General features: G+C 42.6%; 55 protein-coding genes, 1 tRNA gene and 2 pseudogenes. 34 read left to right on the top strand and 24 right to left on the bottom strand.

The genetic code is table 11. The annotated features are described in order from the left end of the window. Nucleotides 1-29: 29 nt before the first annotated feature. The gene (locus V2H77_RS13875; RefSeq protein ID WP_341499272.1) at nucleotides 30-725 is read left to right on the top strand and encodes a helix-turn-helix transcriptional regulator; all 696 of its coding nucleotides are present in this window, start codon (nucleotides 30-32) and stop codon (nucleotides 723-725) included. A gap of 319 nt (nucleotides 726-1,044) precedes the next feature. On the opposite strand, the gene V2H77_RS13870 is transcribed toward V2H77_RS13875, so the two are convergent. Genes V2H77_RS13870 through V2H77_RS13860 form a run of 3 tightly spaced genes read right to left on the bottom strand, consistent with a single transcriptional unit; the run spans nucleotide 1,045 to nucleotide 3,072 of the window. Further along, nucleotides 1,045-2,298, bottom strand: a complete 1,254-nt coding sequence (locus V2H77_RS13870; RefSeq protein ID WP_341499270.1) for a PTS ascorbate transporter subunit IIC — start codon at nucleotides 2,296-2,298, stop codon at nucleotides 1,045-1,047. Nucleotides 2,299-2,311: 13 nt separating this feature from the next. Beyond that, nucleotides 2,312-2,599: a PTS sugar transporter subunit IIB gene (locus V2H77_RS13865; protein ID WP_265379647.1), complete on the bottom strand. Its 288-nt coding sequence runs from the start codon at nucleotides 2,597-2,599 to the stop codon at nucleotides 2,312-2,314. A gap of 29 nt (nucleotides 2,600-2,628) precedes the next feature. Beyond that, nucleotides 2,629-3,072, bottom strand: coding sequence for a PTS sugar transporter subunit IIA (locus V2H77_RS13860; protein WP_341499269.1), 444 nt, complete (start codon nucleotides 3,070-3,072; stop codon nucleotides 2,629-2,631). Between the two features lie 301 nt (nucleotides 3,073-3,373). Between V2H77_RS13860 and V2H77_RS13855 the strand changes: the two genes are divergently transcribed. The 3 genes and pseudogenes from V2H77_RS13855 to V2H77_RS13845 all read left to right on the top strand — a co-directional run. After that, the gene (locus tag V2H77_RS13855) at nucleotides 3,374-4,414 is read left to right on the top strand and encodes a LacI family DNA-binding transcriptional regulator (RefSeq protein WP_341499268.1); all 1,041 of its coding nucleotides are present in this window, start codon (nucleotides 3,374-3,376) and stop codon (nucleotides 4,412-4,414) included. Nucleotides 4,415-4,498: 84 nt separating this feature from the next. Then, nucleotides 4,499-6,667: a glycoside hydrolase gene (locus V2H77_RS13850; RefSeq protein WP_341499267.1), complete on the top strand. Its 2,169-nt coding sequence runs from the start codon at nucleotides 4,499-4,501 to the stop codon at nucleotides 6,665-6,667. A 147-nt stretch (nucleotides 6,668-6,814) separates the two neighbouring features. Next, nucleotides 6,815-6,916, top strand: a pseudogene (locus V2H77_RS13845) (IS200/IS605 family transposase); the annotation flags it as partial. A gap of 207 nt (nucleotides 6,917-7,123) precedes the next feature. Here the strand turns inward: V2H77_RS13845 and V2H77_RS13840 are convergent. The 4 genes from V2H77_RS13840 to V2H77_RS13825 form a co-directional block, all read right to left on the bottom strand. Beyond that, nucleotides 7,124-7,525, bottom strand: a complete 402-nt coding sequence (locus V2H77_RS13840) for a nuclear transport factor 2 family protein (RefSeq protein WP_265379651.1) — start codon at nucleotides 7,523-7,525, stop codon at nucleotides 7,124-7,126. A 181-nt stretch (nucleotides 7,526-7,706) separates the two neighbouring features. Continuing rightward, nucleotides 7,707-8,762 (bottom strand): alkene reductase, encoded by a 1,056-nt coding sequence (locus tag V2H77_RS13835; RefSeq protein ID WP_341499273.1) that lies wholly within the window; start codon nucleotides 8,760-8,762, stop codon nucleotides 7,707-7,709. 210 nt (nucleotides 8,763-8,972) lie between these two features. After that, nucleotides 8,973-9,302 (bottom strand): type II toxin-antitoxin system RelE/ParE family toxin, encoded by a 330-nt coding sequence (locus V2H77_RS13830; RefSeq protein WP_341499266.1) that lies wholly within the window; start codon nucleotides 9,300-9,302, stop codon nucleotides 8,973-8,975. Then, entirely contained in the window at nucleotides 9,271-9,507 is a 237-nt protein-coding gene (locus V2H77_RS13825; RefSeq protein WP_341499265.1) for a TA system antitoxin ParD family protein, read from the bottom strand. Before V2H77_RS13825 ends, V2H77_RS13830 begins: the two co-directional genes overlap by 32 nt. 284 nt (nucleotides 9,508-9,791) lie before the next feature. Here V2H77_RS13825 and V2H77_RS13820 point away from each other — a divergent pair, with 284 nt between their 5' ends. Next, nucleotides 9,792-11,513 (top strand): phospholipase, encoded by a 1,722-nt coding sequence (locus V2H77_RS13820; RefSeq protein ID WP_341499264.1) that lies wholly within the window; start codon nucleotides 9,792-9,794, stop codon nucleotides 11,511-11,513. A gap of 168 nt (nucleotides 11,514-11,681) precedes the next feature. Here V2H77_RS13820 and V2H77_RS13815 read toward each other — a convergent pair whose 3' ends face one another. Then, the gene (locus V2H77_RS13815) at nucleotides 11,682-13,013 is read right to left on the bottom strand and encodes a D-serine ammonia-lyase (RefSeq protein ID WP_341499263.1); all 1,332 of its coding nucleotides are present in this window, start codon (nucleotides 13,011-13,013) and stop codon (nucleotides 11,682-11,684) included. A 434-nt stretch (nucleotides 13,014-13,447) separates the two neighbouring features. Beyond that, nucleotides 13,448-14,785: a D-serine transporter DsdX gene (dsdX, locus tag V2H77_RS13810; RefSeq protein ID WP_341499262.1), complete on the bottom strand. Its 1,338-nt coding sequence runs from the start codon at nucleotides 14,783-14,785 to the stop codon at nucleotides 13,448-13,450. A 241-nt stretch (nucleotides 14,786-15,026) separates the two neighbouring features. On the opposite strand from dsdX, the gene dsdC reads away from it, so the two are divergent. Both dsdC and V2H77_RS13800 read left to right on the top strand, forming a co-directional pair. Next, on the top strand, nucleotides 15,027-15,965 hold the full coding sequence (dsdC, locus tag V2H77_RS13805; RefSeq protein ID WP_265379657.1) for a DNA-binding transcriptional regulator DsdC: 939 nt from the start codon (nucleotides 15,027-15,029) through the stop codon (nucleotides 15,963-15,965). A gap of 644 nt (nucleotides 15,966-16,609) precedes the next feature. Then, entirely contained in the window at nucleotides 16,610-17,227 is a 618-nt protein-coding gene (locus V2H77_RS13800) for an Ail/Lom family outer membrane beta-barrel protein (RefSeq protein ID WP_341499261.1), read from the top strand. Nucleotides 17,228-17,642: 415 nt separating this feature from the next. On the opposite strand, the gene V2H77_RS13795 is transcribed toward V2H77_RS13800, so the two are convergent. Then, nucleotides 17,643-17,718, bottom strand: a tRNA-Lys gene (locus V2H77_RS13795). A 252-nt stretch (nucleotides 17,719-17,970) separates the two neighbouring features. On the opposite strand from V2H77_RS13795, the gene cycA reads away from it, so the two are divergent. The 4 genes from cycA (at nucleotide 17,971) to V2H77_RS13775 (ending at nucleotide 22,645) form a co-directional block, all read left to right on the top strand. Further along, the gene (gene cycA / locus V2H77_RS13790; RefSeq protein WP_341499259.1) at nucleotides 17,971-19,377 is read left to right on the top strand and encodes a D-serine/D-alanine/glycine transporter; all 1,407 of its coding nucleotides are present in this window, start codon (nucleotides 17,971-17,973) and stop codon (nucleotides 19,375-19,377) included. A 605-nt stretch (nucleotides 19,378-19,982) separates the two neighbouring features. After that, a complete protein-coding gene (locus tag V2H77_RS13785; RefSeq protein WP_341499258.1) occupies nucleotides 19,983-21,011 on the top strand; it encodes an NAD(P)-dependent alcohol dehydrogenase in 1,029 nt (342 codons plus the stop codon). A gap of 3 nt (nucleotides 21,012-21,014) precedes the next feature. Beyond that, nucleotides 21,015-22,526 carry a xylulokinase gene (gene xylB, locus V2H77_RS13780; RefSeq protein WP_341499257.1) on the top strand — a complete coding sequence of 504 codons (1,512 nt, stop codon included), beginning with the start codon at nucleotides 21,015-21,017 and terminating at the stop codon, nucleotides 22,524-22,526. After that, nucleotides 22,523-22,645 (top strand): hypothetical protein, encoded by a 123-nt coding sequence (locus V2H77_RS13775; protein WP_341499256.1) that lies wholly within the window; start codon nucleotides 22,523-22,525, stop codon nucleotides 22,643-22,645. Before xylB ends, V2H77_RS13775 begins: the two co-directional genes overlap by 4 nt. Nucleotides 22,646-22,760: 115 nt before the next feature. On the opposite strand, the gene putP is transcribed toward V2H77_RS13775, so the two are convergent. After that, a complete protein-coding gene (gene putP, locus V2H77_RS13770) occupies nucleotides 22,761-24,245 on the bottom strand; it encodes a sodium/proline symporter PutP (protein ID WP_341499255.1) in 1,485 nt (494 codons plus the stop codon). 485 nt (nucleotides 24,246-24,730) lie between these two features. On the opposite strand from putP, the gene putA reads away from it, so the two are divergent. Then, complete coding sequence (gene putA, locus V2H77_RS13765) at nucleotides 24,731-28,711, top strand: trifunctional transcriptional regulator/proline dehydrogenase/L-glutamate gamma-semialdehyde dehydrogenase (RefSeq protein WP_341499254.1); 3,981 nt, start codon at nucleotides 24,731-24,733, stop codon at nucleotides 28,709-28,711. Between the two features lie 72 nt (nucleotides 28,712-28,783). Here putA and V2H77_RS13760 read toward each other — a convergent pair whose 3' ends face one another. The 4 genes from V2H77_RS13760 to V2H77_RS13745 all read right to left on the bottom strand — a co-directional run bounded on the left by V2H77_RS13760 (nucleotide 28,784) and on the right by V2H77_RS13745 (nucleotide 32,114). Continuing rightward, entirely contained in the window at nucleotides 28,784-29,302 is a 519-nt protein-coding gene (locus V2H77_RS13760; protein WP_341499253.1) for a GNAT family N-acetyltransferase, read from the bottom strand. A gap of 207 nt (nucleotides 29,303-29,509) precedes the next feature. Continuing rightward, the gene (gene fliZ, locus V2H77_RS13755) at nucleotides 29,510-30,022 is read right to left on the bottom strand and encodes a flagella biosynthesis regulatory protein FliZ (protein ID WP_011146218.1); all 513 of its coding nucleotides are present in this window, start codon (nucleotides 30,020-30,022) and stop codon (nucleotides 29,510-29,512) included. A gap of 52 nt (nucleotides 30,023-30,074) precedes the next feature. Then, a complete protein-coding gene (locus V2H77_RS13750) occupies nucleotides 30,075-30,797 on the bottom strand; it encodes an RNA polymerase sigma factor FliA (RefSeq protein ID WP_049582169.1) in 723 nt (240 codons plus the stop codon). A gap of 246 nt (nucleotides 30,798-31,043) precedes the next feature. Next, nucleotides 31,044-32,114 carry a FliC/FljB family flagellin gene (locus tag V2H77_RS13745; RefSeq protein WP_341499252.1) on the bottom strand — a complete coding sequence of 357 codons (1,071 nt, stop codon included), beginning with the start codon at nucleotides 32,112-32,114 and terminating at the stop codon, nucleotides 31,044-31,046. Nucleotides 32,115-32,388: 274 nt separating this feature from the next. Between V2H77_RS13745 and fliD the strand changes: the two genes are divergently transcribed. From fliD to fliT, 3 genes are read left to right on the top strand one after another with little or no spacing between them, the layout of a single operon-like run. Continuing rightward, nucleotides 32,389-33,840 carry a flagellar filament capping protein FliD gene (fliD, locus tag V2H77_RS13740; RefSeq protein WP_341499251.1) on the top strand — a complete coding sequence of 484 codons (1,452 nt, stop codon included), beginning with the start codon at nucleotides 32,389-32,391 and terminating at the stop codon, nucleotides 33,838-33,840. A 12-nt stretch (nucleotides 33,841-33,852) separates the two neighbouring features. Beyond that, nucleotides 33,853-34,263, top strand: a complete 411-nt coding sequence (gene fliS / locus V2H77_RS13735; RefSeq protein ID WP_036775505.1) for a flagellar export chaperone FliS — start codon at nucleotides 33,853-33,855, stop codon at nucleotides 34,261-34,263. Beyond that, on the top strand, nucleotides 34,263-34,637 hold the full coding sequence (gene fliT, locus V2H77_RS13730; protein WP_341499250.1) for a flagella biosynthesis regulatory protein FliT: 375 nt from the start codon (nucleotides 34,263-34,265) through the stop codon (nucleotides 34,635-34,637). Before fliS ends, fliT begins: the two co-directional genes overlap by 1 nt. 384 nt (nucleotides 34,638-35,021) lie before the next feature. Here the strand turns inward: fliT and V2H77_RS23665 are convergent, their stop codons facing one another. From V2H77_RS23665 to fliE, 4 genes are all read right to left on the bottom strand, one after another. Beyond that, nucleotides 35,022-35,411, bottom strand: a complete 390-nt coding sequence (locus V2H77_RS23665; protein WP_437438543.1) for a DUF7823 domain-containing protein — start codon at nucleotides 35,409-35,411, stop codon at nucleotides 35,022-35,024. Next, on the bottom strand, nucleotides 35,411-35,593 hold the full coding sequence (locus tag V2H77_RS13725; protein WP_049582170.1) for a PIN domain-containing protein: 183 nt from the start codon (nucleotides 35,591-35,593) through the stop codon (nucleotides 35,411-35,413). The genes V2H77_RS23665 and V2H77_RS13725 overlap by 1 nt, the downstream gene beginning before the upstream one ends. After that, on the bottom strand, nucleotides 35,593-35,838 hold the full coding sequence (locus V2H77_RS13720; protein WP_088371891.1) for a type II toxin-antitoxin system Phd/YefM family antitoxin: 246 nt from the start codon (nucleotides 35,836-35,838) through the stop codon (nucleotides 35,593-35,595). Before V2H77_RS13720 ends, V2H77_RS13725 begins: the two co-directional genes overlap by 1 nt. Before the next feature lie 91 nt (nucleotides 35,839-35,929). Beyond that, nucleotides 35,930-36,241, bottom strand: a complete 312-nt coding sequence (gene fliE, locus V2H77_RS13715) for a flagellar hook-basal body complex protein FliE (protein ID WP_049581949.1) — start codon at nucleotides 36,239-36,241, stop codon at nucleotides 35,930-35,932. A 284-nt stretch (nucleotides 36,242-36,525) separates the two neighbouring features. On the opposite strand from fliE, the gene fliF reads away from it, so the two are divergent. From fliF to V2H77_RS13620, 19 genes are all read left to right on the top strand, one after another. Beyond that, on the top strand, nucleotides 36,526-38,229 hold the full coding sequence (gene fliF / locus V2H77_RS13710) for a flagellar basal-body MS-ring/collar protein FliF (RefSeq protein ID WP_341499249.1): 1,704 nt from the start codon (nucleotides 36,526-36,528) through the stop codon (nucleotides 38,227-38,229). Then, nucleotides 38,226-39,218, top strand: coding sequence for a flagellar motor switch protein FliG (gene fliG / locus V2H77_RS13705; RefSeq protein WP_088371897.1), 993 nt, complete (start codon nucleotides 38,226-38,228; stop codon nucleotides 39,216-39,218). The genes fliF and fliG overlap by 4 nt, the downstream gene beginning before the upstream one ends. Next, a complete protein-coding gene (fliH, locus tag V2H77_RS13700; protein WP_341499248.1) occupies nucleotides 39,211-39,915 on the top strand; it encodes a flagellar assembly protein FliH in 705 nt (234 codons plus the stop codon). Before fliG ends, fliH begins: the two co-directional genes overlap by 8 nt. Continuing rightward, a complete protein-coding gene (fliI, locus tag V2H77_RS13695; protein ID WP_341499247.1) occupies nucleotides 39,915-41,279 on the top strand; it encodes a flagellar protein export ATPase FliI in 1,365 nt (454 codons plus the stop codon). Before fliH ends, fliI begins: the two co-directional genes overlap by 1 nt. 42 nt (nucleotides 41,280-41,321) lie before the next feature. Next, nucleotides 41,322-41,765 carry a flagellar export protein FliJ gene (fliJ, locus tag V2H77_RS13690; protein ID WP_341499246.1) on the top strand — a complete coding sequence of 148 codons (444 nt, stop codon included), beginning with the start codon at nucleotides 41,322-41,324 and terminating at the stop codon, nucleotides 41,763-41,765. Further along, nucleotides 41,765-43,105: a flagellar hook-length control protein FliK gene (locus V2H77_RS13685; protein WP_341499245.1), complete on the top strand. Its 1,341-nt coding sequence runs from the start codon at nucleotides 41,765-41,767 to the stop codon at nucleotides 43,103-43,105. Before fliJ ends, V2H77_RS13685 begins: the two co-directional genes overlap by 1 nt. 305 nt (nucleotides 43,106-43,410) lie before the next feature. Continuing rightward, entirely contained in the window at nucleotides 43,411-43,887 is a 477-nt protein-coding gene (gene fliL / locus V2H77_RS13680; protein WP_265380715.1) for a flagellar basal body-associated protein FliL, read from the top strand. 5 nt (nucleotides 43,888-43,892) lie between these two features. After that, nucleotides 43,893-44,897: a flagellar motor switch protein FliM gene (fliM, locus tag V2H77_RS13675; protein WP_265380716.1), complete on the top strand. Its 1,005-nt coding sequence runs from the start codon at nucleotides 43,893-43,895 to the stop codon at nucleotides 44,895-44,897. After that, nucleotides 44,890-45,309, top strand: coding sequence for a flagellar motor switch protein FliN (gene fliN, locus V2H77_RS13670; protein ID WP_049581960.1), 420 nt, complete (start codon nucleotides 44,890-44,892; stop codon nucleotides 45,307-45,309). Before fliM ends, fliN begins: the two co-directional genes overlap by 8 nt. Before the next feature lies 1 nt (nucleotide 45,310). After that, nucleotides 45,311-45,766, top strand: coding sequence for a flagellar biosynthetic protein FliO (gene fliO, locus V2H77_RS13665; RefSeq protein ID WP_341499244.1), 456 nt, complete (start codon nucleotides 45,311-45,313; stop codon nucleotides 45,764-45,766). A 49-nt stretch (nucleotides 45,767-45,815) separates the two neighbouring features. Then, on the top strand, nucleotides 45,816-46,532 hold the full coding sequence (gene fliP, locus V2H77_RS13660; protein ID WP_214053280.1) for a flagellar type III secretion system pore protein FliP: 717 nt from the start codon (nucleotides 45,816-45,818) through the stop codon (nucleotides 46,530-46,532). A 20-nt stretch (nucleotides 46,533-46,552) separates the two neighbouring features. Further along, nucleotides 46,553-46,822: a flagellar biosynthesis protein FliQ gene (gene fliQ, locus V2H77_RS13655; protein WP_049581963.1), complete on the top strand. Its 270-nt coding sequence runs from the start codon at nucleotides 46,553-46,555 to the stop codon at nucleotides 46,820-46,822. 2 nt (nucleotides 46,823-46,824) lie between these two features. Continuing rightward, complete coding sequence (gene fliR, locus V2H77_RS13650) at nucleotides 46,825-47,607, top strand: flagellar biosynthetic protein FliR (RefSeq protein ID WP_341499243.1); 783 nt, start codon at nucleotides 46,825-46,827, stop codon at nucleotides 47,605-47,607. A gap of 192 nt (nucleotides 47,608-47,799) precedes the next feature. Next, nucleotides 47,800-48,207: a cytidine deaminase gene (locus tag V2H77_RS13645; protein WP_341499242.1), complete on the top strand. Its 408-nt coding sequence runs from the start codon at nucleotides 47,800-47,802 to the stop codon at nucleotides 48,205-48,207. 582 nt (nucleotides 48,208-48,789) lie between these two features. Continuing rightward, nucleotides 48,790-48,999 carry a hypothetical protein gene (locus tag V2H77_RS13640; RefSeq protein ID WP_341499241.1) on the top strand — a complete coding sequence of 70 codons (210 nt, stop codon included), beginning with the start codon at nucleotides 48,790-48,792 and terminating at the stop codon, nucleotides 48,997-48,999. Between the two features lie 527 nt (nucleotides 49,000-49,526). Beyond that, complete coding sequence (locus tag V2H77_RS13635) at nucleotides 49,527-50,084, top strand: LemA family protein (protein WP_341499240.1); 558 nt, start codon at nucleotides 49,527-49,529, stop codon at nucleotides 50,082-50,084. A gap of 152 nt (nucleotides 50,085-50,236) precedes the next feature. Continuing rightward, nucleotides 50,237-50,983, top strand: a complete 747-nt coding sequence (locus tag V2H77_RS13630; protein ID WP_341499239.1) for a hypothetical protein — start codon at nucleotides 50,237-50,239, stop codon at nucleotides 50,981-50,983. An 11-nt stretch (nucleotides 50,984-50,994) separates the two neighbouring features. Beyond that, complete coding sequence (locus V2H77_RS13625) at nucleotides 50,995-51,531, top strand: LemA family protein (RefSeq protein WP_341499238.1); 537 nt, start codon at nucleotides 50,995-50,997, stop codon at nucleotides 51,529-51,531. A 5-nt stretch (nucleotides 51,532-51,536) separates the two neighbouring features. Beyond that, nucleotides 51,537-51,947, top strand: coding sequence for a hypothetical protein (locus V2H77_RS13620; protein WP_341499237.1), 411 nt, complete (start codon nucleotides 51,537-51,539; stop codon nucleotides 51,945-51,947). Nucleotides 51,948-52,108: 161 nt separating this feature from the next. On the opposite strand, the gene V2H77_RS13615 is transcribed toward V2H77_RS13620, so the two are convergent. From V2H77_RS13615 to V2H77_RS13595, 5 genes and pseudogenes are all read right to left on the bottom strand, one after another. Then, a complete protein-coding gene (locus V2H77_RS13615) occupies nucleotides 52,109-52,378 on the bottom strand; it encodes a type VI secretion system PAAR protein (RefSeq protein ID WP_341499236.1) in 270 nt (89 codons plus the stop codon). A gap of 386 nt (nucleotides 52,379-52,764) precedes the next feature. Then, nucleotides 52,765-53,766, bottom strand: coding sequence for a hypothetical protein (locus V2H77_RS13610; protein ID WP_341499235.1), 1,002 nt, complete (start codon nucleotides 53,764-53,766; stop codon nucleotides 52,765-52,767). 222 nt (nucleotides 53,767-53,988) lie between these two features. Beyond that, on the bottom strand, nucleotides 53,989-55,032 hold the full coding sequence (locus V2H77_RS13605) for a hypothetical protein (RefSeq protein WP_341499234.1): 1,044 nt from the start codon (nucleotides 55,030-55,032) through the stop codon (nucleotides 53,989-53,991). Nucleotides 55,033-55,213: 181 nt separating this feature from the next. Continuing rightward, a complete protein-coding gene (locus V2H77_RS13600) occupies nucleotides 55,214-56,254 on the bottom strand; it encodes a hypothetical protein (RefSeq protein ID WP_341499233.1) in 1,041 nt (346 codons plus the stop codon). A 9-nt stretch (nucleotides 56,255-56,263) separates the two neighbouring features. After that, nucleotides 56,264-57,154, bottom strand: a pseudogene (locus V2H77_RS13595) (hypothetical protein); the annotation flags it as partial.

Here is a 57,154-nt window from a genome sequence, read left to right as displayed (position 1 = left end):
ATAAGGTAATAATGTTATAAAGGTCAAATATGAGTCAATCAGGATGTAAAAAAGTCCCTTTTATTACTCCTCAATTAACTAATATGTGGGATAAAAGCTCAGAACCGTGGTTTGTAAAAGATAAAGAGTTCCGCTTTATTTATGCAAATAAAATGTTCATTAAAGCTAATAAGCTACCTGAAGGTTTTGATGTTATTGGGTATACCGATAAAGAATTACCTTCACCAGTTAATCAATTTGCTCATCTTTTTGAGGAACATGATCATAAGGTATTGCAGGGTATGCAACGGATATCATCTCTTAGCACTTTCCCTCAAGCCAAAAACGAACAAGCTACATCCTATTTCTGTGATAAATATCCATTAATGGATGAAAATAAGCAGTGTATTGGCATAATTTCTCACGCCAGAGAAATACATAACTTTACCGTATCTCATTATATGGAGAACAATATTCCTATATCAATCCGATTTCAACAACCTAACAAGGTATTAAAAGAGAAAGAATGGATAGTCATTTTTCTATTCTGCCGTGGCATTAGCAATAGATATATCGCTGACGAAATGAAAATTTCATATCGCACCGTGGAAAAATATTTCGAAAGTATCTATGAGAAACTATCAGTTAACTCAGCAATTGAACTAAGAATACTTTGCAAAGAGAATAATTATGACCTTTATATTCCCCCCAAATACCTTCAATCCATAGGCCATATTTTGCTATAAATAATCGATTTCATTACTACATATTTCTCTCTGACCTGTTTAATTAACCTGAATTTTGCTTAGATTCCCCCTAACTGATATATGGATAACAATTTAACAAATTAAAATAAAGGGCTAAAAACGTGACTAAATAATCATTTTTTTGAAAATTTACTTTCTTATTTCTGTTGAAGACTTTATATAAAAAACGATGAAACCAAGAGATTCTCATGAGCATTGATCGATGCCTTATCATGGTCAAATGGTTTACATCAACATTTTGGCAAGAGACAGGGTGTTTATAACCCTGTTTCAATGCCAAGATCCAGATACTCCACAATCAACGAACAATAATACCTAATAGAATGCCCAATGCGCCAAAGTCAGCATCGCTGAATGTCGTGTTGGCAATACCTATATCCCCCAAAACGGGTAACAGGAACACGGGTAAGAAAGTGATCAGAAAGCCCTGAGCAAAAGCCCCGAGAATAGCGCCTCTACGCCCCCCTGTCGCATTACCAAAAACCCCGGCGGCAGCACCAACAAAGAAGTGTGGCACAACGCCGGGAATAATGACCGTCATACCTAGTGCATACAGTATAAACATACCAATAACACCAGCCACAAAACTGCTCAAGAACCCGACTAATACTGCATTAGGCGCGTAAGGGAAGACAACCGGGCAATCTAACGCTGGTTTAGCATTTGGCACCAATTTATCAGAAATCCCTTTAAACGCCGGAACGATTTCTGAAATGACCATCCTCACACCTTGCAGAATAATGTATACACCCGCGGCAAAGGTAATAGATTGCATTAGCGAGAACATAAATCCATTTTTCCCACCACTAACTTCTCTCACAAAATCACCACCAGCGAATAAGCAACTGATCATGAAAATAATCGCCATCGTAAAAGAGATAGCAACCGGTGTATCACGCAGAAACAGCAAACTTTTCGGAACATTCATTTCTTCCGTTGAATACGCTTTATTTCCCAGTTTGCTGCCAATAAAACCAGATAGAACATAGGAAAGCGTGGAAAAATGCCCAATCGCAACGTCGTCGGAACCTGTTATTTTCTTCATATATGGATGGGCAATCGCCGGGAAAAAAACCATAGCAACACCGACAACCACAGAACCAATAGCCACTAGCATCGTGCCTTTGATCCCGGCGGTCGCAAGAATCACCGCGACCATCATGGACATAAATAATGTGTGGTGCCCAGTCAGAAAGATAAATTTCCACGGGGTAAAACGTGCAATCAAAATATTAATCACCATAGCAAAGAGCATGATCATTGCCATTTCTTTACCAAAACTTTTTTGCGCAATGGAAACAATTGCTTCGTTGTTTGGTACTACTCCTTGAATACCAAAAGCGTGTTGGAAAATTTCAGCAAAACCCCCTAATGAAGAGACGACTAATCCAGCCCCTGCCCCCAGGATCAAAAATCCCATAATGGTTTTTATCGTGCCTTTGATACATTCAGTCACCGGTTTCTTTTGCACGATCAAACCAATAAGCGCGATAAGACCAACCAAAATCGCAGGTTCTGATAGGACACTCATCAAAAAATGGAAAAATTCCATGATGTCCTCCCGATTACAATGCGCCAAGCTCTACTAATGCCACGGACAGACGTACTTTCATTGCCGATTTATCCACCATATTGTCCAGCGCAACAATTTTGCCCTCGACTGCCTGAACAACGAGTTGTTCCGCAATATCTTTAGTACCGACAAAAATGTCGCTTTGAGTTGCCTTTGCTGACCCCAGATCGACATGATCAACACTGGCATCGATTCCCATCTCTCTCAGAATATTTTTAATACTCATTTCCATCATCAAGCTGGTACCTAACCCATGTCCGCAAACGACAGTGATTTTCATACTATTTCCCCATAGCAAAAAATAACGACTTAATACTTGTTGATCACGGTAAGAATCTCTTCTTTACTTTTGGCACTCATCAGCAATGCGACATCTTGCTGATTATCAAACAGCTCAGCAAGCTGAGCGATCACTTCAATATGACTATTGCTGTCAGTTGCTGCTAAGACAATCAACAACTTAACTGGATCATTTTCATCAGAACCAAACTCCACTCCTTTACTAATCACAGTTAATGCTAAAGCTAATTCGTTAACCCCTTCCTCCGGTCTGGCATGCGGCATAGCAATTCCCGGGCCGACAACATAATAGGGACCAATTACCTCATGGGAACGATAAATAGCATCAATATAACAAGAAGAAATGGCGCCATTTTCCACCAAAGGCTGACAAGCAACCGCGATTGCTTCGCGCCAATTTTCAATATCCGGGATCACTTGGATCACATCTTGGGTAAGTAACGTCTTAAGCATCAATTTCCCCCGATAAAAATCCCATTCCGCTTACCTTCCGTCCTCTGTCTTCCGTCTTCCGTCTTCCGTCTTCTGTCTTCTGTCTTCTGTCTTCCGTCCTCTGCCAGTGATATTAGTCACAAATGATAGCGCTATCTATGATCGTAACTCATTATTGTGATAGCGCTATCATTTGTTATCTGATTAATTCACCAAAAAGCGAAAGTACATTCATGGTTTTTTCCCACGAATTGCCTGAGATCAGGTAGAATCCCAACGTCAAATTCATAGCCGTTAATTAAAAAAACAGAAAAATATTTTGATGAGAAAGACACGAAAACGCCGTAATACAGGGCGGGTAACATTACAAGATGTTGCTAAGTATGCCGGTGTCGGTTCAATGACAGTTTCACGCGCATTGAGAACACCAGAAATGGTATCGGATAAATTACGAGAAAAAATTGAACAAGCCATACAGGAATTGGGATATATCCCAAATGGCGCTGCCGGCGTACTTGCTTCCGGTCAAAGTAATATTATCGCGGTGCTTGTGCCCTCACTGACAGATAAAGCCAGCGCTACATTTATACAGTCACTGCAACAAGTACTGAATAAACATGCCTTTCAAGTTTTACTTGGCTGTCATGAATATGACCATAATAAAGAAGACAAAATTATCATGACACTACTGCAAAGCAATGCAGCGGCACTGGTGATTTTCAGCTCGCAATTGGCAGATAAAACCTACAGTAATATTTCTCATATCAATATTCCCATTATTAATGTTGCAGGTTCCCATCAACAGCAGACGGCAATTAATATAGCAACCGATTTTTCTGCGGCCGCCTATACGTTGACTGAACATATGTTAAATAATGGCCGCAAGCATATCGGTTATATTGGCGCCCAAATGGACAGCCGTTTACGCAATCAGCAAATTAATGGCTGGCATAAAGCCATGTTGCATCACTATCAACATGCCGACCAAAATATCACTACCTCGGATACTGCCAGCATGCAATTTGGTCGCCAGGCAATTACTGAGATGTTATTACGTCAACCTGAACTGGAAGGTGTTATTTGCAGTCATGAAGTGATTGCCTTAGGCGTCATATTTGAATGCCAGCGGCGCCTACTTAAAATACCCGCTGATTTGGCTGTTGCTTGCCTGGAAGGTTCAGATAACTGTGACCACACACAGCCAACACTGACATCAATTCGCATTGATTATCCCCAAATAGGCAGGGACACCGGAAAGTTGCTGATAAAATTGCTCAATCAACCAGGTGAAGATGAAGCAAAATATCAAAACAACCAATACCACCTATTTTCGTATAAGTTCGAACCTAGACAAAGTGCGTAGTAAATCTGGCACAGGTTGCAGATATATTTACCTTCCGCGCAGTATAATTTTGCTCCTTTTCCATTACTTGGTATCTGTTATTTTATGAGACTTATTCCTGTATGTTTTCTTATCATCACACCGCTAGCTCATGCACTTACCTTAAGTAATACCCACTGGCAGATTGAGATTGATCCGCAAACGCTTTCCACCCGTGCCATTTTACCTTCTGGTCAAGTACTCCCCTTATCGCTGGCGCAACCCTCTAAACACGTTGTTCAACTCGAACAAGATAATTCCAACATCAACGCGCAATGGCAATGGAATGGAGATACACACGTCAATGCCAGACTGCACGGTGACACGCTGATAATGTCGTTTAAACGGACTACAACAGGTCAGTTACAATGGCCTGTATTGTCTTCTGGCGCCAAAACACTGTTGCTGCCTCTTCATGAAGGATACGCCATTCCGGCACAGGATAAAGACTGGCGGCAGGTACTACCGAATGAATATAGCGGGATCAACACAACTGAGGATCTCAGCTTGCCAGTAGCGGGTTTTGATTATGGTAGCCATGTGATTTCCGTGCTATTTGCCAACCCCTTTAATAATGTATTAACGTTTACCCCTGACGCCAACGGCATAGGCATGGCAGCAACGCATCAGTTTACACGCCTTGATCCTACCCAACCCTATGAAGTACAGATTGCACTTAATGATGCCGATTGGCTTTCACCAGCTAAGCAATACCGAAAATGGCTACAAGCCCGTGGTGAATTTGTGCCACTTAAATCCAAGCTGGCAGCGGCTAAAGACGGCAATCGTCTAATTGGCGCCAGCCACGTGTATTTGTGGGGGGAGCGACTTATCGTACCTCAGGATGTAAAAGAGTGGCGAGTGCTACAGAAGCTCATCCCTGCCAGTTGGCTCAAAGGAGAAGCAGCGAAAGCCGTACTCGACGCCAACCTTACTCGAAGTATATATTTGCAGCGAGTACTCATTGATAGCATCAACGATACGTTGATTCAGATGGCGCCGGGTCAAGACGTTACTCAGTTTGAAAAACGCCGGGAGATCGTGAGCAATACACTGGGGAAAGCCCTTAATCCTCCAGAAACCTGGGGAGACAGTAACTCGCCCAAAATGATCGATCTGCTACAAAAAGCGGGGCTCGGAAAGCTTTGGCTAGGTTTACCACAATGGACAGCAGGCTTTGCAAGCCCGGCTGGCATAAACGCAGCCAAGAAAGCGGGTTATCTTATTGGGCCCTATGATTCTTACGATACTGCTTTACCTGATGGCAATATTAATCCGAGCTGGCTATCAGCCCAACTTGGGCAGGCCACTTTTTTACGCTGCGGCATCATGCTGGAAAATGGCAAACGTAAAGCCGGTTTTCAGGGCGAAGGGGTATATACCAATCCAACATGCGTGCGTCCACTGATGGAACAACGGATACCTCATATCCAAGCCATTAATCATTACAATAGCTGGTTTTTGGATGTGGACGGCACAGGAATGGTTTTTGACGATTATGATCCGTCCAAACCGACTTCCCAAGCACAGGATGCGAAAAATCGAATTGAAGGTATGGCTTGGATCGCTCAATCTCAAGGTGTTGTCGTTGGTTCGGAAGTGGGTGGTGCTGTGAGTAATGCCAGTGTGACTTTTGCTCACGGTATGCAGACCACAGGTTTTGGCTGGCATGATGCTGATATGCGTAAAAACCAAAATTCTCCTTATTTCCTCGGAAAGTGGTACCCGGATTATCAACCTGCTTTCTTCTTTAAAACCAGCTCGATCAAACCACGCTATCAGAAGTTATATTTCAATCCCCGTACACGTTTGCCACTGTTTCAGGCAGCATTTCATGACAGTGTTGTGACGACACATCACTGGACAGTAGATAGTCTGAAATTTAAAGAGATACGTGTGGTAACTGAACTGATGCAGCAGCTTTACAATGTGCCTCCTTTGCTCAATTTAAGTCTGGATACGGCGAGCAAACGCATTAGTTATCTGAAATCACTCGACGCCTTTTTCCGTCCACTCCATCAAAAACTGTATGACCAAGCACTGACAGAGTTTCGCTGGTTAAACGCGGATGGGAGCGTGCAACAAACCTTGTTCGCCGATGGAACCCGCATCATTGCCAATTTTAGTCAGCAGCCAGTGAGTCTTGAAAATAGAGAGATTGCTGCTTTTAGTACTTTGGCAATTTTACCGGATGGTAAAACAGTGCGCTTTCAATCTGCACAGATGTTGAAATAAAAGGCAATCATCTATAATTGCTTCAACAAACACCCGTACTGAACAACATTGACTGATGTTATATGAGGGTTGGTAACACTAGCCCTCCGCTATTTGCAGCTGTTGTGGGTTTGCGAAAATGGAATACAGATTTGCGCGATTTTAAAGGCAGTAAGTGTGATGGTTAACAACCTGAAGTCAGTCTCCTCGCGCTTACTGCGTCAGCAAAACACACACCTGAGAATGCAAAACAAAACGGGTAGATGTTGGCACTGGAAGATCCTGTATACCTTAAGGATGTTATGGAAGAATAGCAAAATATGAACAAAAAGGCCGCGTAATATGTCACTAATTTCGTCACATAACAAGAAATGAAATTCAGAATGTTAACTTGTCTGATTAACATTCCTACTCCTCCCGTTTTGCTACCACATGCTATTATTTGGCTCAGTTAATATTGCAAGCATATAACCGACGTTACCGAATAGAATAATCTGCATGAGCACGCTCAATTTGAAGCGTATCAGCAGTTTGTTGTAATTTAACTAATTGTCCATCCCGCACTGTCCATATATGAACGAAACGAGCAATGAATCGTTTGCCACGCTTTACCCGTCCCAAATAATTACCCAGCACAATAACATGATCATCTGACTCAAAATATTCAGAACTGTCTACCACAAACTCATCTACATCATTTGAAAATGGCACAAAGAAATTATTTAATATATCTTCAATCCCTTCATAAACGCCGCCATATCGAGATCCTTGAGTAACATCCCAAATAATATCACTCGCCATGATCTGGCGAAGAACATCAATATCACCCATAGAGTCATAAAAACGGCGAACAATAGAGACACTTAATGAATCTGACATTATTATTCTCCTTCAAATTATCCTGCAATGAAATATGACCGGCTCTTATAAAATGAGCCGGCCGGATATCTTGGGACGTTCAACCACAAAACGCCGTTAGAGCTTTAAATTAACATCCCCGGAAAACAATTCGAACATCTTTCATGTTAGGCTATCCATTGTGGGTAAGATATCCCCTTACCTAGGTAAGCGCTGGATAATCAGTATAGCCTATTGCACCAGGAACCATAAAAGTTTCCGGTTGTTGTTCATTAAATGGCGCTTCAACCAACAATCGGTAAGGTAAGTCTGGATTAGAGATGAACAACTGACCAAAAGCCACGGCATCAGCCCTGCCGTCAGTAAGAACTTGCTCAGCACTTTCCTTAGTTAACTCCTCGTTAGCAATGTAGGTTGACCCAAAGGCTTCTTTTATCACCTTGCTTAAGTCACCATCAACGACGGAATCACGCGAGAAGATAAAAGCAATACCACGTTTACCTAGCTCACGCGCTACATATCCAAACGTCGCCACAGGATTGGAATCCGCCATAGAGTAATGACCACCACGTGGGGACAAATGCATACCAACACGTGATGATCCCCAAACTGAAATACAAGCGTCTGTCACTTCCAACAGCAACCGAGCCCGATTTTCAACTGAACCTCCGTACTGATCTGTGCGCAGATTAGCATTATCTTGCAAGAATTGATCAAGCAAATATCCATTGGCGCCATGTATTTCTACTCCATCAAACCCCGCCGCTTTCGCATTTTCCGCTCCGCGTTTGAATGCTTCGACAATGCCGGGAATTTCATCAAGTTCAAGCGCCCGCGGAACCACAAAAGGACGTTTTGGGCGTAATAAGCTGACATGTCCATCAGCCGCAATTGCACTTGGCGCCACCGGCCGTTCTCCATCAAGGAAAATAGGGTCCGATATCCGCCCCACATGCCAAAGCTGTATAAAAATACGCCCACCGACAGCATGCACAGCATCCGTGACCAATCGCCAACCAGCAACTTGTTCATCCGACCAAATACCCGGCGTATTCTCGTAGCCAACTCCCTGTGGGGTTACTGAAGTCGCTTCACTGATAATCAAACCAGCAGAAGCACGCTGAGCATAGTACTCCGCCATCAGCGCATTAGGGACACGCCCTTCTCCTACTGCACGATTACGTGTCAAAGGAGCCATAATAATGCGATTTGGCAAGTCGAGATCACCAATCCTAATTGGATCAAAAAGTGTAGGCATATTTTTTCTCTCATCTGGATTAACAAATGCACTTCGTTGCAAATCATCAACAAGCACATCACCAGATACCAGCAAGCTTAATGCTATGACGCAAGAATTATTTTGTTTGAAAGTGGCATAGGTCACTTGTAGCCTTTAACTTAAGTGAATAAATGAGTGGTATTAAAAAAGGCTACGTAACACGCAGCCTTGAAACGCTCTTTAGAACCCCTATCCAATGAGTTTTAAGTCCGCTTTTCTATGTCGCTTTTGTTCCTGATAAAAATTTTCATGAGAGCCAAAGTTCAGCAGGTATAACTCTATTTTCCCTTCAACCCAACAATAACCAAGCAATGTTAACTGGTTATTTAACTGAAATTTATGAACTCGAAGGAAACTTAAATCGCCTTTCTTCTGCTCACCGATTTCAGGGTTATCAATTATTCTATCAATCTCATCTTCTACTATCGTAAGAAGATCCTCAGATAACTTAGATAATGCCTTAGAGAAACGTCTTGTTTCATAAACATCAATCTTTGGATCTTCTTGTCCTTCTGACATAACGCGACACCTTACCGCTATTGACTTCGCTTTTTGCCAGTAAAGAATCAAGGATAAAAGAGTACGGCAAATCAGGGTTATCCTCCGCAATGCGGCCAATCTTAGCCCAATGCTCAATTTGCTTAGGCACGCTTCTGCTTGAAGCTTCTGCATGAATTTTTACATCATTCACGAAATCATCGTCCAAACGTATACTGATAGCCATAGTTTAGTTTGCCCTCTGGGATTTTGTACTACATGCGATATAAAACGCATCTGCATAAAATGCAACATTTTGTCGCATATTGCAATTTAAAAAACCAAACAACACTCAGCCTTGAAACATCCTTTAATGGATACATGCAATAACCTACGTTTGAAAATGCGTAAGCCCGATTTTATCTTTTTTAACCACCCATCCTCAAAAATTGGTTATGATTATAAATAGCTTGCCTGATGCTAGAGGCGGTTGGTTGATATGTAAAAAAATTGTTGCCGGAGGATAACTATATGAATTTATTGGATGGTTTACACAAAAAACTGGACGGTTACTTTCATAAAACAAGTGGAGTCAACTATGTAAAAATATTTGATACTCCAAAAATATGGGGGTTTCCTTTTGGAAAGGAGATAATGCCCCAGGCTATTAAAAGAGAAGCGGAATTTGAAGATGCTATTGTAAGCATTCTGGAAAACATGCGTTATCGCTGTGATATTTCCTCCTTAAATGCTCCGGATGCAGAGTGGAGAAAAGTTATCCTATCAGCTATTGATCGCGCATTTACCAAAAAAATAAACAGGAGGGACAGAACCCAGATAAGGTTCTTATTCGCTCAAACACCGACATCTTTGTTAAACGGTGTGGATTCATACTTTGAAGGTACTCCTGAATATCTGGCATTGAAGGATGATATTATTAAATTAATTCAAGCAAGGAGAGATCATTGGGAGTGTATACCTGAAATATGGATCGGTCGGTTTTACAGGATAGTAGACGGACTTAAAGTATCATTAGAGAAGAAAGTGCTGCCAGAGGAAATGTTTCCAGAAGCTGATACCAGAATGACATGGAATCATACAAAAATTATCGCAGTTGATGGAATTGAGTCATTTGTCGGCGGCCATAATTTAAATATGGATCTGTTTAAAAATTACCCTCCAGTTCATGATGTCTCTGTTAAAGTTATAGGATCGGCATCATTAAGCTCACAATTATTTTTAAATAAAATGTGGAAGGCTAATACAGATCTCTTAACTAAAGAATTCTTTGATATAAATGAAAATAAATGGGTTAATGCAAATGGTATTGTAGGAAAGCCAGAAGATCCATTAAAAAGAAGGCACATTACTGAATATATAAACAGAAAAAAAGAAGAATACCGAAAAAATCCACCTAAAGACCCAGAATATAAGAAAGCAAGCAGGATATTATCCGTAGGTAAATATTGGGCAGGGCCTGATATGCGAACAGATTACAGAAAAGGCTCTGAAATAATGAAAGAGTTTATAATAAAGAATGCAAAGAGAAAAATTCGCATGTCCCAACAAGATCTTGTCAGTGCATGGAAAAAACAGTGGCGAGATCATCATGTGTGCCGATGGTTGATCGAAGCATTACTTGCCAACCCCAAACTGGAAGTTCAAATTGTTGTATCGCCACTTGATGCAGCAGCCGGTGCTGCTGGCGATCAATATTCTTTTGGTTCTGGCGCCAGAAGAACGTTTGAATTATTTCAATACTATTTGACACATGATGAGCACACCAATGAGAAGCTGAAAGATCCGCATGGAATCAGGCAAGCCGCACTGAAAAGAATAGAAGTTGCCCCTTTTTTCTTTACAGACAAAGTCCCTGAAGCTCTTTCGATTGAAGGTACTACATACAAATGGCCTGCCGCGGAGGAAAGTTCTTATACTTCTACGCTAAAAGAACCGTCTCTTTTTGAAAGACCTCCACAGGAAGGTGCTATAGGACGCCCATTCCGCTCCTTAATTAAAGCAAGTGGTCCGGTATATCCCAAAGTTCCCCCTGCTCCGGGGAATCATGCAAAAGTCACAATAATTGATGATGAACTATACGTGGTTGGTTCTGATAATCTCTATCCGGGCTATCTTTCGGAGTTCAACTATCTCATTGAGGGAGAAGATGCGGTAAAAGCTTTCATTAAATCCTATTGGGAACCGTTGTGGAAATACTCAGGGCCACATTCATTTAATTACAAAAATACTTAATGTCAGTAACAAATGTACTGATATATTCCCGCCAACGGCTGGCGGGAATATCACTTGAAAAGCATTAAAGAAATGACTTTTCAAAGTAAGAAACCAAATCAAAGCATTTTTCAGTAATAGCCTGGAAACCAGATGCTGACAACCGGATTGCTCCTGTGAAAGACACTATTAGATTTTGGCTGTCGCCAAATATTTTGTCATTTCATCATCGGGCACCATACCACCGCCAGTTGCCCAAACCAAATGCGTAGCTTGTTTCATCTTTTCTACTGAAAGATTCTTATTACTCAGGTAATCACGGTTTCCACTCACACGAGCAGGACCCGCCATCCCTGCTAATGCCGAAGGCTCTAACCGGATACCCTCATCGCGATTCAGTAACCCCAACAGATTATACATTTCCTGATCTTGAATAGTATAAAACCCATCCAGCAAACGTTCCATCGCACGCCCAACAAAGCCAGAAGCCCTGCCTACCGCAAGACCATCAGCAGCGGTGATATTGTCGATACCGATGTCCTGTACACAAATATTGTCATGCAAACCAGTATATACCCCCAACAACATACTGGGAGAATGGGTAGGTTCAGCAAAAATGCAGTGCACATGATCACCAAAAGCCAATTTCAGTCCAAATGCAACACCACCGGGACCGCCACCAACGCCACACGGCAAATAAACGAATAATGGGTGATCTTCATCAACTACAATATTCATCTGCTCAAACTGCGCCTTTACCCGTCCTCCTGCGACAGAATATCCCAGAAACAACGTTTGAGAGTTTTCGTCGTCGATAAAGAAACAGTTAGGATCAAATTCAGCTTCTTTACGCCCTCTGGCTACGGCTACCCCATAATCCAGTTCGTGTTCCACGACATTGACCCCATGCGAACGTAGCTTTTGCTTCTTCCATTCACGAGCATCGGCAGACATATGCACACTGACATTAAAACCCAGTTTCGCACTGACAATACCAATGGACAGCCCCAAATTACCGGTAGAACCTACAGCAATGCTGTATTGATTAAAGAACCGTTTAAATTCTTCCGAAAACAGTTTGCTGTAATCATCGTTTTCAGAAAGCAACCCCGCCTGTAATGCCAACTTTTCCGCGTGAGTTAATACTTCATAAATGCCACCACGGGCTTTAATTGAACCTGAAATTGGTAAATGGCTATCTTTTTTAAGCAGAATCCTCCCTGTAATACTCACACCGTAATATTGCTCCAGTGTTTTCCGCATCGTTGGAATAGCCACTATTTCTGATTCAATAATGCCATGTGTGACGGCAGTTTCCGGGAAAGCTTTACGTAAATAAGGCGCAAAACGATCCAGGCGTGCTTCAGCATCCCTCATATCATCAGCGTCCAAACCGACAAAAGGCAATCCCTCTTTAAAGGTGGTGTTACAAGGGTTAAACCAAAAGATTTCCTCTAATTCCATTAAATTTTTTACTAACGGATGTTCATTTAGTAATTGTTGAATTTCAGTACTTTTCATGTATGTGTTAACCCAAGATAAGTGTTTCCCTGGTATATACCCGTTATCTTTCAAGTTGCCTCTTTATTGGCTGCGCTCGCTCACCCCGGTCATATAGTCCGCTATGCTCCCGGGGATTCACTCCCTTGCCGTCTCGATGCATCTTGAAATCCATAGGGTATTAAAACAACTCTTGCTTTTTTAATTATTAGAATTTTTATTATATTCAATATGTTATGTTTACCACAACTTCCTACAATATATCAGCACATCATATTTTGTTTATCTTTTATCTTCCCCTTATTTCGATTACTACGTTAATGTTTATTTTGTTTATTATTTTAGCTATAAAAGCTGCCTGTTTTACAGGCTTCCCTGGTATTGACACTTCGCACGTCTTATTCTTATTTTTCAAGCTGAGCTGCGACTTCTTTCTATTTACACAATGGTAGAAATTACACAATGGTAGAAAGAAGAAACGTCCCAACCAACGCAACCACAGACGCAATAAACGTTGCGGTTGTGTAGTACTTAAAAGTTTCACTGAGCGTTGCTCCGCAATATTGCTTAACCAACCAAAACAGTGAATCAGTCACAATAGTACAGCCGATAGCACCAGAACCAATTGCTAATGTAATGATTTCAGGGCTAATATCTGGATATAACGGCAACATAGGCGAAACAATCGCTGTTGCCCCCATCATTGCAACTGTTGCTGAACCAACCGCCGCATGCAAAATAATGGCAACCAACCAAGACAAAAGAATTGGGTGCATATCCAAATTTGACAAAATAACGGCCAACGTATCACTAAGGCCGCTTACTTTTAAAACACTATTAAATGCTCCGCCCGCGCCGATAATCAATAAAATATTGGCGATGGAGGAGAAACAATCTTCTGTTTTCGTCAACAGCGTGCTCATTCCCATATTTTGCTTGATGCCCAAGGTGTAATAGGCAACAAACGCGGCAATGAACATGGCTGTAATAGGATTACCAATAAATTCCAGCACTGTATAAAACGTGGCGCCTTTTTCTATATTTAATTCAACAACCGTTTTAATCAACATTAACCCAATTGGCAATAACACCGTAAACAATGTCATGCCTAAAGAGGGTAAATCCTCTTCTTTACGCACTGCAATTTCAGAAAATTCAGCCGGAACCGATTTAAAAGGCAGACGGCTACCGAGAAATTTCTGAAATAACGGACCACCCACCAAAGCTGCAAATAGACCAACTATCAGCCCATAAACAATCACCGAACCAATATCCGCACCCAGTTTATTCGTCACAAATAATGCGGCCGGGTGTGGAGGAACAATACAATGAACCGCCATCAATGCTGTACATAATGGGATCGCTAATTTCAGCAGTGACGTATTGGTTTTCCTGGCAATAGAAAACGCCAGCGGAATTAACAAGACCACCCCTACTTCAACAAACAACGTAATACCACAAACCAGACCAATGAGTACCATAATGGTGTCGGGTGACAGCCACCGGCATTTTTGCAATGTGATACCGATACGCTCTGCCGCGCCGGATATCTCCATCATCTTACCAAGAATGGTTCCCAGACCAATCACTACGGCCAAAAAACCTAACGTATCCCCAATTCCCCTTTGAATGGCGCTCACCATTTCAACAGGGTTCATTCCCATTAAGACACCGACATAAAAACTGGCTAACAATAGCGCGAGAAAAGGGTGAATTTTTAATTTAATTATCGTAAATACGATTAACACAATACTTGTAAGTAACGTACCAATCACCCAAGGTTGTGAATCCACTTAATCATTCCCCACGGTTAGCCTCTGTTCGTCATACGAATTTTCATTATTGAATATGAATATTCAATTTTTGACAAATGATTAATACATAGCCATGCATGAATCAGATTGAGCCAATTCAGTGATACCGATCAAAATTTTCACTTTATTTGCGATTTAAATCACTAAAACTATCTGAAACACACCGCCTTAATGATACGGTTGTATTATCCTTCGCCGATGAACTAGAAACACTATAAATATGTACACAGATGATAATTTCATGGTTGTAAATAAGTTACTCAATGGAAGCCAGTTATCAAAACTGCATACATTTGAGATAGCCGCTCGCCACTGTTCTTTTGTCCTAGCCGCTGACGAATTAGCTATCACTGCCAGTGCGGTCAGCCATCGAATCAGTTCTCTGGAACAAGAGTTGGGATTCAAACTCTTCCAACGTTTTCACAGAAAAATTGAATTAACCTGTGAAGGAAAGCGTTTATTTTGGACAATTAAATCGACGCTGGAGCATCTAAATCAGGAAATTCTAGAAATAAAAAATCAGGAGTTGTCGGGTAATCTGACTATTTACTCCCGCCCGACCTTTACTCAATGCTGGCTAGTGCCTAAATTGGCTGATTTTAATCAACTATATCCATCCATTAACCTGAACATCTTGGTCGGTAACGAAAATGTCAATTTCCGCGGTTATGGTATCGATCTTGCGATTTATTTTGATGATATTATATCCAACGAGTTATCACATCAATATCTGATGAGTGAGTATATTACCCCGGTCTGTAGCCCACAATATGCCAAAAAGCATAACCTAATGGGAAATATCGATAATCTACAATACTGCACGCTATTACATGATAAACAAGCATGGAGCTATGATTCCGATACCAAAGAGTGGAATACTTGGGCAGAACATTTCAACATTACGCTGGAACCATCACACAAGTGTATTGTCTTTGATCGTTCCGATTTAGCCGCCGTTGCCGCAATACATCATGCGGGTGTTGCAATGGGCAGAAAAAATATGATTTGGGAAAAAATTGAAAACAATGAATTAGTCGCCCCCTTTCCCAACACTGAAGTATTATGCAAACAGTATTACTATACCTGTACCCTGCCTCAACAACAGAATGAGAAAGTCAATGCCTTTATCCAATGGCTAAAATCAACTATAGACGAATAAAAATATAGCCAACCATTAACAGATATAACAAACCTACCCTGCTTTAAGTGGCGATAGTTAGTCGCCACAGAAATTTAACGCCGGATTCTACCGTACTACTATCTTGTTTTTGACCATATCAAGCCGGTGATCCTTGGCAAGCTTATATGCTCAGAACAATTAAATTATACTTTTCACAATCAGATATACCCTATAATCGCGACGGCAAGGGAGCGAATCCCCGGGAGCATAGATAACTATGTGACCGGGGTGAGTGAGTGCAACCAACAAAGAGGCAACTTGAAAGATAACGGGTATACATTGATGCATTCCCTAGCCCAGCTAAGTAAGGTGTAGAATCAGTATCAAACAGACAGAATGATAAAGTCTGAACTTCACCTTCTACAAAAGTCCAGCCTTATTAAATTAATCTTAATTCCTTGGTAATGAATAAATATTGCAACAGTAGAGATAATATCTATCGACCGCAACAACCACTTATTATTTTCACATTTTTACTGGGATTTTTATATCACTATTTCTATCCTTAAAAAACCAGTAATAATGTAATTATTTGAAAAGAACATCTAAGTTTAATCAAAAAACATATACTAATAGTGTAAGTTATGATATTCATCACAACTGCTGATAAGCAAATCGTTTAAATGAGTTATAAAGTCGTTTATTTTAGAAGTATGAAGTATATAGAGTGTAATGAAATGCAAAAGTTGTTATTAAGAAAATTGTTATTAAGCTGTGGAGTTATCTTTTCTGTATCTGCGATAACTTTGCCTGCTCAAGCAGAGCAACATACAGCTTCTATCGGATACGCCTACGTGAAACCACAAGGTGCAAGTGCACTAAATGGTGCAATATTAAGTTACCGATATGAGCTTGATGATCAATGGGGGATATTATCATCATTTACCTTTGCTAAAGGAGATGAAAAAGAAACAGAATATTATACAAGGGATGATTTAAAGTACTATTCTTTAATGATTGGCCCAACCTATAGAATTAATGACTACATTAGTTTATATGGACAACTCGGACTGTCCAGAATAAATGATAAATCTACTGCCCACTATAGTGGTGGAGAAATCGAAAAGGAATCAACAAGCAAAAACACTTTAGGTTGGGGAACGGGTTTTATTATCAACCCAACAACCAACACCTCAATTACTGCCGGTTATGAGGGTAGTCGTTTTAGTATTAAAGACGGAAATGAGAAAGATCACTTATCTACTAACGGTTTTAATATAACTGTCGGCTATCGTTTCTAACTTAATCAATGAGTAATGTATCATCACCAAGGTTGAATATTCTATTTAATTGACAATTTTGGTGATTTTTCGAAAGATTAAATCGTCATAAATATTTCGAATAAGCCCAGTGAGCATTATCAGAAAAAATCATAGAAAGAAATTTAAGGGATGAAAGAAAAATAATTTTCAAATGTTGAATATATATGATTTAGATATATTTTTATTGGCAATTTTTTTTGATTTTTATTTCTATTAACAATATAAAACAAGAAACAACCACTAAAAGCGAAATTCAGAAGATATGTGTATTTATCGCCAAATCATCTTAAGAAGATGCAGATAATACTAAATCAGACCTGATATGATTATGACATGAATAAGTTACACAGAAAAATAAGTTGTCAGTAAAATCTTCACAATTCATTAATTTGATTGGTGGGTTGTCGGGGGTTCGAACCCCGGACCAATTGATTAAGAGTCAACTGCTCTGCCGACTGAGCTAACAACCCAATGTGCGTAATTATTCCCCTATACAAAGCTGTCGTCAATATATTATGACCATTTTTTCCTGAACGAATAATTCATACTCAATTCCAACAGCATTAACAAGTTAAATTGTAACCAATTTGTTTTTAAAGTGAGATCAGACTGTTATTACTATAGTAATCTGTGTCACAATATTTTTCGCAAACATCATCATATATAAGGCCACTTAAAGAGCCGTAACAATTTACCTAAGAAAATATTGGATACTATATACTATGGCAGAAAATATACACACTTCACTTTCCGCTAAAACCGGGGAAACGCAGTTGCAACGCCATCTAAGCAACCGGCATATACAACTTATCGCTATTGGCGGCGCCATCGGCACCGGCCTGTTTATGGGCTCAGGGAAAACAATCTCTCTCGCTGGACCATCGATCATATTCGTTTATATGATTATCGGTTTCATGCTGTTCTTTGTAATGCGCGCAATGGGTGAACTATTGCTTTCGAACCTGAATTATAAATCATTCAGTGATTTCTCCGCCGATTTGCTCGGGCCCTGGGCTGGTTTTTTCGTCGGCTGGACTTACTGGTTCTGTTGGGTCATTACCGGTATCGCCGATGTGGTCGCGATTACTTCCTATATCAGCTATTGGCAACCGGATTTTCCACAATGGCTCACATCCCTGCTCTGTGTTTTACTATTGCTCTCCCTTAATTTGGCTACAGTGAAATTATTCGGGGAAATGGAATTCTGGTTCGCTATGATAAAGATCGTCGCCATTATCGCTTTAATCACAACAGGCGCTGTTCTGATTAGCATGCATTTTCAATCTCCAGCCGGTCATACCGCTTCTCTGGCAAATATATGGAATGATGGTGGATTCTTTCCCAAAGGGTTAAGCGGATTTTTCGCTGGATTTCAGATAGCCATATTCGCCTTTGTGGGCATTGAATTAGTGGGGACTGCCGCCGCAGAAACTAAAGATCCAATGAAATCTCTTCCCAGAGCCATTAATGCCATCCCAATTCGTATTATCACCTTCTACGTGCTGGCGCTGATAATTATTATGTCAGTCACACCGTGGCGTTCAATCATTGCAGACAAAAGCCCTTTTGTTGAGCTATTTGTTCTCATCGGTTTACCCGCAGCCGCCAGTATCGTGAACTTTGTGGTATTAACCTCTGCCGCCTCTTCAGCAAACAGTGGTGTTTTCTCCACCAGCCGCATGTTATTTGGATTAGCAAAAGAAGGTGATGCGCCACAGCAATTCGGCCGCCTTTCACGCCGTTCTGTACCTGCATCGGGATTAATTTTCACCTGTCTATGTTTATCCTGTGGTGTAGTGCTGATTTATTTAATTCCTGATGTTATGCATGTGTTTACTCTAGTAACCACCGTTTCAGCCATTCTATTTATGTTTATCTGGAGTATGATCCTAAGCTCATATCTGGTTTACCGGAAACGTCGCCCGGCATTACATAAGGCTTCAACCTATAAAATGCCATTCGGCATTATCATGTCATGGGTCTGTCTGGCATTTTTTGCATTTGTTCTGATATTACTCACTTTACGGGATGATACCCGCCAAGCATTAATCATCACACCTATTTGGTTTCTGATCTTAATTATCGGTTTTCAAATTGTAAAAAAACGTAGAACACGTTTGTACAGCTAACTCATTCAAATTTTATCTATATGACCTGTTGGAATAATACTCCACAGGTCTTTTTTAGTGATATGACTAAAATTCTTGTGCTTTATTATTCCATGTTATCAATAACTGCTACACTCTCAAAAGTGGCTTTCTGTGGACGATGAACCGTCAATTTTAATCTCTAATAAACGTTATAATTATATAATCATTTAAACCAATTCAGTCACGCAAAAAACGTCGTATCACGACACTATACCTAATAGATTTCGAGTTGCAGCGCGGCGGCAAGTGAACGAATCCCCAGGAGCATAGATAACTATGTGACTGGGGTGAGTGAAAGCAGCCAACAAAGCAGCAGCTTGAAAGATGAAGGGTATATATCGAATTCAAATATCCAAATGCTTTACTCTTGAGTTGAATATCCCTTTTGCAAAAAAACTATTATTTTCTCAATATAATATACATGTCAAAAAGAGTGACCAAGTGAACAATTCTCTTTTTAACATTGACACCAAAACATCACCATTGAATAAGACCTTAACTTAAATCACATAAATATAATAATTTTCGATCTAACATCCCCCCAAATAAATGATATCGGTAACATCAAAATAAGAGGACGTATCATGAAGGCATTAGTATTAGAAAAAGCAGGTCAGATTTCAATTCAAGACTGGGAAGACCCCGAAATACTGGGTGAAAATGATGTTGAAATAAAAATTCACTCGGTGGGAATTTGCGGCAGCGATGTGCATTATTACCAATACGGGCGTATTGGGCCATTTATTGTCGAAAAGCCGATGATCCTCGGGCACGAAGCATCCGGTGTAATCACCGCAGTAGGTAAAAATGTGATTCACTTAAAAATCGGCGATCGTGTCTGTATGGAACCTGGAATTCCTAATCTGCAATCACCACAATCACGAGCAGGTATTTATAACTTAGATCCAGAAGTCCGTTTCTGGGCGACGCCCCCTATTGACGGCTGCTTACGTGAAAGAGTTATTCACCCGGCAGCATTTACGTTCAAATTACCGGATAATGTCAGTTTTGCCGAAGGCGCAATGGTTGAACCATTATCTATCGGTATGCAAGCAGCCACAAAAGCAGAAATTAAACCAGGAGATATCGCATTAGTTATTGGTGCTGGCACGATCGGAATTGTTACCGCACTTGCTGCATTAGCCGGTGGTTGTTCTGACGTCATTATTTGTGATGTGTTCGATGAAAAATTAGAAATTGCAAAACAGTATCCAGGTCTCCACCCGGTTAATAGCAAAGTACTTGCTGAAAAAGTTAATACATTAACCGATGGTAATGGCGTCAATATTCTCTTTGAATGTAGTGGCGCAAAATCCGTCATTGCCACTATTTCAGAGCATATTGCACCGGGAGGAGTAGCTGTGCTGGTCGGTATGCCTATCGATCCGGCGCCATTTGATATTGTCTCTGCTCAAGCTAAAGAGATCACATTCAAAACGATTTTCCGCTACGCAAATATGTACCCTCGTACTATTCGTTTACTTAGCGCTGGCAAGCTCAAGGTAACCCCTCTATTATCCGCAACCTATAAATTTAAAGACAGCGTTCAAGCTTACGAACGAGCTGCGGAGGGTCGTCCGACAGACATCAAAATTATGTTGGAAATGGAGTAACATATGGCGCTCTATGCTGGTATCGATTGCGGTACACAAAGTACTAAAGTCATTATTGTCGATAGCCAAAAAGCGCATATTTTGGGTGAAGGCAGCTCGCCTCACCCGATAATTAGCGATTCAAACGGCCGTCGTGAACAACAAGTTCAGTGGTGGACAGAAGCACTGGAAAATGCCTTTGCTCAGGCGATCAAGCAAGCAGGAATTTCTGGTACAGAAATTGTCGCTCTTGCCGTATCAGGCCAACAGCACGGTTTTGTTCCTCTGGATGCAGAAGGTCATGTTTTAGCGCCGGTAAAACTCTGGTGTGACACTGAAACTGCGGTAGAAAATCAGGAAATTCTTGATGCGCTCGGTGGTACGAAAGCCGCTTTAACACAAATCGGGTTAATGCCGCAGACAGGTTATACCGCATCTAAAATTCTTTGGTTCAAAAAATACCATCCTGAGTTATGGTCAAAACTGAACGCCGTTTTATTACCTCATGATTATCTCAATTATTGGCTAACAGGCAGATTAGTTGCTGAATATGGCGATGCCTCAGGAACCGGATTACTAAATATTCGTAAACGCGAATGGGATAATCAGATTGTCCAATTAATTGATCCGGATGGCCGTCTTTGGCATGCACTGCCTGAATTGGTTTCTGCTGAGACCTGTATTGGTACAGTAAGGCCGGAAATAGCAAAAAAGTTAGGGCTTTCACCGACAACCAAAGTTGCGTCTGGCGGGGGCGATAATATGATGGCTGCAATTGGAACGGGCAATATCATTCCAGGCATCACGACCATGAGTTTAGGCACCTCTGGCACTCTATTCACTTACTCTGACAAACCGATTGTCGCTGATTCTGAAATGATCGCTGGTTTCTGTTCCTCTAATAATGGATGGCTGCCATTGATTTGCACGATGAATGTAACTTCAGCGACAACCACTATTCAAAAGCTATTTAATATGGATATTCAGGCTTTTAATGACATATTGAACCCAAGCAAACCCGGCGCTAATGGTTTGATAATGCTACCGTTTTTTAATGGTGAACGTGTTCCGCCACTCCCCCATGCCAAAGCGAGTATCCATAACCTGGATACTAGCAATATGAATCAGCAAAATTTTATTTTGGCTGTAGTTGAAAGCGCCACATATGGGCTACGTTTTGGTATTGAATTATTTCGCAAACAAGGGATTGAAATTAACGAGATCCGTTTGACCGGCGGCGGCGCTCGCAGTAAAAAATGGCGACAAATTGTGGCTGATATCATGAATACGCCTGTTATTTGTGTCACTCACCAAGAAACCGCCGCATTGGGCGCGGCTATTCAAGCTATGTGGTGTGATTCCTTGACAGAAGAGAAAGATAAACAAGCGCAGCTCATCCATATTTGCCAATATTTTGTTCATCTTGATGAAGAAACCCGCACCGTTCCAACCCCCGAAACGGCCGCATTATATGATGTGTTTTATCAAGATTATTGCTCTCTGCTTACTACTGAATATCCAGAGGTGAAAGCATGACGATATTGACCGCCGATCATTCTCCTGATGTATTGCTGAAAATCACGGGTATCCAAAAATCTTTGATGTGGAAGCGACGCCCGCACAGCAAAGACAAAACCGGGAAAAATGATCGATGATTTTTTATGATGAAAAAAACAAACCTCGCTATTTTAAACGAGGTTTGTCGGCAGTCTGGTGAAGGCGTTTCGCCTTCACACTTTTTTACCTTATTTCAATTTACCTTACTTCAACTCATTTAGTCTTGTACTGCGCTTCTGCATCAATAAAACGCTGTTGCGCTGCTCTGCTCGGCGCTTGCCCCAACAGACTCACAATCACGATCGCAATAGAAGCTAAGATAAAGCCAGGAATAATTTCATACAACGCAAACCACTGGTATTTCATCCACACCAATACCGTGACAGCCCCGACCAACATTCCCGCTAATGCGCCATTACGTGTCATACGTTTCCAGATAACAGAAATCAGTACGACCGGACCGAACGCAGCACCAAATCCCGCCCAAGCATTACTTACCAGAGCCAGTACTTTATTGTCCGGGTTGGTTGCTATCACCATCGCGATAACCGCCACCAGCAACACCATGAAACGCCCCACCCACACTAACTCTTTCTGGCTGGCAGATTTACGGATAAAGGGTTTATAAAGATCTTCCGTCAAAGCACTTGCACACACCAGCAACTGACAGCTTAAGGTACTCATCACCGCGGCCAAAATAGCGGATAGTAAAATACCTGCTATCCACGGATTAAACAGAATAACCGCCAATTCCATAAAGATACGTTCACGGTTGGCTGTAACCGGGCCAGACAGTTCAGGATACATTTCAAAATAAGCAATACCGAAGAAACCGACAGCAATCGTGCCTGCCAAACATAACACCATCCAAGTCATACTGATACGACGAGCTTTGCGGATAGTATGATGGGAATCTGCCGCCATAAAACGCGCCAGAATGTGTGGCTGACCAAAATAACCTAACCCCCAACCCAACAGCGAGATAATGGCAATAAAGTTCAGCCCCTTAAACATATCCATATAAGCTGGGCTTTTCGCTGCTATCAGAGCCAGAGAGGTATCAATGCCCCCCACAGAGAAAATAACGATAATCGGGGTCAAGATAAGCGCAAAGATCATTAATGAAGCCTGAACCGTATCTGTCCAACTCACCGCCAAAAAGCCGCCTAAGAAAGTGTAGGCAATCGTTGCGGCTGCACCAAGCCACATGGCTTTCTGGTAACTAATACCGAACGTACTTTCAAATAACAATCCTCCGGCAACCACGCCAGAAGCACAATAGATAGTGAAGAAGGTCAGAATAACCAGCGCGGAAATAATACGTAGGATTTTACTGCTATCGTCAAAACGACTGGTGAAATAGTCCGGCAATGTTAGCGCATTATTATTAACTTCCGTCTGGATTCGCAGCCTGCCTGCCACCAATTTCCAGTTCAGGTAAGCGCCTAAAGAGAGGCCAATGGCTATCCAACTCTCTGAAATCCCCGCGAAATAGACGACGCCAGGTAAGCCCATTAGTAACCAGCCGCTCATATCCGAAGCGCCGGCAGACAAAGCCGTTACCACGCTACCTAATCGCCTTCCTCCCAAAATATAATCATCAAAATTCTTGGTTGAGCGATAAGCCAAAAAGCCTATCAACAACATTCCAGCAATGTAGACAATAAAGGTGATTAGCATTGGTGTATTTACTGTCATGCAAGTTCTCCATAGTGTTATCTCTGTTTTGCAAAGCCGCAGTTCTCCTGGGTATACAGAGTTTTCCCTGTCAGGTTCAGGAACGTTGCACCTGATTGCACCTAAAAATGGTCCATAATTCTAAATTGAAATAATTATTTTTGTAACCAATTAGAAAGTTACACTGAATCCTAGATTAGCATTAGGCAATTTAACAACTAATTAACGCCGTTTTTTACAAGAAACGTCTACTGAATCACATTTATTTGATTTAAAAATTACACTTTTTGACCATTTCAGGGTTACCCCCCTATGTTAGCCATAAAATATTAAACCAATGTGTATCAATCAAATAAAGTGACAAAAATAAATATATCCACCTAATTATAATAACCAGATTAATTTCACAAAAATAAAACAAGCGATTTGCATAAGGTTGCACAAAGTTGCAACATGTCAGATATTATCGTGCAACTTAGATAAACCTTACCTATTAAGGAGCAAGGATGGGTAATACAACAATGGGCGTGAAGCTTGATGAAGCCACACGTGATCGCATTAAAGCCGCTGCGCAACGGATTGACCGCACTCCACATTGGCTGATTAAACAAGCTATTTTTAATTATCTTGAACGTCTTGAAAATGATGAACAGATCGCTGAACTTTCTGCTAGTCAGGATATTAAAGAAGAGAAGATAATCGCAGAAGAAACGGTAATAGATTCTTCTCATCAACCTTTCCTCGACTTCGCAGAACATATCCTGCCTCAATCAGTAAAACGTTCCGCAATTACTGCGGCCTATCGCCTGCCAGAAACACAAGCCGTTCCCATGCTGCTACAACAGGCGCAATTGCCAGAAGATCAGGCACAAGCGACTCATAAGCTGGCTTACAGCATTGCAGAAAAATTGCGTAACCAGAAAAACAGCATTGGTCGTTCAGGTCTGGTTCAAGGGTTATTGCAGGAATTTTCGCTTTCATCTCAGGAAGGCGTTGCGCTAATGTGTCTTGCGGAAGCCTTGCTCCGTATCCCTGATAAAGCCACTCGCGACGCGCTGATCCGCGACAAAATCAGCAACGGCAACTGGCATTCCCATCTGGGCCAAAGTTCATCCATGTTTGTCAATGCAGCAACCTGGGGGCTGCTATTTACCGGCAAACTGGTTTCTACCCACAACGAGGCCAAACTCTCCACTTCGCTGAATCGCATTATCAGTAAGAGCGGCGAACCATTAGTGCGTAAAGGCGTAGATATGGCAATGCGCCTGATGGGTGAGCAGTTTGTAACCGGTGAAACCATCTCTCAAGCGCTGGCAAGCGCACGTAAGCTGGAAGAAAAAGGATTTCGTTACTCCTATGACATGCTAGGCGAAGCCGCTTTAACTGAGGAAGATGCTCAGAATTATATGGTTTCCTACCAACAAGCAATTCACGCTATCGGTAAAGCATCTAACGGCCGCGGCATTTATGAAGGACCTGGCATTTCTATTAAGCTATCCGCTCTGCACCCGCGTTATAGCCGTGCTCAATATGAACGCGTCATGGACGAGCTATATCCACGCCTGCTTTCCCTGACATTACAAGCACGCCAATATGATGTTGGTATCAATATCGATGCCGAAGAAGCGGATCGTCTGGAAATTTCTCTCGATCTGTTGGAGAAACTCTGTTTTGAACCACAACTGGCTGGCTGGAATGGCATTGGCTTCGTTATTCAGGCTTATCAGAAGCGCTGCCCCTTTGTTATCGACGCGGTCATTGATTTAGCGCAGCGCAGCCGCCGTCGGTTGATGGTGCGACTGGTAAAAGGCGCTTACTGGGACAGCGAAATTAAACGTGCTCAAATCGATGGGCTGGAAGGTTATCCAGTTTACACCCGCAAAGTTTATACTGACGTTTCTTATCTGGCTTGCGCCCGCAAACTATTGTCAGTACCCAATCTGATTTATCCTCAGTTCGCTACCCATAACGCCCATACTTTAGCTGCTGTTTATCATATGGCAGGCCAAAACTATTATCCTGGTCAATATGAATTTCAGTGTCTGCATGGCATGGGAGAACCATTGTATGAACAAGTGGTCGGGAAAATCGCTGATGGTAAATTAAACCGCCCATGCCGTATTTATGCGCCAGTAGGCACTCACGAAACACTGTTGGCTTATCTGGTCCGCCGTCTGTTGGAGAACGGCGCTAACACCTCTTTCGTCAACCGTATCGCCGATACCACATTACCACTGGATGAACTGGTTGCCGATCCGGTGAAAAAGGTTCAGAAGCTGGCCGAAACCGAAGGCCAAATCGGTCTTCCACATCCGAAAATTCCTCTGCCTCATAATCTGTATGGCAAAGATCGCGCAAATTCAGCCGGTCTGGATCTTGCCAACGAACATCGTCTGGCTTCTCTTTCCAGTGCGCTATTAAGTTCTGCTACCGAAGAACAGCATAGCGAGCCACTACTGGGCGGCAATTATCACCATCAAGGTGAGTTACCGGCCGCCAAACCGGTTATTAACCCGGCGACACCTGCGGATATTGTCGGCCATGTTCGTGAAACAACTGAACAGGAAGTCAGTCATGCGCTGGATGTCGCAACAGAGGCTGGCGCAATCTGGTTTGCCACGCCACCATCAGAACGGGCGGCTATTCTGGTTCGTGCTGCGGAATTGATGGAAAACCAGATGCAACCGTTATTAGGTATTTTGGTTCGGGAAGCCGGCAAAACCTTTAACAATGCAATCGCTGAGGTACGCGAAGCGGTCGATTTTCTCTACTACTACGCGGGACAAGTTCGCCATGATTTCGCTAATGATACTCATCGCCCACTGGGGCCGGTTGTCTGTATCAGCCCGTGGAATTTCCCATTAGCCATTTTTACCGGGCAGATAGCGGCTGCATTGGCTGCCGGTAACAGCGTATTAGCAAAACCAGCGGAACAAACCCCATTAATTGCGGCAACAGCGGTCAAAATACTGCATCAAGCAGGTATTCCCCACGATGCATTGCAATTATTACCTGGCCGAGGTGAAACCATTGGTTCTCTTCTGGTGGGTGATGAGAGAGTACGAGGCGTGATGTTTACTGGCTCCACTGAAGTGGCTAGTTTATTACAACGTAACATTGCCGGACGACTTGATGCACAAGGACGCCCAACTCCTCTGATTGCCGAAACCGGTGGTCTGAACGCCATGATTGTCGACTCTTCCGCGCTGACAGAACAAGTTGTTATGGATGTGGTCGCTTCTGCTTTTGACAGTGCAGGTCAACGTTGCTCTGCCTTGCGTATCCTCTGTATTCAAGATGATGTGGCGGAAAGAACCCTCACTATGCTGAAAGGCGCCATGTCTGAATGCCGGATGGGTAATCCTGAACGCCTGTCTACCGATATCGGCCCGGTCATTGATGCGGAAGCCAAAGCCGGCATTGATCGCCATATTCAAGCAATGCGTACCAAAGGACGCACGATTTATCAGGCGGCACAAGATAATGTGGTCGACAATCAAGAGTGGGATCAAGGCACTTTCGTTAAACCGACACTGATTGAATTGGAAAATTTCAATGAATTAAAACAAGAGATTTTCGGCCCGGTTCTGCATGTTGTTCGTTTTAAACGTAATGAACTGGATAACTTGCTGGATCAGATTAATAACTCTAACTACGGTCTGACTCTGGGCGTCCATACCCGTATTGATGAAACAATTGCACAAGTCACAGCTAAAGCGAAAGTCGGTAATCTATACGTTAACCGCAACATGGTAGGCGCTGTTGTTGGCGTGCAACCGTTCGGAGGGGAAGGCTTATCCGGTACCGGACCTAAAGCCGGCGGCCCACTCTATTTGTATCGTCTGCTCTCTTGCCGCCCTCAAAACGCGATCTACCAAACGTTGGAACGTCAGGATGCTGAATATCCACTGGATGCTAATGTTCGTTCGGCGCTGATGGCTCCCTTTGATGCATTAACAGAATGGGTAGCCAATCAGCACAACGAAGAGCTAAATCAGTTAATTCAACAATATAAATTGCTGGCGCAAGGTGGTACCACCCGTCTGTTACCCGGGCCGACAGGCGAACGCAATACTTATACCCTGTTACCTCGTGGTCAGGTGCTGTGTCTGGCGGATAATCAACAGGATACGTTGATCCAACTGGCAGCAACATTATCTGTAGGCTGTCAGTTGCTCTGGCAAAACGATGAACTTCATCAGCAACTGTTTCGTCAATTGCCAGATAGCGCCCGTAAATCAATCCATTTGGTTCAAGACTGGCAGAGCGAAGATACGGCATTCGAAGCGGTTATTTACCACGGCGACTCTGATCAACTGCGTCAAGTTTGCGAACAAGTCGCTCAACGTAAAGGCGTTATCATTTCCGTACAAGGTTTTGCCCGTGGAGAAACTAATCTGCTGTTAGAACGTTTGCTACATGAACGCTCATTGAGCATTAATACAGCGGCAGCGGGGGGGAATGCCAGTCTGATGACTATCGGTTAATTTCGGCTGTAGCTAAGGGGAACACATTAAAAATATGTTCCCCTTGGATTAGCAATCAACCTCAAAATGCTGTTAACTCCCATCAGATATTCCTTTAGTCATATAGTATTCATCTATCAGTTCACCATTTATAAATAGTGAGCCAGTTCTGATGCCGGAAAAAATAAAACCTGATGATAAATACAGCTTTATTGCCAATGTATTTTTTATTGCAACGGTTAACTCAAGTCTGTTAATTCCATTTTTCCGTGACCAATCTTGCGCTTTGTCGAGTAAGGTTCTCGCTATGCCTTTGTTTCTATATTCTTTTTTTACTCCAAGAGCAATATAACCCAGATGCCTGTTCCTATTGAACACGCCTCTAGATATAACAATAAATCCAACAATGTTTTTATTATCTTCACATATTAACATTTGCCTGTCTTTGCCAAATCCTTTTATTATATCCACTTGCTCTTCAACACTTGTTTTTCTTTCTCCCGGCTCAAGCAACATAAATTCCGATGTGTTATCCAAATCATTAAAAAAAACAATGAGATTGTTTGCATCTTCTACGTTAACTTCTCTAAAAACAAAGATTTCTTTTTCCATAGCGAATACCATATTAATGAAATATGCATAAATAGCGCCCTGACGGGTGACTAAGCCGGGTTAATAAGGAAAATGAGTTGCATGATTATTCATCATGAAAGAAAAAAACCTCATTATTTTTAACGAAGTTTGTCAACGAGCTAAGGGGAACACATTAAAATGCGTTCCCCCAAAATTAATCATCTCTTTGCTGTTTATATTTCCAGCTTAGTGACCGCCCTGCTGCCAGCTTAAATACTGTTCATACTTGCGCAAAGCAATGTTGTAGTTACTGAATGCCGACTGTGACAGCTTTTCACTCAGTTTTTCCTGAATTTTCTCTGTTGTGAACTCTTTTACAGGGTAATTGCTTGAAGTGAGCAATTCATCCAAACGTCGTAAACGAACCACATACTCACGAACAGTACTATGACTCATTTCAGTCTGCTCAAACAGATACTGTTTGAACGACATGATGTCAAAATAATCTGTCTCGCTATTGCAATAAATCTCACTGCAAAAACGACATAACGCGACAAATTTATCTTGCAGCTCATCCCAAGTCTTGTCATCAATCAACTCCGTCATCTCGGAGATGGACTCTTTGTTGATCACTTGGCCATTAAAAACCAAAGAGATACGGTCAAGAGCTTTGTGACAATGCAAGCAATGAGTTTGACTATGTTTGTAGTCTTTAATGTAACGGCTGAGCGGCCGTTTCTTTTGTGTTGTAACAGACATAAGAGATAAGCCCTGTGTGTAGTCTTAAACAAAAAACAAATAAGCAAAAAAGTTACTTTTCCGGATTTAAGCGTGCCCGCAAGCGTTTAATCGCCTGGCTGTGTAGCTGACTTATACGGGACTCCCCGACTTCAAGTACTGCGCCAATCTCTTTCAGATTAAGTTCTTCCTGATAATACAGCGTCAGAACCATTTTCTCTCGTTCAGGTAACGAATCAATAGCCTCAATTACCCGTTGACGAATGTCACTTTCCAGCAATTGTTGTAAGGGATTAGTTTCATGCCCTTCTTCAATGACAGGTTCACAGCTTTCACCATGCATTTCATGCCATTCGTCATACGAAAACAACTGACTGTTATTCGTATCTAACAGTATCTGCCGATATTCTACCAGATCAATCTTTAATTCTTTAGCAACTTCCTGCTCACTGGCTGGACGGCCTAAGTCTTGCTCAAGTTTTCGGATGATTTGCGTCACTTCGCGCGCATTACGGCGCACGCTACGCGGAGCCCAATCGCGGCTCCTTAACTCATCCAACATTGCACCTCTGATGCGTTGTACCGCATAAGTGGTAAACGCGGTTCCCTGTAAGGAATCAAAACGTTCCACCGCATTTAGTAAGCCGATTCCCCCGGCCTGAAGTAGATCATCCAGCTCCACACACGCGGGTAACCTAACTTGTAGCCTTAACGCTTCATGGCGAACTAATGGTACGTAGCGCTTCCAGAGGCTGTTTTTGTCCATCACGCCTTCGGCGGTATACAAATCGCTCACAACAACAGACACCTTTGGAAAAAGAGACTAACCTTCATTATCCAATCCCCTAACAAGGGCAATCGTTTGAACAATGTAGTAAAAACGCTTCTTTTTCACCTATGCGAAATTTATTGTCTGCCTAATAGTATCACAAATTTTAGGCTGTTCCTGATAAACTCCTAAAAAAGAAGGACCGGCGAGCCGATCCTTGATTTGTTTGGATTTTTATGTGAATCAGGTTCACATATTGCCCTAGCTGAGCAATTAACGCAGCAGAGACAATACGTTATTAGGAATTTGGTTAGCCTGAGCCAGAACCGCAGTACCTGCCTGTTGCAGAATTTGACCACGGCTCATGTTAGACACTTCGGTCGCATAGTCAGCATCTTCGATACGGCTACGAGCAGCGCTCAGGTTATTAACCGTGTTGTTCAGGTTGTTAACGGTAGATTCCAGACGGTTCTGGATAGCACCCAGAGAACTGCGCAGGCTGTCAACTTTTGCCAGAGCATTATCTAAAGTATCCAGAGGCTTTTCTGATGCTTTAGCTGTGACTTCATTACCTGCGGTTAATTTACCACTAGTCTTATCAATCTTAGCGTCGAAATATTTTACTTTACCATCTGCGTCAGTACCTTTGACAACATAGTTGTCAGGATCAACTGAACCATCATCCTTAACAGCTTTATAAACTTCTACACTTTTCAGGTCTTTAACTTTAACATCAGCAGTGTAATCGATCTTTTTCTTCGCACCACCTTTACCATCATCAACCTGTTCAACTGCTTCGCCGTGTGGAACTGCCGCAGAAACAGTGAATTTACCCAGTCCCAGAATATTGCTGTCAATTTTTTCCAGATTAATTTTGATAACTTCGTTATCGTTAGCACCGACCTGAATGGTCATTTCGTTCTTTTCACTTAGAACATGAACACCGTTAAATTGAGTCTGTTTAGAAATACGATCAATTTCCTTTAAACGCTCAGTAACTTCTTCCTGGATAGATTTGGTATCACTCTCAGAGTTGGTTTCGTTTTTCGCCTGAACAGCCAGTTCACGAATACGTTGTAAGTTGGTGTTAATTTCGTTCAGAGCGCCTTCAGTAGTCTGTGCAATAGAGATACCGTCATTAGCGTTACGTGCTGCCTGAGTCAAACCTCTAACATTTGAAGTGAAACGGTTAGCGATCGCTTGACCAGCCGCGTCATCCTTGGCACTGTTGATACGCAGACCAGAAGACAGACGCTCGATAGCGTTACCCAAAGTACCCTGGGATTTGGTCAGGTTATTCTGAGTCAGCAGGGACAGGCTGTTGGTGTTGATGACTTGTGCCATAATTAGAGTTCCTTTTTAAAATCAAGTCGATATATAAGTTTGGGTTTTACCCACGGTGTTCACCACCGCCAACAGTTTTATCGGCGCTCCTCAAAGAACCTTTAATTTTTCTTGAAAAAACTTTTTCTTTTTTATCACTTTGCCCTGATAAGCCAAACAGCGTCGGTTCTTCACGACTATTCCTACCATAGAAAAATTATTTTTATTAGTAAACTTTTCTAAAAACTTACCGATAACCGGTTCAATAAAGCTTTACTAATAAAGGAGTCAATAAATGGCTAGCATTTCTTCATTAGGCGCCGGGTCGGGGATGGATCTTGGTTCTATATTGGATAAACTTCAGGCAGCAGAACAAAAGCGTTTAGTCCCTCTGGCAGAACAGCAAACCAGTTATAAAGGTAAGCTAACGGCTTTTGGCACATTAAAAAGCAGTTTGGAAAAGCTGGAAACCGCGTCTGAATCCCTGAAAAAGTTCGATAAACTTAATACAACCACTGCCAGCGAAAAACATGACGCATTCACTGCCAGTACTGATTCTAAAGCCAGTCCAGGCAGCTACAGTATTGAAGTTAAGCAATTGGCGCAGGCACAATCATTACAGACAGAAAAAATCAGTAATATCAAAGAGTATATGGGCGAATCTTTGGGCGAAGGTAAAACCCGGACAATCACCATTACTCAACCTGGCGAAAAAAAGCCGATGAAAATCGAGCTGACAGACGGCCAAACATCCATTATTGAGATCAAGGATGCAATTAATAAACAGGAAGGCAATGTCAGCGCCAGTATTCTTAAGGCCAAAGATGGCGAAAACTATTTAGTGCTGACGGCTAAAAAAGCCGGCACTGAATCCATGATGACCATTAAAGTTGAAGGTGATAACAAACTTAGCCAATTTCTAGACTATATTCCGGGTACAACAAGTAAATTAACTCAAACCGTCGAAGCTAAGAATGCTCTCTTAACCGTTAATAACATCCCAATTGAGCGTCAGACAAACCATATTACCGATGCACCCGAAGGCGTTATACTGGATCTGAAAAAAACGACCGAGGATAAAGATTACCAAAGAAAGATCGAGGATAAAGACAAACCTAGGGAACATAAGCCAGAAATACTGGTCATATCCCGTGATATTGAACCGATGAAAGAGGCGATTAAAAACTGGGTCGATGCTTACAATGAGTTGCAAACGACGTTTGATTCGCTGACCAAATATAAGCCAGTAAAACAAGGTGAAGAACCGTCGAAAGATAATGGCGCTTTATTAGGTGACAGCACATTACGCGGAATACAGAACCAGCTAAGAAGCCAAATTTTCAGCTCTCAAAAGGTCAATGATATTCCAACCCTGAATAAACTGGGTATTAAACAAAAGTTTGACGGCAAGCTGGAAATTGATAACGAAAAACTGGAAAAAAATCTAAAAGAAAAACCGGCTAATGTGAAAGCATTCTTTATGGGTGACGGTAAAGAAACGGGTTTTGCCACCCAGACACATAAGCTATTAAAAGATGCTCTGGATAGCCATGAAGGTACCTTAGCTACCGCGACTAATGGCATTAACAAGCGTCTAAAAACCCTTGAGAAACAAGTAGACAGGACGAAAGACAATATTAACGCAACAATTGAACGTTATAAACGCCAATTTTCACAACTGGATAAAATGGTCTCTTCCTTGGGAAAAACCGGTAACTTCCTATCACAGCTACAGACAATAAGATAATTAAAGGAAATTATGTATCAACGTTCGGCAAGTCAATTATATGCCCAGATAGATGTGGAGAGCGAAATTATGAACGCCTCCCCCTATCAGTTGATTCAGATTTTGTTCAACGGGGCGCTTAGCGCCCTACGTCGAGCAATTATTCTGATGGAACAAGGTAATATCGCGGAAAAAGGCGCAGCTATTTCCAAAGCGATCAATATCATCGATAATGGCCTCAAGCAGGGGTTAGATAATGAAAAAGGCGGAGAGCTGGCACACAATCTCGCTTCCCTTTACGACTATATGACCCAACGTTTACTCCACGCTAATTTACGCAATGATGAGCCAGCCATTACCGAAGTAATAAAATTACTCACCGAGATTTCAGACGCTTGGCGGCAAATTGGCCCTCATTACAACGCCAGTCAGGATATTGTTTAATGGATAATGAAATGGATCTCTTGTCAGCTTACCAACGGATCCTAAGTTTAAGTGAGCAAATGCTTAATTTAGCTAAAAATGAAAAATGGGATGAACTTGTTGATATGGAAATCACCTACCTAAAAGCAGTAGAAGTGATCAGCCACTCTTCAATATCATCGACTGTTTCTCTTTCGTTACAGCAAAAAATGACCAACATTTTGCAGGTAATTTTAGATAATGAAAATGAGATTAAAAAACTACTACAGCAAAGACTTGATGAATTAAGTAAACTCATCAAACAAGCAAGCCAACAGCAATTATTAAATGATAGCTACGGCCAATTCCCTGTTGAACCCTATCATACTCTTATGAATTCTACGGAACAAAAATAATCGAGAAATAAAGGTGATGTACTCTCATCACCATTATTTACCCGTTTTGTGAGCTTAGTTTAGGATGTCTTTAAAACCTTGTAGTATTCCGATCTACAAATCAGGATTACCCTTCGTCTTCATATTTCCCCCATCACGACCAATAGGCATTAATGAGCTGTTATATGTAGCCCTGTGATTTAAGTTGATTGTGAAAAATAAAAAGACCACGCCGGAGCGCAGCCTTGAATAATCTAGCAATACAAAAATTCCAGATATTTAGTTGTAAACTCTAAGTTTACTACTGATATATACGAAGAATCCCCCCAGTTGCCCGTCTCTTAACCAGAACTTTGACTAAGATACAGAGCATTTGCCAAGGTTGAAAAAAATCAGCTATATAAATTAATCATGCCAATTACAGTAAAAACGGAAGGTTTTATCTATTTGTTTTAACAGATCACCTATTTTCTCAGCTTCACTACTTTTATATTGTGGAGAATAATAAACTGACTCTTTTATACGATGCCCAAGATGGTATTTGACTCCATCCACTATAATTGTTAGTTTTTTATTTGTAACACTTGTCAGATGGTCTTTGTATATAGATAATTCGGTCAAATTTATATCTAATGTATGCCCAAAAATAAGATCTTCGCTTTCTTTCCAATAAAAACCACTAACAGTTTCATTCCCATTGCTTATATTGTTTTCAATCGTAACTAAATTTTTATTACTATGATCCCCCCATTCTTTATCTGATAGCGTTAGTAATCTTTTAGAGACCGCGCTTATTATGGTGGGACGGAAAAATCAGGCTTGTTCAGATTCCTTTTAATGACTACCTCCCATATTGACGCTGCACTAAAACAAAGGGTTTTGCCGGTATCTTCCAAAAGATCAACAACATCACTTCTCAGTTTTTCCGGTTCATATGCCATAAACAGCAAGATATTAGTATCTAACAGCAATTCCATTAAAAATATTTTCCTTCGAACATATGAACAATTTCGGCACTGTTCATATCGTCAAAATTGGCGGGAACACTACCTTTGCCTTTGAGGAAACCTAATTTGCGTTTAGGCTTCTCTTCTCTGTATGCGACGATTTTAACCAGTGCATGACCATTCTTGGCGATCACTACTGATTCTCCAGTGCGAACAACTTCCTGAACAATTTTGGACAAGTTAGTCTTCGCATCGTAGATGTTAATCTTTTCCATAACATCACCTCTACCTCTTGATGTATGCACTTTAAATATATTTGTTTTTATTGGTCTGGTCAATTTGGTTAGACCAATTTATGGCGCACTATCACACCGGCATATTCATAATCTCCTGATAAGAAGCCACCAACTTATTTCTTACCTGGACGCCCATTTGCAAAGCGATACTGGATTTCTGCATCTCCACCATAACATCATTTAATTCAACACCGGGTACACCTAGTGTAAAATCCTGAGTTTGTTTTGTGGCATTCAAACGTGTCTGATTAATTTTACCAACAGCCGCCATCAGTTGACTGGCAAATCCACTCTGCAATGGTATTGGTTTTGCGATACTTGCTGCCTGTGACGCCTGAACTTGCATCAGTTGCAGCACGCCTTCAATTGCCTGAATTGACATAAAAACCTCGTGTTAAACCACTCTATAACCTACTCAATTCAATGCCATATTAACCCAAGGTATATACGGCATATTTTTAGACTGCCACCCTAACATAGCCCTCTCGATCTAAAGCGGGTAATTAAAGTAAAAAGTCTGGGCTTATTGTGCCATTAAAAGATGAGTGAACAGCGAATAATGACAAAACTGAAAATAGGAAGAATTTTTTCGCTTGCGTATGGGGAGTCTGTTTTGTTACGCCACGCTTTTAGTATTCATGTTGAACAGCAAGGCAAGGATCGTCTATGAGTGCCGCAACAACTGACGTTGAAAATCAAACTAAAGGTTTCAGTGCTATCATTAACCAGATAAAAGCTGATCCTAAAGTGCCATTATTAGTTGCCGGCAGCGCAGCCGTTGCGATTGTCATTGCCCTTTTCCTGTGGTTACGCAGCCCCGATTACCGGGTGCTTTACAGTAATCTAAGCGATAAAGATGGCGGCGATATTGTCACCCAATTAACCCAATTAAATATCCCTTACCGTTTTGCCGAAAATGGCGCTGCGATCATGATCCCTGCCGAACAGGTGCATGAGACACGACTAAGATTGGCGCAACAAGGGTTGCCTAAGGGTGGAGCTGCTGGATTCGAACTACTCGATAAAGAAAAGTTTGGGATCAGCCAATTTAGTGAGCAAGTTAACTACCAAAGGGCATTGGAAGGTGAACTGTCACGTACCATTGAATCTTTAGGGCCGGTGCAAAATGCCCGTGTTCACCTTGCACTCCCCAAACCCTCGCTGTTTGTCCGTGAACAGAAATCGCCCTCAGCTTCCGTGACCGTTGGATTACTGCAAGGCCGGACCCTGGATGAAGGACAGATAAACGCCATCGTTCATATGGTTTCCAGTAGTGTCGCTGGCTTACCACCGGGCAATGTCACCATCGTTGATCAGACCGGACGTCTATTAACCCAAGCCGACGCCACCGGGCGCGATCTAAATACCAGTCAACTGAAATACATTCAGGAAGTGGAAAATCGCTTCCAGCATCGTATCGAAGCGATTCTAACCCCGGTTGTCGGTCGTGGTAACGTTCACGCACAAGTGACAGCACAGGTGGATTTTTCACGCCGTGAAGAGACAGCGGAAGAATATAAACCTAATCAACCTCCTAATCAGGCTGCGGTTCGCTCAAAACAGTTGAGTGAAAGCGAACAGAGCGGCGGGCCTATGGTTGGCGGTATTCCCGGCGCACTTTCCAATCAACCAAGCCCGCCGCCGAGTGCGCCGATTGATAAACCTAATACCAAAGAGAACAATAAAAGCGACAAGAGCGATAAGAAAGCCTCATCCGCGGGTAACAGTACCGAGCGCATGGCGAACAATAATCGCAATAACCGCCGTGACGAAACCACAAACTATGAAGTGGACCGGACTATTCGCCATGTGCAACAGCAAGCCGGCGGTGTTGAACGCTTATCCGTTGCCGTTGTCGTCAATTATGTCACGGTGGAAGGCAAAAATGGCCCGGAAACTCAGGCATTAACACCTGAGCAATTGGCAAAAATAGAAGCGCTGACCAGAGAAGCGATGGGCTTTTCTAAAGAGCGTGGCGACAGCTTGAATGTGGTTAACACGCCATTTACGGAAAGCAAAGAAAATATCGAGGTTATTCCTGTCTGGCAGAACCCAGTTCTGTTGGAAAAAGCCTTTGATTTTGGCCGTTACCTGCTATTGATTCTGGTGGCATGGCTGCTGTGGCGCAAAATGGTGGTTCCTCAACTTGCCAAAAAACGCGCTGCGGAAAAAGCCGCCCTTGAAGCACAGAAAGTTCAGAAAAAACAAGTAACTGAATCAAGTGCGGAAATGGATGAAAAAACACGCCAGAGACTGACGCGTCAACGAGTCAGTGCTGAAATTCAAAGCCAACGCATCCGCGAACTGGCAGAAAAAGATCCTCGCGTAGTGGCGCTGGTGATCCGTCAATGGATGAGTAACGAACAATGAGCCTGAACGGAACAGAAAAAAGCGCCGTCATGTTAATGACCCTGGGAGAAGATCAGGCGGCCGAGGTGTTTAAACACCTGAACTCCAGGGAAGTCCAGCAACTCAGTATCACAATGGCGGGTATGCGCCAAGTTTCTAACCAGCAACTGGTGGATGTATTGGCAGAGTTTGAAGAAGATGCCGGCCAGTATGCAGCACTGAGTATCAACGCCAGTGACTATTTGCGTTCGGTGCTAATTAAAGCGCTAGGTGAAGAACGTGCTTCCAGTCTGCTTGAGGATATTCTCGAATCCCGTGAAACCACTACCGGTATTGAGACCCTCAACTTTATGGAACCTCAAATGGCAGCCGATATGATCCGTGACGAGCATCCACAGATTATCGCCACCATTCTGGTTCACTTAAATCGCGGGCAAGCAGCCGATATCCTTGCACTGTTTGATGACAAATTACGCAACGATATCATGCTACGTATTGCGACTTTTGGCGGCGTACAGCCGGCGGCACTAGCTGAACTCACAGAAGTGCTCAATAACTTGTTAGACGGCCAGAATCTCAAGCGTAGCAAAATGGGCGGCATTCGTACCGCGGCTGAAATTATCAACCTGATGAAAAGTCAGCAAGAAGAGAATGTTATCGAAGCCATGCGCGCCTACGATAACGAGCTGGCACAAAAAATCATCGATGAAATGTTCCTGTTCGAAAACCTTGTCGATGTGGATGACCGCAGTATCCAACGCCTGTTGCAAGAAATCACCACTGACTCCCTGCTCATTGCACTGAAAGGCTGCAATCAGCAACTGCGCGATCATTTCCTCAACAATATGTCTCAACGTGCCGCAGAGATTATGCGCGATGACCTGGCAAACCGTGGTCCGGTACGTATGTCGCAAGTGGAAAGCGAACAGAAAGCGATTCTGCTTATTGTTCGTCGTCTGGCGGAAAGCGGCGAGATTATCCTGAATGGCGGCGACGATAGCTATGTCTGATAAGTTAAACAATGCTAACTGGCAACCCTGGAAACCAAACGAACTGACACAGTGGGAAAAACTACGGGCTAAACCAGAGCCCGTTGATGACCCACAGGAAGACTTGGAGCGTAATGAAATCCTTGAACAGGCGGCAATGCTGGATAACCTGAAAGAGCAGGCACGACAGGCAGGCCATGAACAGGGATTTAGCGAAGGTCAAGCGCAAGGTTATGAAAAAGGCTACCAAGCTGGCTTAGAATCCGGTTTGGAACAGGGGTTGCAAGAGGCTATTCAGCAACAGAAACCTATCACAGAGCAGTGGCAAAATCTGTTAGCCGATTTCCAACATTCACTGGAAGGACTTGACACAATCATTGCATCCCGCTTGATGCAACTGTCACTGACCGCTGCAAAACAGATCTTAGGTCAGCCCGCGATTTGTGACGGCACTGCCCTACTCAATCAAATCCGCGAATTTATTCAACAGGAACCGATGTTGAGTGGTAAACCTCAATTGCGGGTTCATCCACGGGATATGCCAATGGTTGAACAACAATTAGGCAACACTCTCTCGTTACACGGCTGGCGCTTACTGGCAGATAGCAAACTGCACCCTGGCGGTTGCAAAATCAGTGCAGATGAAGGCGATTTGGATGCCAGTCTGGCAACCCGCTGGCACGAGTTGTGCCGGCTGGCCGCACCGGGGGAATTGTAATGACAGCAAGACTCGGGCGCTGGCTGGCGACACTGGATGCTTTTGAGCAGAAACTAGCGAAAACCTCGCCAGTGCGTCGTTATGGACGTCTGACCAGAGCGACCGGGCTGGTGATGGAGGCAACGGGTTTACATCTGCCTCTGGGGGCAACCTGCCTGATTGAGCGACAAAATGGCAACAATATTGAAGAAGTTGAAAGTGAAGTTGTCGGTTTTAATGGCGAAAAACTTCTCCTCATGCCACTTGAAGATCTGGAAGGCATTGTCCCCGGCGCCCGGGTATACGCGCGCCCATACAGCGAAGATTGCGGTAGTGGGCGCCAGTTACCACTTGGCCCGGAACTGTTAGGACGAGTTTTGGATGGCGCCGGTCGTCCATTGGATGGTTTGCCGTCGCCAGATACCGGTTATCGCGCCCCGCTCACCACACCGCCAATCAATCCTCTGCAACGTACACCAATCAGCGATGTACTGGATGTCGGTGTACGAGCGATTAATGCCCTACTGACCGTAGGTCGCGGGCAGCGTATGGGGTTGTTTGCCGGTTCTGGGGTCGGTAAAAGTGTCCTGCTTGGCATGATGGCCCGTTACACACAGGCTGATGTAATTGTCGTTGGCTTGATCGGTGAACGTGGCCGCGAAGTTAAAGACTTTATTGAAAACATCCTCGGCGCCGCCGGCTTAGCGCGCTCAGTGGTTGTCGCCGCGCCTGCCGATATCTCGCCTCTGTTACGCATGCAAGGCGCTTCCTACGCCACCCGTATCGCTGAAGATTTTCGTGATCGGGGTAAACATGTATTGCTGATTATGGATTCATTGACCCGCTACAGTATGGCGCAACGTGAAATTGCTCTGGCCATTGGCGAGCCGCCGGCAACCAAAGGTTACCCGCCTTCGGTTTTCGCCAAACTGCCGGCGCTGGTGGAACGTGCAGGGAATGGAGTAAACGGCGGCGGCTCAATTACCGCGTTCTACACCGTACTCACCGAAGGTGATGATCAACAAGACCCGATAGCCGATGCGGCCCGTGCAATTCTGGATGGTCACATCGTCCTCTCCCGTTCGCTGGCAGAATCAGGGCATTACCCGGCAATTGATATTGAAGCCTCTATCAGCCGCGCGATGACCGCACTCATTGATAAGCCGCACTACCGGCGGGTACAGCAGTTCAAGCAACTACTTGCAAGCTATCAGCGTAACCGTGATCTGATTAACGTCGGTGCTTATGCGGCAGGCAGTGATCCGCTATTGGACAAAGCCATTGAGCTCTATCCCTACATGGCGCAATTTCTACAGCAAGATATTGAAGAGCGTAGTGAATATGAAGCGGCCTGCATTCAATTACAACAGTTGTTACCTACGTAACGTAACGATTTTCTGGGTGTTGCCATTAAAGCGAGGAATAAGATGCAGCAACAATCACCTCTCATGACCTTGCGTGACCTTGCACAAAATGCAGTGGAAAAAGCCGCCACTCACCTGGCGCAAGTTCGTCAGAACCATCAGCAAATGGAGCAACAACTCGCAACGTTGATGGGCTATCAGGATGAGTACCGGGAACGCCTGAATGACACACTGAGTAATGGTATGCCATGCACCACTTGGCAAAATTATCAGCAATTCATGAAAACGCTGGAAAAAGCGATTGAACAGCACAAATTGCAACTCAATCAATGGCAACAGCGGCTTGATACGGCTTTATCACAGTGGCGGGAAAAACAACAGCGCCTCAATGCTTTCGATACTTTGCAACAACGGGCAGATAATAACCGAAGATTACATCAGAACAGAATGGAGCAGAAACAGATGGATGAGTATGCCCAACGTAGCGCACAACGGAGAAATAAATAATGAATCTCACTCTTTTGCCTGCCGACCTGAAACCGACAGAAAACCAACCCACTCGCAGTGATTCACGCCCTGATGCCGATCAGCCTTCGGCTTTTGCTCAGTTTCTTAATCTGGAAACCGAACTGGCACCAAAAGGTGCGGTTAAACCAGGAAAAGCGTCATCCAAAGAAGAAAAAGAAATTACAGATGATACAAACAACGATTTGTCGCCACTATTATCTACTTCAACTGAATTATCTACTTCAACTGAATTACCTATTTCAAATGAACTATCTATCTCAAATAAATTATCTATCCTAAATGAAATACCCACGGAGTCTATTACCTCCTCGCTGATTCCCCTTGATGCAAAAGCAGATGCCAATAAACAACCAGCTCCTGTTGATGAACAACTCATGTCAGCAGAAGAGCTGGCGGCAAGTTTACCCATACAATTATCCGGGTTAGCCATCAAATCAGAAAACCAGAAAAACGGCCTCCAACCTGACGGACTCACCAAGCATAATGATAAAAACCGTCAAATTAGCGCTAAAGAATTAGTCGCTATGGGATTATCAACCGAAGAAAGCCCTCAGACAGCGACTCCAGAACAGCTAAAACAGGAAGAAGAGCTTTTTAAAACCAAACCTGAAAATGGTCTGGCGCAACATTCTCCAGTAAAGCCCAAGCTTGCTTCGACAACCATTCAGCACGGAATTCAAGCTGAAAGCGCAACGCAAAATCATCCGCGTGAATCCGCACTGATTCAGACCACCGCTCAAGCTGAGATCCAACACGCGCCGGCCGCCGCTGAAAATCAGCAAATCTCCTCTGTAACAACCTCTCCCCTGCTCTCCGCAGGACACAATCAGACAGCCCAGTTTCAGTTATCCAGCGCTTCTACCCCATTACTGAATGCCCAGTTAGGTAGTGAAGAGTGGCAACAACAACTAAACCAGCAAATTATTTTATTCAACCGCAATGGCCTGCAACAGGCAGAATTACGCCTGCATCCACAAGAGCTAGGCGCATTGCAAATCCGTATGTCTGTTGAAGATAATCAAGCGCAATTACATCTGGCATCGGCTCACAGCCATGTCCGGGCGGCGCTGGAAGCAGCATTACCTGGACTTCGCCATGCACTGGCAGAAAGTGGTATTCAACTGACCCAAAGCAGTGTCAGCAGTGACAACGCCAGCCCGTGGCAACAAGAACAACGCTCTGATTCACAACATTCAGGCGGAACCGCAAGTCACAATGCTGATACCGCCTCAGAAAACCATTCCGCTACCGAATCCACAGTACGTTTAACCCCTCATCAACTGGCATCGGCTCGGGGAGGTGTGGATATTTTCGCCTGATGAGGGAAGGTATATACCCTATGGATTTCAAGATGCATCGCGACGGCAAGAGAGAGAATCCCCGGGAGCATAGCAAACTATGTGACCGGGGTGAGCGAGCGCAGCCAACAAAGAGGCAACTTGAAAGATAACGGGTATAAACAAGGCTCACAACAAACGAACGAGTTAGTAGTTTTTTCCCCGTTTGTTCCAGCTATTGCCTACGGAAATACGCGGGATAATGATCATCGATATTGATGGATAAGCCAGTCCACCACGGAACGCGTGGACATTTATCCGCAACAAAAACAGGAATTTGTCTGTCCATGTCTGACTATAGCTACGAGCGTAAACGCAAAAATCCATTTGGAATGATACTGTTAGTACTGATTGCCGTTATCGGCGCCGCCATCGGGGGATACAGTTGGTGGGCGCTTAAACAGGCAAAAGAGAGTGACTCTACAGCATCCAAAGCCATAGAAACCCCGGTCTTTATGACTCTGGAACCTTTTACCGTCAACCTGATCGACAATGAAGATCACTTTGACCGAGTGCTCTACATTGGCGTGACTTTACGTTTAGCCGATGAAAAAACTCGCCAGCGCTTCCACGAGTATCTGCCGGAAGTTCGTAGCCGTATGTTATTGCTATTATCACGCCAGAAATCAGCCGATCTGGCGCATGACAGCGGTAAATTGCGTCTGATGGACGACATCAAGCAAACACTTCTTCCAACCTTGGTGCCCGGTGAGCCGGATCAGGTCATCACCGATGTGCTGTTTACCACGTTTATTCTGCGATAATCACCATGAGTGACAATATTCTTTCACAGGCAGAGATTGATGCTCTGCTCAATGGCGACAGCGCCAGTGACGACGCAGAAAATACCGCGTCCAGGGAAAATGAGGTTCGTCCTTATGATCCTAATACCCAACGCCGTGTTATTCGGGAACGTCTGCAAGCACTGGAAATTATTAATGAACGCTTTGCCCGTCATTTCAGGATGGGGCTATTTAACATGCTCCGCCGTAGTCCTGACATTACCGTCGGCGCAATAAAAATTCAGCCTTATCACGAATTCGCCCGTAATCTGGCAGTACCGACCAACCTTAATCTGGTTCATCTGAAACCGTTGAGAGGAACAGCGCTGTTCGCATTCGCGCCAAGCTTGGTTTACATCGCGGTAGACAACCTGTTTGGCGGTGACGGACGTTTCCCGACCAAAGTGGAAGGCCGTGAATTCACCCATACTGAGCAACGAGTGATTAACCGGATGTTACGTATGGCGCTGGATTCCTATCGTGACGCCTGGAGCGCCATTTTCAAAATTGAAGTGGAATACGTTCGCTCTGAAATGCAGGTGAAATTCACCAACATCACGACATCACCGAACGATATTGTGGTGACAACGCCGTTTCAAGTGGAAATTGGGGCGTTGAGCGGCGAATTTAACATCTGTATTCCGTTTGCCATGATCGAACCCCTACGGGAACGCCTAACCAATCCACCGCTGGACAATGTGCGGCAAGAAGACAGCCTGTGGCGAGAAAGCCTGGTAAAACAGGTTCAGCATTCAGAGCTAGAATTGGTCGCTAACTTTGTTGATATCCCGCTGAGGCTGTCAAAAATCCTGCAACTCCAGCCGGGCGATATTTTACCTATTGATAAACCCGAACGCCTGATCGTTCACGTCGATGGTGTGCCGGTGCTCACCAGTCAGTACGGAACATTAAACGGGCAATATGCCCTGCGTGTCGAACATCTTATTAACCCTGTTTTAAATGCTCTGGATGAGGAACAGCCCAATGAGTGATGCTAAGCAACCCACAGATACCGCTTCAACCGGATCTGCCGAAGATATGTGGGCAGAAGCTCTGGAACAACAGGCCGCGCAACAACAAACCTCTGACAGTAGCGCGTCAATTTTTGAATCTCTGGAGCCTCAGGATACACTGGCTCACTTATCGGATATCGACCTGATTCTGGATATTCCGGTCAAATTATCCGTAGAACTGGGCCGGACCAAAATGACCATCAAACAGCTATTGAGATTATCTCAAGGTTCGGTTGTTTCCCTTGATGGCCTTGCCGGGGAGCCGTTGGATATTTTAATCAATGGATATCTGATCGCTCAGGGTGAAGTTGTGGTTGTATCCGATAAATACGGCATCCGTATCACGGATATCATCACCCCTTCTGAACGTATGCGTCGCCTGAGTCGTTAATATGGCTTTCCAGCCCTCTCTGCATAATGGCGCGGCAGAACCTGTCGCGCAAACCCAAGCGGTTACTCAAGTCGCCGCATCTGCGCCACTGCCCGCAGGTCAGACGCTGATGCAAGTCAGCAGCGCACTGGCGGGAGTGCTGCTATTGATTTTCACCCTCACTTGGTTGATACGCCGTATGGGGCTGTTTTCCAACAAAGGGAAAACTCAGCAACAATTAAGTATCAAAGCCAGTTGCTCTCTGGGACAACGTGAACGCGTCGTTATTGTGGAAGTTGAAGATAACTGGCTGGTACTGGGCGTCACTGCTCAACAAATTAATTTATTACATCAGATGCCAATACCTGAGTCCGACCGTGATAACACCGAAGGGCAAGCTATAAAACCAGCAGCGCTGTTTGGTCAGATTTTAAAAAATACGCTGATGCGACAAGGCAAAGATGATGAAAAAAAATAGTTCTTTCTTTATACCAAGGGATAAGTTTGCCTTGTCATGCCGCCTGGGGATGATACTCGCTGCGCTTATTTTACCGCTGGATGCCGCGGCACAGTTGCCGGGCATCATCAGCCAACCACTGGCAAACGGCGGGCAAAGTTGGTCACTACCAGTTCAGACATTAGTTTTCATTACCGCGCTGACCTTTATTCCCGCAGCCTTACTCATGATGACCAGTTTTACCCGCATTATTATCGTGTTGGGTTTACTGCGTAATGCTTTAGGCACCCCATCGGCGCCGCCTAATCAGGTTTTACTTGGACTGGCGTTATTTATGACGTTTTTCATTATGTCACCGGTTTTCGATAAAGTTTATCAAGATGCTTATCTACCTTTCAGTGAAGATAAAATCAGTCTGGAAACCGCTTTAGAAAATGGCGCCAAGCCATTGCGGCAATTTATGTTGCGTCAGACAAGGGAAAACGATTTAGCGTTATTTGCTCGTCTTGCTGATCAACCGCCATTTGAAACTGCCGATTCCGTTCCTATGCGAGTATTAATGCCGGCATTTATCACCAGCGAATTGAAAACCGCTTTTCAGATTGGTTTTACGCTGTTTATCCCATTTCTGATTATTGACCTAGTAGTCGCCAGCGTATTAATGGCGTTGGGGATGATGATGGTGCCGCCCGCCACTATCTCACTGCCCTTTAAACTCATGCTATTTGTCTTAGTTGACGGCTGGCAATTACTACTGGGTTCTCTGGCACAAAGTTTTTATGGTTGACCTGAAAAGAGACAGACATTATGACTCCTGAATCAGTCATGGCATTGGGAACAGAAGCCATGAAAGTCGCACTGGCGTTAGCGGCGCCGCTGCTGTTAGCGGCTCTATTGTGTGGTTTAATTGTGAGCTTGTTGCAAGCTGCAACACAGGTTAACGAAATGACGCTGTCATTTATTCCCAAAATTCTGGCGGTATTTGTCACGACCGTTATCGCCGGACCCTGGATGTTAAACCTATTGTTGGACTACATGCGTGAGCTCTACAGCAGCATACCCGTGATAATTGGCTAATTATGATCTCTTTTAACAGTGAAATGCTGATCCAGTTCGTCAGTGAATTTTTCTGGCCGCTGGTTCGGGTGCTTGCGCTGTTCAGTACTGCGCCATTATTCAGTGAAAAACAGGCGCCTAAGAAAGTCAAAATTGGACTGGCGGTGATGGTTACACTGCTCTTGATGCCAAACCTGCAACCTGCGCAAGTGCCTATTTTCTCTGTTGCGGCATTCTGGGTGATGCTCCAGCAAATCTTAATTGGGGCATCACTTGGCCTGACAATGCAAATTGCCTTTGCAGCAGTACGTCATGCCGGTGAAATAATTGGTTTACAGATGGGACTTTCATTCGCTACCTTTTTTGATCCCTCCGGCGGCCCTAATATGCCTATATTGGCACGCATCTTTAACCTCTTGACCTTATTATTATTTCTGGCCTTTGATGGTCACCTATGGCTATTATCGGTTCTAGCGGATACCTTCCAGATTCTTCCAATACAACCACTGCAACTTAGCGCCGAAGGATTTTTATTGCTAGCACAAAGCGCCAGCATGATATTTATCAACGGCATGATGCTGGCTCTACCATTAATAACGCTATTATTAACACTGAATTTATCATTGGGGATTTTAAACCGGATGACACCACAACTTTCCATCTTTGTGGTCGGTTTTCCGTTAACACTGACTACCGGCATATTGGTACTCACGCTTTTAATCCCGATGTTAGCGCCATTTACCGAGCGTATGTTTAGTGAATTATTTAACCGACTGGCAATTATTATCAGTGGTATGGTTATTTAAGGGCATTCTTTAAACCGGAATTGATCTAAAAAAATTATAAGTATTCTACACAAAATAAATCGTACTGTTCTATACTATAAAATCTTGTCGATAAGAGAAAAACAAGCGCATTTTATTATGAACTAACAGATTATTTTCAAAGATGTTATTAACATAGAAAAAATAAGCTAATTAGAACGGAGTAATAAATTAATGAATATAGAACAAGAGTTATATAATGCCGCAGTTAACTTAATTGAAAAACGATACCCTAAAGGACGAGGCGGCGCTGCCTCAGTACGGACAGAATCGGGCAAAATCTTAACCAGCATTGCCCCTGATACCAAAATTGACGCATTATCCCTTTGTATGGAAGTTGGCGCTTATTTAGAAGCCCATAAATTGAATGAAGCGGTAACACACTCTTTATGTCTCTACCGTGAAGATGCCGGCTGTGAATATATCATTTTGACGCCATGTGGAATATGTCAGGAACGTCTGGTTCATTGGGGAGGCTCAGTAAAAGCCGCGGTTACCAATGATAAAAATGAACTGTTATTTAAAGCTATACGTGAACTGCAACCTTATCATTGGTCAGCCGTTAATGGAGAGAAACTCTAATATTACCCGTTATCTTTCAAGTTGCCTCTTTGTTGGCTGCTCTCACTCACCCCGGTCACATAGTTCGCTATGCTCCCGGGGATTCGCTCCCTTGCCGTCGCGATGCATCTTGAAATCCATTGGGTATATATGATTTATTTTAACTTGGTTATTTATTTTATTGCCAAGTATTAACTATTCATTGTGGTTAATACTTGGTTATATTAAATGAAATTATATTTTAACAAAACATTACCACCAAGACATTAAAATAATATAACAATAATTTAATCATCAAGGTACATTAATTTTAAGCTTTAACAAGCCAGAATTAAAAACAATGACTATCATTTTCATTTATTAATTTAACTAAGGATTATCAATATACCATCTCACTCATTAAAGATATTTTAAATAAAAAATTCACAATATTATTTACGAGAATAAATAACAGACAATAATAAATTTTTTACAAATAGGTGACACTATTTCGGATTTAAATTTATCTAAATATTATATTTTACTATCCTTCTGGTAGTATTCTACCCACTTAAGTACTACACTATACTTACTTTGTAACACATTACAGTGGAATCATTAGCTATGAACGAAACTACTTTTACCTTTAGGGTCGATGATGCCCTGAAAAATGACTTTACCGCGGCAACGAATGCCCATGATGCTTGGTTCCGCAGGCAAATAGAAATAAGCCAAGCTTCTGCCGATGCTGGTAATCTAATTCCAGCCGACCAAGTCGAGGCTAAATTTTTAGCCCGCCGCAAAGCTACACTCCGCCGTTTTGAAGCCAAGTAATGCAATTATTTTGGATGCCAGAAACCATTCAAGACCGTGAGGAAATATTACATACCGCCAGGCAATGGCCCAAATCTTGACACCTTACATGACAGGAAGCGATATTTCCCTCCTTGATAGTTCTTAAGCTATCCTTGTCTTGCCAATGCAAAATCAACCGCTATCAATATCAGTTCTTCCGGTACCGAAAAGCGATTTACAAAAAGTATCGGGACTGGAAATCTTCTCAATAATTCAATTGGATATAACAAAGTTAAACGGCGGCAAAAACCAGATTAGCAAAAAATAGCAAAGATAGCTTTAATATCCCTTGAATTCTCATAGTAAGTGCAATTAAATCTTCTTTTAAAAAATTTCACTTATTGAATTAAATCTGCCCTCGATATAGTATTCTTAATACTTCTGTATTTTCATTTTTAAATGATTATGGCAGGTTAAACAAAGTGGGCTCCTTCCCTGTGCTACGCCAGTCAGCAGGGAGGGCATGACTTAACAATAAATATAACCGAATTTTCGTGGAGAAAAAGATGACAATAACCACTATTATTATCTCTCTCATTGCTGTAGGTCTTATCGGCTGGGGAATTACAATTTATAATCGCCTGATTGCCCTGAAAGAACAGACAAGCAATACATTTGCCAATATCGATGTTATTTTAAAACAGCGTGCAGAACAGATCCCGCAGCTTGTGACCGTGCTGGAAAAGTCTATGGAACATGAACGTGATATTTTTACTCGGTTAAGTGATGCACGGCAGGTATATCTTAATGCCAATAGCCTCACAGATAAAATCAAAGCCTCCAATGAAATGCACAATGCATTCCGATCTGTACTGGCCGTAGCTGAAAATTATCCGACTCTAATTTCAGGTTCCCAATTTTCACAATTGCAGACATCGGTGACGGATCTAGAAAATAAAATTGCTCATCGCCGCGAAATGTTTAATGATGCAGTAACGGAGTATAATACGGCGATTTATCTATTCCCAGATCTGATTTTTGCCCGCATGTTTCATTATCAGAGGCTGCCTTTATTAGAAATCTGTCAGGAAGAAAAAACCTATAACGGTATCAAATTTAAATAAATCAGATGGTAAACCTTATGATGACTATGCTATTTTTTACTTTTATTTTTGTTTTTTCCTGTATATTAATCTTTTCGTTTGGGAAAAACGCGGCAGAGTATTATAGACAAACACGGCAGTCCGGTAAATTTGCCAGCAAGGAAATTTGGAAAGTGATTTTAGGCTCGGCGGCTATTGCCATTTTTCTGATTGCCTTTTTTGTTTCACCCGGCGCCTTATTTGGCTTAATTTTATTACTATTTATCTATAACGGTCTGAAAACAACACCGGAAAAAAAATTCCTTAAATTTCAGCAGATTTTGCCCACATCAAAAATCCGTTCAATCGCTATGGGCTTAGTAGAAGTAGAAGGAAAAATAACAGAGGGAACTCACTTCAAAAGTCCTCTGAGTAACAAGCTATGCTATGGCTATCGTTATTATGAATATGATGTCATAAAAGATTCAGAAGGCGATAAACGTTATTCTTTGCGTCATTCGGAAGAAAAAATCCGTCAATTCACTTTGACCGATGATTCAGGCTCAGTCCGTATTGATGCAACGCCAGAAACGTTAACATTTGTGAATTTTTCTTCTTATCAGAACGATGAAACCGATTTCGTTTCTTACCAAGAGTACTTATTATTTCCAAATGAAAAGTATTTAATTATTGGCACAGCTATTGAAAAAGACGATCAAATTGTTATTACTCAGGCTGCTCCTCACAGATTACTGGGGATTGCCTCTAAAGGATATTTGGGCACCTGGAATGAAGTTGCGCCAATGCGCCGTAATCTTGCAATTACTGTCATTAGCGCAGCAATCCTGATTGCCTTTATTCTGACCGTTCCTTATGAATATCAGTCTCATCATTTAACGGTTTTTTATCGTGAATCTCCATTACTGAAATGGTTATTTTAGAGATAGCAGCAATGGGTGGATATCTTCTCACTTTTCTTATTCTGGCCGTCATCCTGATCATTGCGGTTCGTTATCTCGTAGGCGTTTTTAATAAAATCGTTATGTTAAAAAGATACCGGGATAAAGCGTTTGCCAATATTGATATTTTACTGAAAAAACAGGTTGATTTAATTCCACAGCTTATCGCGATAACAGAACAAGCAATGGCCCATGAAAAATCGTTCTTTCTGCAACTAGCAGAAGTCAGGAAAAACTACCCCAGTGCAAAAACAACCAATGAAAAGGTGAAAATGGGTAATACATTAGCACATCAGTTGTTGTCATTTCTGATACTTGCAAAAAATTATCCGACCCTAATCAGTCAGCGACCTTTTCAACGTTTGCAAACACAGATCACTCTGCTGGAAAATCAGATTGCAGACAGACGTGAATTCTTTAATGAAAGTGTTGCCCTTTACAATACCGGGCTCCGGCAGTTTCCCAATATCATTTTCGCCCGGATATTAAGATATAAACCTAGCCCAATGCTGAACCCCATGCAAGGATAAAACCCATGTTTACCATTCCATTTGATTTATTCGGATTTGTTGACGCCATCCGTAATAATCCGGGTATTTTAATCGTCACTGCGATTTTCGGCCCTGTGGGTGCAATGTTATGCCTACTTCCCTTTGCTCGAATACCGGGAATTAGCCAGATTATTCAGACATTGGTTATCAGTCTATTAACCTCTGTTTTTGTTAACTTACTCTGTGTCGCGGTCATTTATTTAATCTTTATAAACGATATTATCCGCCTGTTCTGTAGCTTGATTATTGTCCAAACGGCCTGTTTGTCTTTTTGGTTTATTAATAAAGAAGCTGTGTTTAAACTGGCTGAACAAGATGACGCTCTACGCCAGAGACATTCGAAAATAGAAAGAAAAAATAATATCAAGAAAAAGAAAAGAAAGCAGAGGAAATGAACATATATATCCTATGGACTTCAAGATGCATCAAGATGGTAAGGGAGCGAATCCCCGGGAGCATAACTAGCTATGTGACCGGGGTAAACGAGAATACAGGGAGCCAAATTCTAGCAATCACAAATTACACTCTCCATAGTAACTGAGAGCATGTTTTTTCCTTAACCAATATTAACACTGCCGCCGCCAATCACAATTCCACCACAACTCACCGCGTCACCGGTTCTCGCCGCAGGTTTACCATCAACAAAAACGGTGCTAGAACCACCGGCAATTATTCGTGAATGAGATGAATGCGGCGCCAAACTATCGCCCTGACGAGCTAAAGGAATACCGTCAACTTTCACACTGGTCGATCCCGAAATAACCGCTGTCGCCTCACAATCACCATGCGCTGTGCCAATATCACCAATCTTTACTGCATTACCCATATTCCTTCCTCTATATCTGGCAAAATTAATATAATTAGTCTTTAAAATGGAACCAAGGTGATGATGAATAGCCTAACTCCTGCAATAGAAATGTCTCAGCCCACATATGTCCCGGTTCACAGATATTATTCAATATACGTTTACAACGAGCAAGCGATTCTTCAACAGATAGATATCTTCGTGAGAAGAATAACTTTAATATTCCCCTAACACTGTGATCAGCCGTAATACCGATACTTTTTAACTCGGTAAGTAGTGTTTGGATTAATCGACGTAATCAAATCCCTCAATCTTTTCCAGTTATTCTGGTGTAATCGATAATAGCTTTCTTTTACTGCTCCCATCAAGAGAAAATATCGGGTCAAATAACCCGATATTGCTACTCATTAAATTACCTGAACAAAACGGCCATTAATTAATGAAAAGACTGGTGCGACGGTAGCCAAAATCGTATCTCCATCTTCCTCATCAATGTAATAGTAGGATATTGGGGAATTTTCTGGGTCTGATTTATTCACCAATCTGACCATTCTTCCCTGATTCATTATTTTCACTCTGTAGTCATCCCAATTAATTGGCTTCATTTTGAAACTTTTTATTTTGATATTATGGTAAACAGACTGATCAGCAAAAACACTCTCTTCACTTTCACCGGAAACCCAAGCCCAGGCTCTAAGCGCAACTTTTTGTTGATCACGGAGTGTATTCAAATCCTTAGCGTTATAAGCCTGCCAGACCGCTACATAAGCTTGTTGTAATTGCCTACGTTGCTCTGGCGTATCGGTATAAGGGGTTGCTTTCTCCCATTCCCAATCAGGCAAGCCACTGATTTTTACATTTCGGCTAAACCGATATAAAGTCATATCAGGTGGAAATTTTCGGATATCAAAATAGTCTTTATCTTTATGTCCAGCCTCTACGTTTTCTGCCTGAATCGTATGACGTATCACTGGCGTGCTAATAGCAGCATATTTCGCTTCATTTGCTGGCGTTATTGCCACAGGCTGGCCATTTTTATCTACCACTACTTCAATTGCCGTCAGTACCTCGCTCTTTTTACCACGCATGGCCGTCAATTCTAGACTACATTTCGCTTCAGGATTAAAGTGGTTACGAGTTTCATCTGATAGCTTATCCGGGGAAAACCAGCCTAATGCGCCAAATTCCAGACTGATTTCATTTTCACCGTTTGTCATAAATAACATGGAAGCCGTACTGGCAGTACCAAATCCCCGACTTTCACGGGCTGAATCTCGATTATCCATTCCCGTTACGCCATTGGTTTTGATGTCACAAAAGGCATACTGAATATCGAATAAACTGCGAATATACAACCTCGGTTCATTTGCATTAGCACCTTGCATTACCATCACACCTAAACCTGACATAATAATCACTCCCAATAATAGCAATAACAGTTTCAATCTCATTTTATCCTCACATTCCGGGTAATCCGGTGATAAGTGGAATATTATTCAATTTTAATATTAACCCAATTACAATCCCAGTGTCGCTTCACAATCACCAAACGCTGTATCGATATCACCGACTTTTATTGCATTTCCCATCACGAAAAAATATCGGGTCAAATAACCCGATATTGCTACTCATTAAATTACCTGAACAAAACGGCCATTAATTAATGAAAAGACTGGTGCGACGGTAGCCAAAATCGTATCTCCATCTTCCTCATCAATGTAATAGTAGGATATTGGGGAACTTTCTGGGTCTGATTTATTCACCAATCTGACCATTCTTCCCTGATTCATTATTTTCACTCTGTAGTCATCCCAATTAATTGGCTTCATTTTGAAACTTTTTATTTTGATATTATGGTAAACAGACTGATCAGCAAAAACACTCTCTTCACTTTCACCGGAAACCCAAGCCCAGGCTCTAAGCGCAACTTTTTGTTGATCACGGAGTGTATTCAAATCCTTAGCGTTATAAGCCTGCCAGACCGCTACATAAGCTTGTTGTAATTGCTGGCGTTGCTCCGGGGTATCGGTATAAGGAGTTGCTTTCTCCCATTCCCATTCAGGCAATCCACTAATTTTTACATTACGACTAAACCGGTATAAGGTCATATTGAGTGGATATTCTTTCGGATCAAAATACTTTTTCTCTATATGCCCAGCATCTATTTTTTCCGCCTGTATCACATGACGTACCACCGGTGTGCTAATAGCAGCATATTTCGCTTCATTTGCGGGCGTTATTGCCACAGGCTGACCATTTTTATCAATTGCCACTTCAATTGCCGTCAATACTTCACTTTTTTTACCTAGCATGGCCGTCAATTCCAGACTACATTTCGCTTCAGGATTAAAGTGGTTACGGGTTTCATCTGATAGCTTATCCGGGGAAAACCAGCCTAGTGCGCCAAATTCCAGACTGATTTCATTTTCACCGTTTGTCATAAATAACATGGAAGCCGTACTGGCAGTACCAAATCCCCGGCCGCCCCGGGCTGAATTTCGATTATCCATTCCCGTTACGCCATTGGTTTTGATGTCACAAAAGGCATATTGGATATCGAATAAACTGCGAATATACAACCGCGGCTCATTTGCATTAGCACCAAACATCACCATTACTCCTAAACCAGACATAGTAATCACGCCTAATAATAGCAATAACCATTTTAATCTCATTTTATCCTCACATTCCGGGTAACCCGGTGATAAGTGGAATATTATTCAACTTTAATATTAACCCAATTCACAATCCCAGTGTCGCTTCACAATCACCAAACGCTGTATCGATATCACCGACTTTTATTGCATTTCCCATCACAAAAAAATATCGGGTCGAATAACCCGATATTGCTACCCATTAAATCACCTGAACAAAACGACCGTTAATTAATGAGAAAATCGGCGCAACAGTAGCTAAAACCGTATCGCCATCTTCATCATCAACATAATAGGATATTGGAGAATTTCCTAATTCTGATTTATTCACCAGTCTGACCATTCTGCCCTGGTTCATTATCTTAATCCTGTAGTCATTCCAATTAATCGGTTTCATTTTAAAACTTTTTTCTTTGAAATCATTATGAAAATCTTTGTCAGCAAAGATATTCTCCTCACTGTCATTAGTAGCCCACGCCCAAGCTTTAAGAGAGATTTTTTGTTGATTACGGATAGTATTCACATCTTTTGCATTATAAGCCTGCCAGACAGCCATATAAGCCTGTTGCAATTGTCGGCGCTGTTCAGGAGTATCTGTATAAGGGGTTGCCTTCACCCATTCCCATTCAGGTAACCCACTGATTCTTACACTACGGCTAAATTGGTATAAAGTCATATTAGGTGGAAACTTCCGGCTATTAAAGTAGTTTTTATCTATATGTCCAGCTTCTACATTCTCTGCTTGTATCATATGACGCACCACCGGCGTGCTAATAGCAGCATATTTCGCTTCATTTGCGGGTGTTATTGCTACAGGCTGACCATTTTTATCAATTACCACTTCTATCGCTGTCAACACCTCACTCTTTTTACCACGCATGGCGGTTAGCTCCAGAGTACATTTAGCCTCAGGATTAAAGTGATTACGAGCTTTATCTGACATTTCATTTGAGGAAAACCAACCCAACGCACCAAATTCCAGACTGACTTCATTTTCACCATTAGCCATTAATAGCATGGAGGCTGTACTGGCGGTACCAAATCCCCGGCCTTCCCGGGCCGAATTACGGTTGTCTATTCCTGTTATACCATTAGTTTTAATATCACAAAAAGCATACTGAATATCGAATAAACTGCGAATATACAACCGCGGTTCATCTGCATTAGCTCCTTGCATTACTACCACACCTAAACCTGACATAATAATCACTCCTAATAATAGCAATAACAGTTTTAATCTCATTTTTTATCCTCACATCCTTGGAAATCCAGTGATAAATGGGATGTTATCCATCTTAGGCTTAAAGTTAGAGTCATAACCCATTTCCCACGATATTGTTTCAGCACCCGGGACTATCTCCGGTCTTGTAATAAGCCGTTCTTCCCCTATCAGGTTAATTCTTAATGGGGATTCACTGGCTTTTAACGGGGCTGCAACAACCCATTTCCACCTCTTCTGAGCTTTAACTATACTTTTTGAATTGGATTCCAGCTTATCATTTACTTTTACATCCACAGCTACCTCAAATTCCGCAACAATTCCATTATGGTAGCCAGCCAGATCGATCCCTTTATCATGTTGATCAAGTTCAAAACCTGCCGCTGTTTTTATAGCCCCACCCACTCCTATTGCGACTTCTACTATCATAATATGGGTCTTAAAGGCGACATTCGCTTTTCCTACCAGACTCAATTTCAAATCATTCTTATTACCGGCGTCAAAAGTCCACTGCTTTTGTTTATAAGCGGCACCCAATTGAAAGGACAGATTGCATGTCAAAATAATGCAACATTCCAGATCTAAATAGTTTTTATCATTTGAATTCCTGCGGGCCACCGCCTCCCTGAATTTGGCTGCCACACGCTCTATCTTGCAATACGCCGCTCCCATTTGGATAAGATCCAGTTTTGCCGTCATCCCCAAAAAAGGAGCGGCACTGAAACCTAAAAAATGGGTACGGTCATCCATCGAAGTGGTTCGGTCATAAGCATAAGCCAGTCCAATATTGATGGGGTCCACCTTGAGCTCAAGCAGTTGGTAGCTGCGGGTGCCTTTTGAATCCGGATCGGGCGCCAGGTATTCTTTGGTATAACCCAGTAGCTTTTCCACCCGATTGATGGCCTCTAAATTGGGCAGGTTTTT

The sequence above is a fragment of the Photorhabdus sp. P32 genome (assembly GCF_038085095.1).
Lineage (GTDB): Bacteria > Pseudomonadota > Gammaproteobacteria > Enterobacterales > Enterobacteriaceae > Photorhabdus > Photorhabdus luminescens.
This window is presented reverse-complemented; position numbering and strand designations above follow the sequence as displayed.

What these genes read in the sequence shown, in the direction of transcription:
- V2H77_RS13875 (WP_341499272.1), top strand. Translation starts at nt 30, where the DNA reads ATGAGTCAATCAGGATGTAAAAAAGTCCCTTTTATTACTCCTCAATTA.
- V2H77_RS13870 (WP_341499270.1), bottom strand. Translation starts at nt 2,298, where the DNA reads ATGGAATTTTTCCATTTTTTGATGAGTGTCCTATCAGAACCTGCGATT.
- V2H77_RS13865 (WP_265379647.1), bottom strand. Translation starts at nt 2,599, where the DNA reads ATGAAAATCACTGTCGTTTGCGGACATGGGTTAGGTACCAGCTTGATG.
- V2H77_RS13860 (WP_341499269.1), bottom strand. Translation starts at nt 3,072, where the DNA reads ATGCTTAAGACGTTACTTACCCAAGATGTGATCCAAGTGATCCCGGAT.
- V2H77_RS13855 (WP_341499268.1), top strand. Translation starts at nt 3,374, where the DNA reads ATGAGAAAGACACGAAAACGCCGTAATACAGGGCGGGTAACATTACAA.
- V2H77_RS13850 (WP_341499267.1), top strand. Translation starts at nt 4,499, where the DNA reads ATGAGACTTATTCCTGTATGTTTTCTTATCATCACACCGCTAGCTCAT.
- V2H77_RS13840 (WP_265379651.1), bottom strand. Translation starts at nt 7,525, where the DNA reads ATGTCAGATTCATTAAGTGTCTCTATTGTTCGCCGTTTTTATGACTCT.
- V2H77_RS13835 (WP_341499273.1), bottom strand. Translation starts at nt 8,762, where the DNA reads ATGCCTACACTTTTTGATCCAATTAGGATTGGTGATCTCGACTTGCCA.
- V2H77_RS13830 (WP_341499266.1), bottom strand. Translation starts at nt 9,302, where the DNA reads ATGTCAGAAGGACAAGAAGATCCAAAGATTGATGTTTATGAAACAAGA.
- V2H77_RS13825 (WP_341499265.1), bottom strand. Translation starts at nt 9,507, where the DNA reads ATGGCTATCAGTATACGTTTGGACGATGATTTCGTGAATGATGTAAAA.
- V2H77_RS13820 (WP_341499264.1), top strand. Translation starts at nt 9,792, where the DNA reads ATGAATTTATTGGATGGTTTACACAAAAAACTGGACGGTTACTTTCAT.
- V2H77_RS13815 (WP_341499263.1), bottom strand. Translation starts at nt 13,013, where the DNA reads ATGAAAAGTACTGAAATTCAACAATTACTAAATGAACATCCGTTAGTA.
- dsdC (WP_265379657.1), top strand. Translation starts at nt 15,027, where the DNA reads ATGTACACAGATGATAATTTCATGGTTGTAAATAAGTTACTCAATGGA.
- V2H77_RS13800 (WP_341499261.1), top strand. Translation starts at nt 16,610, where the DNA reads ATGAGTTATAAAGTCGTTTATTTTAGAAGTATGAAGTATATAGAGTGT.
- cycA (WP_341499259.1), top strand. Translation starts at nt 17,971, where the DNA reads ATGGCAGAAAATATACACACTTCACTTTCCGCTAAAACCGGGGAAACG.
- V2H77_RS13785 (WP_341499258.1), top strand. Translation starts at nt 19,983, where the DNA reads ATGAAGGCATTAGTATTAGAAAAAGCAGGTCAGATTTCAATTCAAGAC.
- xylB (WP_341499257.1), top strand. Translation starts at nt 21,015, where the DNA reads ATGGCGCTCTATGCTGGTATCGATTGCGGTACACAAAGTACTAAAGTC.
- V2H77_RS13775 (WP_341499256.1), top strand. Translation starts at nt 22,523, where the DNA reads ATGACGATATTGACCGCCGATCATTCTCCTGATGTATTGCTGAAAATC.
- putP (WP_341499255.1), bottom strand. Translation starts at nt 24,245, where the DNA reads ATGACAGTAAATACACCAATGCTAATCACCTTTATTGTCTACATTGCT.
- putA (WP_341499254.1), top strand. Translation starts at nt 24,731, where the DNA reads ATGGGTAATACAACAATGGGCGTGAAGCTTGATGAAGCCACACGTGAT.
- V2H77_RS13760 (WP_341499253.1), bottom strand. Translation starts at nt 29,302, where the DNA reads ATGGAAAAAGAAATCTTTGTTTTTAGAGAAGTTAACGTAGAAGATGCA.
- fliZ (WP_011146218.1), bottom strand. Translation starts at nt 30,022, where the DNA reads ATGTCTGTTACAACACAAAAGAAACGGCCGCTCAGCCGTTACATTAAA.
- V2H77_RS13745 (WP_341499252.1), bottom strand. Translation starts at nt 32,114, where the DNA reads ATGGCACAAGTCATCAACACCAACAGCCTGTCCCTGCTGACTCAGAAT.
- fliD (WP_341499251.1), top strand. Translation starts at nt 32,389, where the DNA reads ATGGCTAGCATTTCTTCATTAGGCGCCGGGTCGGGGATGGATCTTGGT.
- fliS (WP_036775505.1), top strand. Translation starts at nt 33,853, where the DNA reads ATGTATCAACGTTCGGCAAGTCAATTATATGCCCAGATAGATGTGGAG.
- fliT (WP_341499250.1), top strand. Translation starts at nt 34,263, where the DNA reads ATGGATAATGAAATGGATCTCTTGTCAGCTTACCAACGGATCCTAAGT.
- V2H77_RS13725 (WP_049582170.1), bottom strand. Translation starts at nt 35,593, where the DNA reads ATGGAATTGCTGTTAGATACTAATATCTTGCTGTTTATGGCATATGAA.
- V2H77_RS13720 (WP_088371891.1), bottom strand. Translation starts at nt 35,838, where the DNA reads ATGGAAAAGATTAACATCTACGATGCGAAGACTAACTTGTCCAAAATT.
- fliE (WP_049581949.1), bottom strand. Translation starts at nt 36,241, where the DNA reads ATGTCAATTCAGGCAATTGAAGGCGTGCTGCAACTGATGCAAGTTCAG.
- fliF (WP_341499249.1), top strand. Translation starts at nt 36,526, where the DNA reads ATGAGTGCCGCAACAACTGACGTTGAAAATCAAACTAAAGGTTTCAGT.
- fliG (WP_088371897.1), top strand. Translation starts at nt 38,226, where the DNA reads ATGAGCCTGAACGGAACAGAAAAAAGCGCCGTCATGTTAATGACCCTG.
- fliH (WP_341499248.1), top strand. Translation starts at nt 39,211, where the DNA reads ATGTCTGATAAGTTAAACAATGCTAACTGGCAACCCTGGAAACCAAAC.
- fliI (WP_341499247.1), top strand. Translation starts at nt 39,915, where the DNA reads ATGACAGCAAGACTCGGGCGCTGGCTGGCGACACTGGATGCTTTTGAG.
- fliJ (WP_341499246.1), top strand. Translation starts at nt 41,322, where the DNA reads ATGCAGCAACAATCACCTCTCATGACCTTGCGTGACCTTGCACAAAAT.
- V2H77_RS13685 (WP_341499245.1), top strand. Translation starts at nt 41,765, where the DNA reads ATGAATCTCACTCTTTTGCCTGCCGACCTGAAACCGACAGAAAACCAA.
- fliL (WP_265380715.1), top strand. Translation starts at nt 43,411, where the DNA reads ATGTCTGACTATAGCTACGAGCGTAAACGCAAAAATCCATTTGGAATG.
- fliM (WP_265380716.1), top strand. Translation starts at nt 43,893, where the DNA reads ATGAGTGACAATATTCTTTCACAGGCAGAGATTGATGCTCTGCTCAAT.
- fliN (WP_049581960.1), top strand. Translation starts at nt 44,890, where the DNA reads ATGAGTGATGCTAAGCAACCCACAGATACCGCTTCAACCGGATCTGCC.
- fliO (WP_341499244.1), top strand. Translation starts at nt 45,311, where the DNA reads ATGGCTTTCCAGCCCTCTCTGCATAATGGCGCGGCAGAACCTGTCGCG.
- fliP (WP_214053280.1), top strand. Translation starts at nt 45,816, where the DNA reads ATGATACTCGCTGCGCTTATTTTACCGCTGGATGCCGCGGCACAGTTG.
- fliQ (WP_049581963.1), top strand. Translation starts at nt 46,553, where the DNA reads ATGACTCCTGAATCAGTCATGGCATTGGGAACAGAAGCCATGAAAGTC.
- fliR (WP_341499243.1), top strand. Translation starts at nt 46,825, where the DNA reads ATGATCTCTTTTAACAGTGAAATGCTGATCCAGTTCGTCAGTGAATTT.
- V2H77_RS13645 (WP_341499242.1), top strand. Translation starts at nt 47,800, where the DNA reads ATGAATATAGAACAAGAGTTATATAATGCCGCAGTTAACTTAATTGAA.
- V2H77_RS13640 (WP_341499241.1), top strand. Translation starts at nt 48,790, where the DNA reads ATGAACGAAACTACTTTTACCTTTAGGGTCGATGATGCCCTGAAAAAT.
- V2H77_RS13635 (WP_341499240.1), top strand. Translation starts at nt 49,527, where the DNA reads ATGACAATAACCACTATTATTATCTCTCTCATTGCTGTAGGTCTTATC.
- V2H77_RS13625 (WP_341499238.1), top strand. Translation starts at nt 50,995, where the DNA reads ATGGGTGGATATCTTCTCACTTTTCTTATTCTGGCCGTCATCCTGATC.
- V2H77_RS13620 (WP_341499237.1), top strand. Translation starts at nt 51,537, where the DNA reads ATGTTTACCATTCCATTTGATTTATTCGGATTTGTTGACGCCATCCGT.
- V2H77_RS13615 (WP_341499236.1), bottom strand. Translation starts at nt 52,378, where the DNA reads ATGGGTAATGCAGTAAAGATTGGTGATATTGGCACAGCGCATGGTGAT.
- V2H77_RS13610 (WP_341499235.1), bottom strand. Translation starts at nt 53,766, where the DNA reads ATGTCAGGTTTAGGTGTGATGGTAATGCAAGGTGCTAATGCAAATGAA.
- V2H77_RS13605 (WP_341499234.1), bottom strand. Translation starts at nt 55,032, where the DNA reads ATGAGATTAAAATGGTTATTGCTATTATTAGGCGTGATTACTATGTCT.
- V2H77_RS13600 (WP_341499233.1), bottom strand. Translation starts at nt 56,254, where the DNA reads ATGAGATTAAAACTGTTATTGCTATTATTAGGAGTGATTATTATGTCA.